The sequence below is a fragment of the Argonema antarcticum A004/B2 genome (assembly GCF_023333585.1).
In the GTDB taxonomy this organism is placed as follows: Bacteria; Cyanobacteriota; Cyanobacteriia; order Cyanobacteriales; family Aerosakkonemataceae; genus Argonema; species Argonema antarcticum.
Genome location: NZ_JAIQZN010000047.1, coordinates 9,827 through 53,836 on the forward strand (window position 1 = coordinate 9,827; position 44,010 = coordinate 53,836).

The 44,010-nt window shown below is 45.0% G+C and carries 37 protein-coding genes, 1 pseudogene and 1 riboswitch; of the genes and pseudogenes, 23 read left to right on the plus strand and 15 right to left on the minus strand.

Annotated elements, in window-relative coordinates; genetic code table 11:
* Nucleotides 1–1,173: hypothetical protein (locus tag LAY57_RS19580; RefSeq protein ID WP_249068499.1), on the minus strand; the 1,173-nt coding region annotated here is incomplete at its 3' end.
* Nucleotides 1,174–1,669: 496 nt separating this feature from the next.
* Here LAY57_RS19580 and psaA point away from each other — a divergent pair.
* A complete protein-coding gene (gene psaA / locus LAY57_RS19585; protein ID WP_249068500.1) occupies nucleotides 1,670–3,964 on the plus strand; it encodes a photosystem I core protein PsaA in 2,295 nt (764 codons plus the stop codon).
* A gap of 23 nt (nucleotides 3,965–3,987) precedes the next feature.
* Nucleotides 3,988–6,213 (plus strand): photosystem I core protein PsaB, encoded by a 2,226-nt coding sequence (gene psaB / locus LAY57_RS19590; protein WP_249068501.1) that lies wholly within the window; start codon nucleotides 3,988–3,990, stop codon nucleotides 6,211–6,213.
* Nucleotides 6,214–6,740: 527 nt separating this feature from the next.
* On the opposite strand, the gene LAY57_RS19595 is transcribed toward psaB, so the two are convergent.
* From LAY57_RS19595 to LAY57_RS19610, 4 genes are all read right to left on the minus strand, one after another.
* Nucleotides 6,741–6,860, minus strand: a complete 120-nt coding sequence (locus LAY57_RS19595; protein ID WP_249068502.1) for a photosystem I reaction center subunit VIII — start codon at nucleotides 6,858–6,860, stop codon at nucleotides 6,741–6,743.
* Between the two features lie 115 nt (nucleotides 6,861–6,975).
* Complete coding sequence (locus tag LAY57_RS19600) at nucleotides 6,976–7,482, minus strand: photosystem I reaction center protein subunit XI (protein WP_249068503.1); 507 nt, start codon at nucleotides 7,480–7,482, stop codon at nucleotides 6,976–6,978.
* A gap of 297 nt (nucleotides 7,483–7,779) precedes the next feature.
* Nucleotides 7,780–9,351, minus strand: a complete 1,572-nt coding sequence (locus LAY57_RS19605) for a BamA/TamA family outer membrane protein (RefSeq protein ID WP_249068504.1) — start codon at nucleotides 9,349–9,351, stop codon at nucleotides 7,780–7,782.
* 451 nt (nucleotides 9,352–9,802) lie between these two features.
* Nucleotides 9,803–10,801, minus strand: coding sequence for an L-lactate dehydrogenase (locus LAY57_RS19610; protein ID WP_249068505.1), 999 nt, complete (start codon nucleotides 10,799–10,801; stop codon nucleotides 9,803–9,805).
* 118 nt (nucleotides 10,802–10,919) lie between these two features.
* On the opposite strand from LAY57_RS19610, the gene LAY57_RS19615 reads away from it, so the two are divergent.
* Nucleotides 10,920–11,705 (plus strand): DUF4058 family protein, encoded by a 786-nt coding sequence (locus tag LAY57_RS19615; RefSeq protein WP_249068506.1) that lies wholly within the window; start codon nucleotides 10,920–10,922, stop codon nucleotides 11,703–11,705.
* 65 nt (nucleotides 11,706–11,770) lie between these two features.
* Here LAY57_RS19615 and LAY57_RS19620 read toward each other — a convergent pair whose 3' ends face one another.
* The 5 genes from LAY57_RS19620 to LAY57_RS19640 form a co-directional block, all read right to left on the minus strand.
* Nucleotides 11,771–12,025: a hypothetical protein gene (locus tag LAY57_RS19620; RefSeq protein WP_249068507.1), complete on the minus strand. Its 255-nt coding sequence runs from the start codon at nucleotides 12,023–12,025 to the stop codon at nucleotides 11,771–11,773.
* A gap of 5 nt (nucleotides 12,026–12,030) precedes the next feature.
* The gene (locus LAY57_RS19625; protein WP_249068508.1) at nucleotides 12,031–12,399 is read right to left on the minus strand and encodes a GIY-YIG nuclease family protein; all 369 of its coding nucleotides are present in this window, start codon (nucleotides 12,397–12,399) and stop codon (nucleotides 12,031–12,033) included.
* A gap of 359 nt (nucleotides 12,400–12,758) precedes the next feature.
* Nucleotides 12,759–15,440, minus strand: coding sequence for an SUMF1/EgtB/PvdO family nonheme iron enzyme (locus LAY57_RS19630; RefSeq protein ID WP_249068509.1), 2,682 nt, complete (start codon nucleotides 15,438–15,440; stop codon nucleotides 12,759–12,761).
* The gene (locus LAY57_RS19635) at nucleotides 15,427–16,449 is read right to left on the minus strand and encodes an AAA family ATPase (RefSeq protein ID WP_249068510.1); all 1,023 of its coding nucleotides are present in this window, start codon (nucleotides 16,447–16,449) and stop codon (nucleotides 15,427–15,429) included. The genes LAY57_RS19630 and LAY57_RS19635 overlap by 14 nt, the downstream gene beginning before the upstream one ends.
* Nucleotides 16,446–17,561, minus strand: a complete 1,116-nt coding sequence (locus LAY57_RS19640) for a hypothetical protein (RefSeq protein WP_249068511.1) — start codon at nucleotides 17,559–17,561, stop codon at nucleotides 16,446–16,448. The genes LAY57_RS19635 and LAY57_RS19640 overlap by 4 nt, the downstream gene beginning before the upstream one ends.
* Before the next feature lie 294 nt (nucleotides 17,562–17,855).
* On the opposite strand from LAY57_RS19640, the gene LAY57_RS19645 reads away from it, so the two are divergent.
* Both LAY57_RS19645 and LAY57_RS19650 read left to right on the plus strand, forming a co-directional pair.
* Nucleotides 17,856–18,383: a cupin domain-containing protein gene (locus LAY57_RS19645; protein ID WP_249068512.1), complete on the plus strand. Its 528-nt coding sequence runs from the start codon at nucleotides 17,856–17,858 to the stop codon at nucleotides 18,381–18,383.
* A 166-nt stretch (nucleotides 18,384–18,549) separates the two neighbouring features.
* Nucleotides 18,550–18,801 (plus strand): hypothetical protein, encoded by a 252-nt coding sequence (locus tag LAY57_RS19650; RefSeq protein ID WP_249068513.1) that lies wholly within the window; start codon nucleotides 18,550–18,552, stop codon nucleotides 18,799–18,801.
* A 71-nt stretch (nucleotides 18,802–18,872) separates the two neighbouring features.
* Here the strand turns inward: LAY57_RS19650 and ppsA are convergent, their stop codons facing one another.
* The gene (gene ppsA / locus LAY57_RS19655; protein ID WP_249068514.1) at nucleotides 18,873–22,490 is read right to left on the minus strand and encodes a phosphoenolpyruvate synthase; all 3,618 of its coding nucleotides are present in this window, start codon (nucleotides 22,488–22,490) and stop codon (nucleotides 18,873–18,875) included.
* A gap of 513 nt (nucleotides 22,491–23,003) precedes the next feature.
* On the opposite strand from ppsA, the gene LAY57_RS19660 reads away from it, so the two are divergent.
* The 5 genes from LAY57_RS19660 to LAY57_RS19680 all read left to right on the plus strand — a co-directional run bounded on the left by LAY57_RS19660 (nucleotide 23,004) and on the right by LAY57_RS19680 (nucleotide 28,037).
* Nucleotides 23,004–23,498, plus strand: a complete 495-nt coding sequence (locus LAY57_RS19660; protein WP_249068515.1) for an LptA/OstA family protein — start codon at nucleotides 23,004–23,006, stop codon at nucleotides 23,496–23,498.
* Between the two features lie 161 nt (nucleotides 23,499–23,659).
* Nucleotides 23,660–24,388, plus strand: a complete 729-nt coding sequence (gene lptB, locus LAY57_RS19665) for an LPS export ABC transporter ATP-binding protein (protein ID WP_249068516.1) — start codon at nucleotides 23,660–23,662, stop codon at nucleotides 24,386–24,388.
* Between the two features lie 62 nt (nucleotides 24,389–24,450).
* On the plus strand, nucleotides 24,451–25,617 hold the full coding sequence (locus tag LAY57_RS19670) for an LptF/LptG family permease (RefSeq protein ID WP_249068517.1): 1,167 nt from the start codon (nucleotides 24,451–24,453) through the stop codon (nucleotides 25,615–25,617).
* Between the two features lie 144 nt (nucleotides 25,618–25,761).
* Nucleotides 25,762–26,952, plus strand: a complete 1,191-nt coding sequence (locus LAY57_RS19675; protein ID WP_249068518.1) for a hypothetical protein — start codon at nucleotides 25,762–25,764, stop codon at nucleotides 26,950–26,952.
* A 173-nt stretch (nucleotides 26,953–27,125) separates the two neighbouring features.
* Nucleotides 27,126–28,037 (plus strand): Rpn family recombination-promoting nuclease/putative transposase, encoded by a 912-nt coding sequence (locus LAY57_RS19680; RefSeq protein WP_249068519.1) that lies wholly within the window; start codon nucleotides 27,126–27,128, stop codon nucleotides 28,035–28,037.
* A 68-nt stretch (nucleotides 28,038–28,105) separates the two neighbouring features.
* Here the strand turns inward: LAY57_RS19680 and LAY57_RS19685 are convergent, their stop codons facing one another.
* Nucleotides 28,106–29,530: an NADP-dependent isocitrate dehydrogenase gene (locus LAY57_RS19685; RefSeq protein WP_249068520.1), complete on the minus strand. Its 1,425-nt coding sequence runs from the start codon at nucleotides 29,528–29,530 to the stop codon at nucleotides 28,106–28,108.
* 172 nt (nucleotides 29,531–29,702) lie between these two features.
* Between LAY57_RS19685 and LAY57_RS19690 the strand changes: the two genes are divergently transcribed.
* From LAY57_RS19690 to LAY57_RS19725, 8 genes and pseudogenes are all read left to right on the plus strand, one after another.
* Nucleotides 29,703–29,993, plus strand: coding sequence for a response regulator (locus LAY57_RS19690; RefSeq protein ID WP_249068521.1), 291 nt, complete (start codon nucleotides 29,703–29,705; stop codon nucleotides 29,991–29,993).
* Nucleotides 29,994–29,996: 3 nt separating this feature from the next.
* Nucleotides 29,997–30,491 (plus strand): adenylyltransferase/cytidyltransferase family protein, encoded by a 495-nt coding sequence (locus LAY57_RS19695; RefSeq protein WP_249068522.1) that lies wholly within the window; start codon nucleotides 29,997–29,999, stop codon nucleotides 30,489–30,491.
* A gap of 228 nt (nucleotides 30,492–30,719) precedes the next feature.
* Nucleotides 30,720–31,190 (plus strand): annotated as a pseudogene (locus LAY57_RS19700) (GUN4 domain-containing protein); the annotation flags it as partial.
* Nucleotides 31,191–31,360: 170 nt separating this feature from the next.
* Nucleotides 31,361–32,857: a GAF domain-containing sensor histidine kinase gene (locus LAY57_RS19705; RefSeq protein WP_249068523.1), complete on the plus strand. Its 1,497-nt coding sequence runs from the start codon at nucleotides 31,361–31,363 to the stop codon at nucleotides 32,855–32,857.
* Nucleotides 32,858–32,965: 108 nt separating this feature from the next.
* Nucleotides 32,966–34,420, plus strand: coding sequence for an IctB family putative bicarbonate transporter (locus LAY57_RS19710; protein ID WP_249068524.1), 1,455 nt, complete (start codon nucleotides 32,966–32,968; stop codon nucleotides 34,418–34,420).
* Between the two features lie 92 nt (nucleotides 34,421–34,512).
* Nucleotides 34,513–34,998, plus strand: a complete 486-nt coding sequence (locus tag LAY57_RS19715; RefSeq protein ID WP_249068525.1) for a hypothetical protein — start codon at nucleotides 34,513–34,515, stop codon at nucleotides 34,996–34,998.
* A 211-nt stretch (nucleotides 34,999–35,209) separates the two neighbouring features.
* Entirely contained in the window at nucleotides 35,210–35,377 is a 168-nt protein-coding gene (locus LAY57_RS19720) for a hypothetical protein (protein ID WP_249068526.1), read from the plus strand.
* Nucleotides 35,378–35,382: 5 nt separating this feature from the next.
* Nucleotides 35,383–35,862, plus strand: a complete 480-nt coding sequence (locus tag LAY57_RS19725) for a hypothetical protein (protein ID WP_249068527.1) — start codon at nucleotides 35,383–35,385, stop codon at nucleotides 35,860–35,862.
* Nucleotides 35,863–36,059: 197 nt separating this feature from the next.
* Here the strand turns inward: LAY57_RS19725 and LAY57_RS19730 are convergent, their stop codons facing one another.
* Both LAY57_RS19730 and smpB read right to left on the minus strand, forming a co-directional pair.
* Nucleotides 36,060–36,578: a DUF29 family protein gene (locus LAY57_RS19730; protein WP_249068528.1), complete on the minus strand. Its 519-nt coding sequence runs from the start codon at nucleotides 36,576–36,578 to the stop codon at nucleotides 36,060–36,062.
* A 217-nt stretch (nucleotides 36,579–36,795) separates the two neighbouring features.
* The gene (gene smpB / locus LAY57_RS19735) at nucleotides 36,796–37,263 is read right to left on the minus strand and encodes an SsrA-binding protein SmpB (protein WP_249068529.1); all 468 of its coding nucleotides are present in this window, start codon (nucleotides 37,261–37,263) and stop codon (nucleotides 36,796–36,798) included.
* A 58-nt stretch (nucleotides 37,264–37,321) separates the two neighbouring features.
* On the opposite strand from smpB, the gene LAY57_RS19740 reads away from it, so the two are divergent.
* Both LAY57_RS19740 and LAY57_RS19745 read left to right on the plus strand, forming a co-directional pair.
* Nucleotides 37,322–37,486 (plus strand): hypothetical protein, encoded by a 165-nt coding sequence (locus LAY57_RS19740; protein ID WP_249068530.1) that lies wholly within the window; start codon nucleotides 37,322–37,324, stop codon nucleotides 37,484–37,486.
* 90 nt (nucleotides 37,487–37,576) lie between these two features.
* Nucleotides 37,577–37,664, plus strand: a riboswitch (Glutamine riboswitch).
* 35 nt (nucleotides 37,665–37,699) lie between these two features.
* Entirely contained in the window at nucleotides 37,700–37,855 is a 156-nt protein-coding gene (locus LAY57_RS19745; RefSeq protein ID WP_249068531.1) for a hypothetical protein, read from the plus strand.
* 120 nt (nucleotides 37,856–37,975) lie between these two features.
* On the opposite strand, the gene LAY57_RS19750 is transcribed toward LAY57_RS19745, so the two are convergent.
* Entirely contained in the window at nucleotides 37,976–38,254 is a 279-nt protein-coding gene (locus LAY57_RS19750) for a prevent-host-death protein (protein WP_249068532.1), read from the minus strand.
* Nucleotides 38,255–38,429: 175 nt separating this feature from the next.
* On the opposite strand from LAY57_RS19750, the gene codA reads away from it, so the two are divergent.
* The 3 genes from codA (at nucleotide 38,430) to LAY57_RS19765 (ending at nucleotide 43,551) form a co-directional block, all read left to right on the plus strand.
* Nucleotides 38,430–39,686 carry a cytosine deaminase gene (gene codA / locus LAY57_RS19755; RefSeq protein WP_249068533.1) on the plus strand — a complete coding sequence of 419 codons (1,257 nt, stop codon included), beginning with the start codon at nucleotides 38,430–38,432 and terminating at the stop codon, nucleotides 39,684–39,686.
* Between the two features lie 228 nt (nucleotides 39,687–39,914).
* Nucleotides 39,915–42,071 (plus strand): adenylate/guanylate cyclase domain-containing protein, encoded by a 2,157-nt coding sequence (locus tag LAY57_RS19760; protein ID WP_249068534.1) that lies wholly within the window; start codon nucleotides 39,915–39,917, stop codon nucleotides 42,069–42,071.
* Nucleotide 42,072: 1 nt separating this feature from the next.
* Complete coding sequence (locus LAY57_RS19765) at nucleotides 42,073–43,551, plus strand: mechanosensitive ion channel family protein (RefSeq protein WP_249068535.1); 1,479 nt, start codon at nucleotides 42,073–42,075, stop codon at nucleotides 43,549–43,551.
* The last annotated feature ends 459 nt before the right edge of the window (nucleotides 43,552–44,010 follow it).

Here is a 44,010-nt window from a genome sequence, read left to right on the forward strand (position 1 = left end):
TTCTACAACTGGCTCAGGTGTTGGTGTTGGTGTTGGTTCTACAACTGGCTCAGGTGTTGGTGTTGGTGTTGGTTCTACAACTGGCTCAGGTGTTGCGGTGGGTGTTGGTTCTACAACTGGCTCAGGTGTTGGTGTTGGTTTCGCTTCTACAACTGGCTCAGGTGTTGCGGTGGGTGTTGGTTCTACAGCTGGCTCAGGCGTTGCGGTGGGTGTTGGTTCTGGTGTCTTGGGGGTGTAGTTAGGATCGACAATTCCGCCTGCATTGGCGGCTGAAAGTTCGCCCCGAACTAGCTGGGAAAGAGTGTCTGTTCCGTTTGGTTCGTAGGTAATGAGCCTAACTGTGTTGTTAAAGGCGTTATTAACGGGATTGCCCAGTTCATCAAGTAATTCTAGCTGTACCCAGTTTTTACCTGGTTTGACGCCTGTGAGATAAATTGGTTGCCAGCTAGAGATGATGAAGCTTTCGCCGTTAATGGTGCAACGAATCCGCCAATCTGCAATGTCGTCTTCAGGATTCTCTTGGGCTAGAAGGTGCGGGGGAGCGTTGGTGAGATAGAAGTCAAGCACGATCGGCTCTGCCCCGTAGCTACCTTGAGGACTGCTGTAAGTTAACAGTGGTTTGTCGGCGTTGGGGCTGTTGTCATCTGTCTTAGTAAATATGTGGAATGTAGTTTGGGCATAAGCTCCCTCATTTTTGAAGCTCTCATCCCAGGGGCGCTCGGCGAAAACCCTGAGTGTGTGAGTTCCGGGGGCTAAATCCTGATAGATTAAAGGCCCTTTTGGGTCATAAACTGCCTGGTAAGGTTGGTTGTCCAGGAAGACGTGGAGATGAGGGCCAAGACCTAGTTGCGGATCTTTAAAGATGGGTAAGTCTCGAACCTGCAATTGCACTGTGACGGTGTTATCCTTTAGAACCTCGTTAGGTTGAGGACTGAGTATTGCCACTTGAGGCTGGTAAGTTTCCAATGCCTGACCCAGCTCTTGAATGACTTGGGGAGGTGAAACTTCCGCAATTTTGACTGCATTTTCACCTGATGCCAGTTTCAAGTTCCCAGGTGTCCCAGATGTGGAGGTGCGATCGCCACAAGCTGCCAAACTCAAAATTAGTACTGCTGCTATTACGGATGTAATTAGATCTCTCGCAGTCCTCTTGCACCAGTTTGTATCAAACACTTAACACTCCTAAACAACCAAATTCTAAGCAAAGCGGGTTTATTTACCCGATGGTTACCTTCATTCACGGCCAAAGAGCCCCTATAAGCCATCCATACGAGACTATAGGCCAAAAGGCTCAACCCCTTCTAACTATTACCTTTAAGCTCTACTAACTCTACTAAGTTGAAGGTTAACTTAACCAATTATTTAGTTTTATGAATCAAATGGAAATACCCCTTGACTTTTTGACAAGTTGTTACAGGTTAAAAGCTAATGTATGTCTTCGCTCTAGCCAATTTGAATTATTGTTAACTGCTGATAGATAGGTTGCGAGGCTAGTCCTATAATTCATCAGAAGGAACACCCTCCAAGCAACGAGGTCGCCCACAGCACTTTAATAGTTCGGTCGGCGTCTATTGTGGCCCAAGTGGTTGAGGGCTTCAGTTCAAAATCCTCAAAAGTGAGTTCAGACGAGTTAATCCTCGTGCCTTAGTAAAAAGAGAGGAGAGTCTTCATGACGATAAGTCCTCCGGAGCGTGAGGCAAAGGTAAGGGTTGTAGTAGATAAAGATCCGGTTCCCACTTCATTTGAAAAGTGGAGTCAACCCGGTCACTTTGACCGCACCCTCGCCAGAGGGCCCAAAACCACAACGTGGATTTGGAACCTACACGCCAACGCCCATGATTTCGATACCCATACCAGTGACCTAGAAGATATATCGCGCAAGATCTTCAGCGCTCACTTCGGTCACTTGGCTGTCATTTTTGTCTGGTTGAGCGGCATGTATTTTCATGGCGCTAAGTTTTCCAACTACGAAGCTTGGCTAACCAATCCGACTGGCATCAAACCCAGTGCCCAGGTTGTTTGGCCAATAGTAGGCCAACAAATTCTCAATGCTGATGTAGGTGGTGGCTTCCACGGAATTCAGATCACTTCCGGTCTGTTCTATATGTGGCGTGCCAACGGCATTACCAATTCGTTCCAGCTGTATTGCACGGCGATCGGAGCATTGGTGATGGCAGCGTTGATGCTGTTCGCTGGCTGGTTCCACTATCACAAGCGGGCTCCGAAGCTGGAATGGTTCCAGAATGTGGAGTCGATGATGAACCACCACCTAGCTGGGTTGTTGGGTTGTGGATGCTTGGGTTACGCGGGACAGCAGATTCACGTTTCTCTGCCGATCGATGCCTGCTTGAATGCGATCGATGCGGGAACACCGCTAACGATCGGCGGCAAGGTGATCGCCAAGGTGTCAGATATTCCGCTACCTCATGAGTGGATTTTGACTCCGGGTTTGATGGCCGATCTTTACCCCAGCTTCGCGAAGGGTTTGACGCCTTTCTTCACATTGAACTGGGGAGCGTATTCGGACTTCTTAACCTTCAAGGGAGGTCTGAATCCGGTAACAGGTAGCTTGTGGTTGTCGGATACGGCTCACCACCACTTGGCTCTAGCGGTGCTGTTCATCATCGCAGGTCACTTCTACCGGACAAACTGGGGCATCGGTCACAGCTTTAAGGAAGTTCTGGAAGCTCACAAGGGTCCCTTCACTGGCGAAGGCCACAAGGGGATGTATGAGGTCTTCACGACTTCTTGGCACGCTCAATTGTCTTGGAACCTCCAGTGGATGGGTTCTCTGTCGATTATTGTGGCACACCACATGTATTCGATGCCGCCCTATCCCTACCAAGCGATTGACTATGCTACCCAGCTGTCGCTGTTCACTCACCATATGTGGATTGGGGGCTTCCTGATTGTGGGAGCCGCTGCTCACGCTGCGATCTTTATGGTGCGGGACTACGATCCGGCAGTTCACCAAAACAATCTGCTCGATCGCGTTCTCCGTCACCGGGACGCTATCATTTCTCACCTGAACTGGGTGTGTATGTTCTTGGGCTTCCACAGCTTCGGCTTGTATCTCCATAACGATACGATGCGGGCGTTTGGTCGTCCCCAAGATATGTTCTCGGATACGGCGATTCAGCTGCAACCTGTGTTTGCACAGTGGGTTCAAAATATCCACACTCTAGCTCCGGGCTCTACGGCTCCAAATGTGTTGCAGCCTGTTAGCTATGCCTTCGGCGGCGGCATCGTTGCTGTAGGCGGTAAAGTGGCAATGATGCCGATCGCTCTTGGTACGGCGGACTTTTTGGTTCACCACATCCATGCGTTCACCATTCACGTCACTGTCCTGATCCTGCTCAAAGGTGTTCTATTTGCTCGTAGCTCTCGTCTGATTCCAGATAAAGCTAATTTGGGCTTCCGGTTCCCCTGCGATGGGCCGGGTCGTGGCGGCACCTGCCAAGTATCTGGTTGGGACCATGTATTCCTGGGTCTGTTCTGGATGTATAACTCTATCTCCGTTGTGTTGTTCCACTTCAGTTGGAAGATGCAGTCGGATGTATGGGGGACTATAGATGCAGATGGTACGGTGTCTCACATTACGGGCGGTAACTTTGCCCAAAGTGCGATTACTATCAACGGTTGGTTGCGTGACTTCTTGTGGGCGCAAGCTTCGCAGGTGATTCAGTCCTACGGAACGGCCTTGTCTGCCTATGGTTTGATCTTCTTAGGCGCTCACTTTGTGTGGGCATTTAGCCTGATGTTCTTGTTCAGCGGTCGCGGCTACTGGCAAGAATTGATCGAATCTATTGTTTGGGCTCACAATAAGCTAAAGGTGGCTCCAGCGATTCAGCCTCGCGCTCTGAGCATTATTCAGGGTCGGGCTGTGGGGGTTGCTCATTACCTCCTGGGAGGGATTGCTACTACATGGGCATTCTTCCTGGCTCGAACAATTTCATTAGGATAAGGGCGAGGAGGATTTTGTAAGATATGGCAACAAAATTTCCCAAGTTTAGCCAAGACTTAGCTCAAGACCCGACTACTCGTCGGATTTGGTACGGGATTGCTACGGCGCACGACTTTGAGAGCCATGACGGGATGACTGAGGAGAATCTTTACCAAAAGATTTTCGCTTCTCATTTCGGTCATATTGCGATCATCTTCCTGTGGACTTCCGGCAATCTGTTCCACGTAGCTTGGCAAGGCAATTTTGAACAGTGGATCAAAGACCCGCTAAATGTGCGTCCGATCGCTCACGCGATTTGGGACCCTCAGTTTGGGGCACCAGCAGTAGATGCTTTCACCCAAGCTGGCGCTAACTATCCGGTAAACATTTCCTACTCCGGTTTGTATCAGTGGTGGTACACGATCGGTGTGCGGACGAACAATGACCTGTATCAAGGTGCGTTGTTCCTCCTGGTGCTGTCAGCGATCTTCCTGTTCGCAGGCTGGCTGCACTTGCAACCGAAGTTCCGTCCTAGCTTGTCTTGGTTCAAGAGCGCTGAATCTCGCCTCAACCACCACCTGGCTGGTTTGTTCGGTGTCAGCTCTCTGGCTTGGACAGGTCACTTGGTTCACGTTGCTATCCCCGAATCTCGCGGACAGCACGTGGGTTGGGATAACTTCCTGTCCACCCTGCCGCATCCGGCTGGTTTGGCTCCGTTCTTTACGGGTAACTGGGGAGTATATGCCCAAAACCCGGATACGGCAGAACAGTTATTCGGTACGGCTCAAGGTTCGGGAACGGCTATCCTGACGTTCTTGGGTGGTTTCCATCCCCAAACGCAGTCTCTGTGGTTGACGGATATTGCTCATCACCATTTGGGGATCGCAGTTCTGTTTATCGTCGCCGGTCATATGTACCGGACGAATTTCGGGATTGGCCACAGCATCAAGGAAATGATGAATGCCAAGGATTTCTTTGGCGTGAAAGTTGAAGGGCCGTTTAATCTGCCTCACCAAGGCATTTACGACACCTACAACAATTCCTTGCACTTCCAATTAGGTTGGCACCTAGCTTGTTTGGGTGTGATCACCTCCTTGGTGGCTCAACATATGTACTCGATGCCTCCCTACGCTTTCTTGGCGCAGGACTACACAACAGTGGCAGCGTTGTACACTCACCACCAGTACATCGCCGGTTTCATCATGGTCGGTGCTTTCGCCCACGGAGCTATCTTCTTGGTGCGGGACTACGACCCTGAGCAAAACAAAGGCAACGTGCTGGAGCGCGTTCTACAGCACAAAGAAGCGATTATCTCTCACCTGAGCTGGGTGTCGCTGTTCTTGGGCTTCCACACCCTGGGCTTATATGTCCACAATGATGTAGTGGTTGCTTTTGGAACGCCGGAGAAGCAAATCTTGATTGAGCCGGTATTTGCCCAGTTCGTTCAGGCTGCTAACGGTAAGGTGTTGTACGGTTTTGATACTTTGCTGTCCAACCCGGACAGTATTGCGGCGACGGCTTGGCCTAACCACGCCAACGTCTGGTTACCGGGCTGGCTGGATGCAATCAATGCTGGTACTAACTCTCTCTTCCTGACGATCGGCCCTGGCGATTTCTTGGTTCACCATGCGATCGCTCTCGGTCTGCATACCACCACTCTGATCTTGGTCAAGGGTGCGTTGGATGCTCGCGGTTCTAAGCTGATGCCCGACAAGAAAGACTTCGGCTATGCCTTCCCTTGCGATGGCCCTGGCCGTGGCGGTACTTGCGACATCTCTGCTTGGGATTCGTTCTACCTGTCGATGTTCTGGATGCTCAACACGATTGGTTGGGTAACCTTCTACTTCCACTGGAAGCATCTGGGCATTTGGCAAGGCAACGTAGCTCAGTTCAATGAGTCTTCTACATACATCATGGGCTGGCTGCGCGACTACCTCTGGCTGTACTCGTCTCAGCTGATTAATGGGTACAACCCATACGGGATGAACAACTTGGCGGTCTGGTCTTGGATGTTCCTCTTCGGACACCTAGTTTGGGCTACCGGCTTCATGTTCCTGATTAGCTGGCGCGGTTACTGGCAAGAGTTGATCGAAACTCTGGTGTGGGCTCACGAGCGCACTCCTCTGGCGAACCTGGTTCGCTGGAAAGACAAGCCAGTTGCTATGTCTATAGTTCAAGGTCGTCTGGTTGGTCTAGCTCACTTCACAGTTGGCTACATCTTGACCTTCGCGGCATTTCTGATTGCCTCGACTGCTGGGAAGTTCGGTTGATCCGCAACCTAGCATTGTAGGTAATTAAACTAAGTCCCCTGCCTATGCGCGGAGTTTACGCTTCGCGAACCGGCAGGGGATTTTTTATAAATAGCAGTTAATTAAGAGGAGTGGAGTAAGTTTGGATGGCTAGATTTCCAGAAGAAACTATAGCAACCGCCAGGGCGATTAAGCCAACTCCAACTGTTACATGAAGTCCATAATCCCTTACGGAGTAACCTCTTCCCTCTTCCCTCTTCCCTAGCCCCTAGCCCCTAGCCCCTAGTCCCTAGCTATATATAGCAAAAGTCGAAAATACCGAGCAAAAAAATCTATCTTTATGTAGATGAAAAATTTCTTTATTTATTGTAATTGTGAAATAGCATAAAGTTTTCTCCCCCAGTTTGACTGCTGGGGTTTTTTTAGTTAGTCGATCTATTCGACGCCGCCGCTGAAACGAAAAAAATCCCTTACCCGCAGGTAAGAGATTTTGGGAATTTAGCGGTGAACTTTAGCCTACTTAGATAGGCTTTAAAACAAAACTGCTATTAAGCAGCATCGCTTTCGATGTAGATAAATAACAGACCCATAACTATCGCAGGCAACAGCCAGGTAATTACGGGTATCAGAATCCAGGGCAAGAAAGAAGCTGCGTATGAACCTGTCATGTCAAAATCTCCAAAAAGGGTAAACTACAGGGGCTATTTTAAGAGATGTGCTGCCTTGAAGTATCCACCACTAATCGTAGTAACGATATAGTGGGGGATCTTAGTTAAAAAGGGTTTAGTGATGAACTACACCACGGAAAATCGCATCCACGACATTGAAATTTTCTAGTAGGAAGTAGGCAACGAAAGCGCCTCCCATTGCACCTACAAAGAAACCAGCTGTCACTTGGCTCCAGCCGTCAGCGGTTTTCCATTGATCGGGAGCTTGAGGATTCAAGCTGGGTATACTCTTTCCGTCTTGGAAAGAGGCGATGCCGTAAACGGACATAGAGGCGGTTGCGATTAGAATCAAAGCTAGACCGCAAATCAATCCGCCTAGATTGGCAGCCGCTCCATAATCGCGTAATGCACCGAACTTAACCCAGGGGCCAATTATAAAATAGCCGTGAGCCATGCCAATTTCCAATCCGCGCAGGATGGGGGATAGTCCTTTGCGGTAAGCTGGCAGATTACCGATGAAAGCCCTGGTAAAATCAGAATCGCTAATTGGGGTGGAAAGATGACCGACAAACGGGTCACCGTTATAGGGTTTGATAAGCTCTGTATCTCTGGGATCGGCCATATCTATTATTCCTGTTTGTTTGAGAATCTACAGAAGAACTTGAAGTACCCACCGCTAAGACTACCGGGAGATTTCTCAACGGTTCAGTTAAGCTCATATTCTAAGCAACGAGGGGTAGCCTAATCGCAGAATGAGTTCTGACATTTACAAAAGTTCATCGGAGCAAGAAGACAAACTATTCTTTATGCCTTTTTTGTAAGGGATAACAACATTAAGTGATATCTGTCAAGGACTGAAAGTGCGATCGCGTAGCGTGCCGATGGCATATCGCAGCGCCGCTTTTCCTAGCCATTCCGATCAAAACCGCTGACCAGTAGTGATTTCCAATCGGGCCTCGCCGCGATCGCTCAACCCAAAGTCGGCCCGAATTAGCCCCAAGGGCGATCGCACTCGCAATCCCAGTCCATAACCAAAACCGCTTCCTGGTTTATCCCGTATTACACCGGGTTCCCCAACCACCGTATCGCCAGATCCCAAATCCGAGGCGAAATCAGCAAAGACAACTCCTCCCACCCGCCAAACGATCGGAAAACGATATTCTACAGAACCCAACACATAACTGCGACCGCTACCGACTCCACCCCCTCCGTATCCGCGTACAGAATTGAAACCGCCCAGATTAAAGGCTTCAGCGGGTGGAAATTCGCCAAATATCGTGCCAGCTTGTAAATTAAAAGCCAACATTTCTGTTAATTCGGGATTTTGTGCAGGTCTACCTCTGCCGATTAAGTCGATCGGCACATACTGGATATAGTTGGCCCGCAGTCGGTTGATTAAAACATTGCCTAATCCAATCGGAATCGACTGTTCGGTGCTAAAAGTCAGGATAGAACCTTGAGTCGGATAGGAACGGCTAGAGCGTCTATCTCTACTCACCGCAAAAGATACCGTCACCAAATCATCAATCCCCTTACCGCTAAGAGATAAAGGATTGCCAAATTCATCCACTGGCGAAACCCGCCAATTGGCATCGCGAATACTAATCCGGGTGTAATTCAAACCCAGCGCCCCATCCCAGTCATCAAAAGACCGCAAAAGCGCCACTGAACCGCCAAATCTTCCCTCGCGTGGATCGTCGTCGTTGAGCAAATCGATCTCATCGCCAAAGGTGCGGGAAAAATTGCGACGGCGAAAAGCGCGAACGCTATATCCTAAGCGGTTTGATTCGCTGGCGCGATAAGGGTCGGTGAACTCTACATCAAATTGGGCATCTTGGCGGCTAATCTGTAACTTGCCACCCAGTTGTTGGTTGATCCCGCCTATATTGGCGTCTCGATAGCCTACAGTACCGTAGACCCCTATATCATCGTTATAGCCAGCGCCGTAATTTACAGAAGGGTAGCGACGCTCCTTGATGTCGTAGATGATGGTAACGCCATCACTGTCTGATTGTAGAGAAACATCAACTTTGTCAATGAATTCCGATCGCCTCAGTCGTCGCAAGTCTGACTCAAGTACGCCTTCTCGGAACACCTGACCCGGTTTGAGTCGTAATTCGCCTAAAAGATAATCTTTGCGGGTACGACCCTCGATCGGCTCACCTTTGCGATCGACAAAGCGAATCTCGATATCTCTGATAACTGGGGATTGGGGATTGGGGACTGGGAAAGAATCATTTTTTTGTGCGATCGGCAATTCGTCATACTCATTGGCGATCGGCAATAAATCGTTGGCATTTGTGGAAGTACTGCCTTCAGGTGCTATTGCTTCCAGAGGCATTGGTGCTAAAACATGGGTAGCCAACTGCGGGGTAGGAGATGGGGAACTGGCGATCTGGGTAAGACCCAGATCTGTTCCACAGATCGCATCCTGAGTTTCCCAAATAGCCAGAGACGCCAAAGTTAAAATTGCAACAGTGTGAACACGCATAATAGATGATTCGCAGTTCCTGAAAAACAATAGACAAGATTGCCAAAGTCAATATACTTCATCCGATTCATCTGCGTTTATCCGCCTTTATCTACTGTCATCTGCGGTAAAAAAATCAGAGACTCGTATTTTGGCAATAAATCTAATTTCTACCACGAATCATATCGTGTCCAGTGGGATCGTGTTTCTAAAATATTACCAATATTATCTGTGTTCATCTGTGTTTATCTGTCTTCATCTGTGGTAAAAATTTAACCACCAATGACAACAAACAATTTGAGTATATCAATCTTAAACTAACGATGCTACAGAACATGATATCACACACCATAAAACAAACTATAAATATTAGATGGATTACCTAAATTTTTGCTACAGATGTAGAGTCAATTCATGAATTGACTCTACACCAGAGAGTGTTATTAGGCAGCAAAAATAAATCCAAACGATATTACAGATTGAGTTTCGCGATCGTTTCGCGCAGAACTTGGCTAGAGTGTAACAGCTGCTGTTCTTCCTTGGGGGTAAGAGAGAGATTCAAAACCCTGGTAACTCCCTGACGATTCACCACCGCAGGTAGACTGAGGCAGACATCGTGAATGCCGTGCAAGCCATTAATTAGGCTGCTGACAGTCAAAACCCGGTTTTGATTGCGTAGGATAGCTTGTACGATTTGGGTGACGCCAAGACCGATCGCATAACTGGTGGCACCTTTGCGCTGGATAATCTCGTAAGCTGCATTTTTTACTTGTGTAAAAACTTCTTCCAGTTGCTTATTATCATCAGATGTGCTATTATCCAAACTTCCATCAAATAACTGCATTCCCGCCACATTCACCTTACTCCACACCGCCACCTCGCTGTCCCCGTGTTCGCCGATGATGTAGGCGTGCAGACTGCGGGGGTCAATCTGTAACTTTTCTGCCAAAAGATAGCGGAAACGAGCCGTATCCAGCACCGTACCAGAACCAATTACACTGGAACTGGGCAATCCAGATAGCCGCAAAGTCACATAAGTCATGATGTCCACCGGATTGGTGACAATCAGCAAAATGGCGCTGGGACAACACCTGACTACTTCCGAAATCAAACCTTTAAACAGTTCTACATTGCGCTGTACCAAATCCAAACGGGTTTCACCCGGTCTTTGTTTTGCGCCAGCAGTGATAATGACGATATCGGCATCGTAGCCATCTGCCAAAGTACCCGATCGCACTATGCTAGGTTCAACAAAGGGTAGACCGTGAACTAAGTCCATCACCTCCCCTTCCAGCTTGTCGCGATTGACATCGACGATGATCGTTTCATCCAAGGTGTGTTGGATCAGCATCGAGTAAGCGCAAGCCATACCTACTTGACCCGCGCCAATAATTACACCTTTGCGAGGACGGCGAATCGTAGTTGAGTCTTGATTTAGCTGAGGTGAGGCTGTAAATAACTGCTCAAACATATTGGCGATCGCCTCTCAAACATGATAAGGCATTATAACCTATGATAGGGAAAGGGCTGCTAATCAAGCAGTTTTTGTGTGATCCATCAAATCTAAGAAAAAGAATAAATTAAAATTTATGCTTTCTCCATTTCCTGGCATGAATCCTTATTTAGAAAATCCCCGATTGTGGGTAGAAGTCCATAATCGGTTAATTGTTAATTTAGCCGATGCTTTAGCCCCTTTTATTCCAGAACAATATCGAGTTGCGATCGAACAGCGAACTTATTTAAGCGATGAGTCAGATTCAATCTTGGTGGGAATTCCCGATGTTGCAGTATTTTCTCAAAAAACAACCGCTAATACAACTTCATCAACAACGGCTGTAGCTACAACTGAAGCTATAACGGTCACAATGCCAGTGCCAGAAAATGTGAGAGAAAGTTATTTAGAAATTAGAGAAATGGCAACGAATTTTGTCATTACAGTCATTGAAATTCTATCTCCCAAGAACAAACGTGCAGGCGAAGGAAGAGAGACTTACTACAAAAAGCGCCAACAAGTACTGGCAAGTCTAACCCATCTGGTAGAAATTGATTTACTTAGAGGTGGGAAATCCATGCCGTTTTTAGGTGAAGTGCCAACGACGAATTATCGAATTGTCGTAAGTCGAGGTAATCGCCGTCCCCAAGCTCAATTATATGCTTTTAATTTACAACAAACGATTCCCTCGTTTCCATTACCTTTAAATGTAGGAGATATAGAACCCATTGTTGACTTACAAAGTTTACTCAATGGAGTGTACGATCGCGCTAAATACCACTTAGCGATCGATTATAGTCAAGACCCAGTACCCCCGCTCAAGGAAGAAGATGCAAATTGGGTAGATGCTCTGTTGCGAGAAAAAGGACTGCGAAATCAATAACTTTCTATTCTTTTGATTCTTGGCTACGAAGCAACAGGGAAAACAGTTTTAGAGCCAACCCCCTGTCATAGTAACTGCCCTTTTGCAGCTGCTAATTGAATTTCCAACATTTCAATTCGCTCCCTTAATCGACCTGGCGAATCGGTACGGCAATCGGCAAAGGTTGTGCTGTCTACATCAAGAAATGATACGATCGCCATTTCAATTATGAATTCTATAGGCATTCCAGTATCCGCAGCGTAAGCCGCCAACGCCTCTCTAATATTTGCTGGTAGGTGGTTGAGAATGCCTCGTAAGGCGGTTATGTCTCCTGTCTGCATAGAATTTATTCCTCTGCACGGATTTTACTGTTATAGCGTGGTTTGAGGGTCTGAATCATCACGGTTTCCAAATCCAGTTGAAGCCGTCTCCACTCGTAAGATAAAGCCACAGTTACAATCCTAACATCATCGGGATCTAAGCGTTCTATATATGCCCAAACTAACGCTTTGTGTCCACCTAAGAAACGACTCCTAACATTGCCAGCTTTACCAATATATAAAATTCCCTCATTTTTATGCCTGACCGCATAAATAGAAAGTCGGTTTGGCAGGTCATAAAAGTATTTTGTCAACGGATAACACTCAGAAAATGGAGTATCGGTTAGAATCCGAAGAATTCGGAATGCTTCAGTTTTAATTTCATCATCGGTCATTGATTCATTTTCTGCTCTCCGGTTGACATATCCAGGACTTACGGACACATTTTTGGCGTAGGGGCGGGTTTAGCCGATAAATTAAGCATTTCACAGATATCCCTAGTACAAAACCCGCCCCGACAATGCTTGATTTTTCGTGATTTTGCGTAAGTCCTGTCCTTTTTTTTTGCGCTTGTGGTCGCGGGGCAAACGATTTAAAATTGGCACGTACCATTTAATTAAATCGTAGGTTTTTTGGATAATCGCTAGTTCGTTCATTTTGTAAAAAAAAATTGATCGCCGTAGGCGAGGGGTTATAATAAAAGAGAGTGAAAAGAGAAAGAGGGTAGAGGGTAAAAGGATAAGAGTATAAAGGGTTACAGAGTCCACGCAGCAAGACAAACCACACGAAAACCGAGGTAGTCGCCCCTGTCGCCCGCATCGCGGTTGCTGCGAAAAGCGGCACGGCAATACCTGGGGTTGAGGCCCCACGAACCACCGCGCAGCAGCCGGTTAGAGATTTCATCGCTAGATAGCCATATAGTTTCATCGTTAGGTGCTAATTCATAATTGGAGTACCAATGGTCAGCGCACCATTCCCAGACGTTTCCGTGCATATCGTAAAGTCCAAAAGCATTCGCGACTTTAAAACTGCCTACGGGGGTAGTTTTCTGACGATAAATTCCTTTCGGGCCTTGACCATAAGTATTGTTGCCGTCATAATTAGCTAAATCAGTTGTAATCGTTTCTCCAAAATGAAATGGGGTAATTGTTGCTGCGCGACAGGCGTATTCCCATTCGGCTTCGCTGGGTAGGCGGTAGGTTTTGTGAGAGTATTGGGATAAGCGATGGCAAAATTCCACTGCATCATCCCAGGATACCATTTCTACAGGGCGATCATCACCTTTAAATTTAGATGGATCGGGATCAAGTTCTCGATTAATTTGAGGTAAGGCTGCTACCGCTTTCCATTGCGCTTGAGTGACGGGGTATTTACCCATCAGAAAGGGTTTGATTGTGACTGGATGTTGGGGTTTTTCATCGTCGTAACTATCTTTTTCCGTTTCCGGGGAACCCATTGTGAAGCTGCCACCGGGGATGTAGACCATTTCTAGGGTAGTTTTACCTATGTTTTCGGTAAGGTATCGCGCTTGTTTGGTTTCGCGGTGGATGATTTCGCCTTTAGGGTTGACGGTGACGGTTTCAAAGGGGAAAGTTTCGAGAGGTATTCCCCGTTTTCCAGGAACTTTTAACTTCACCCCTTCAATATTTAATTCGACTGGTAATTGTTCAAAAATCTCTTGCGCCCCCTCCTCATAACCCCGTCCCTGACGCGCTAAACCTCGCGCTAACTTTAGTAATGGTTGAAATTCCAACTCTGCTAATGGTTCAGCAAAAGTTGCGACTAGGGAAGCCGTTTTAATTTTATTTTCATTCTTACTCGTCAAAGACTTTTCCAACTTTTGGGCTAATTGTTTAGCAAGTTCAGTAGGTTTCGTGTAACCCAAAGCAATCCAGTCAGGATTTTCACCTAATTCTTCTGCATCTGCTATACTCTCTTCTAATCCCTGCTGCAAGTAAACAAGCAAAGCCTCCGATAATTCATTAAGTCGGTCATTTCCAAAGCGAATTTTTAATGCCTTAAGCAACAAATGGCGAACGCCGCTATCCATTTGGTATAGCTTTCCTCCTATAGACTCAAATAATCTAGAAAGTAATAAATCAGGGACAGCAATCCAAGGCAAATCTGCTACGAAATTCTCTCGCAAGTAATAAAGTAAATCGGGAGTAATTGCCAAGGGGAAAGCACCATGAAAAGCTAAATTCAAATAGGCTGGAAAATCATCAGCAAAGTCATACAAAATTTCGATAGCTTCTTCATGTCGGTTGTTTTCACTCTCCCGTTCTAATACGTCCTCTAAAGCATTGCTAGATTCATCATCAACAATTATTTCTGGGCGAGCCATTGTCGCAGATTGGAATGTTCCCGATGTTTTTCCCTTAAGCATTTGCAAAATTTCTTGCCATCCCAAAACACTAAAAGGAAACATGGGAACGAGAGAGGAAATTTTTTCTGCACTTGTACCAAACCAATCTTTTTCTGGCAATGGATTCAGCCAAACAATTTGCTGAACTGTCGATTCTAATGATACAACAAACTTCTGGATTAATTCAACTCTGACTTCACTAGGAATTATTTCCGTAGCCCCGCCATCGCTAAAGATTAAAACTTGCGTTTTTGTAGAATGTAGCTTAATTAAAATTTTATCTAAAGACTCTTTCTCTAACAATTCTGGATCGTGAAATAGAGCATTTCTAGGACTATTGCGAAAGTAAAATACTTGGCAAGATTTAAAAATCCCCTCAGCAGTTTTAACCAGGCGTTCAGCAATCGTATAAAAAGGAATCATCGAATCACTTTGGTCAATTAGTAACAGTAATTCGGCTTGATTTTCTCGACTAGGATAGTAAACTAATTCGACAATATTTTCTTGACAAATCCGCTTAACCGTGCCTGGAATATCCACTTCATCTTCTTTTCCCCTTCGTAAAGATTTCCGTAGAGAACGCCAACCTTGTACCAATTGTACTCTACTTAAGGGAAAATATTCATCATTGAGGATATATTTTTGCTGAGGTTTCTTGGGTTGCGGTATCGCCGTAACAACTTTAGTATCTATATCTATATTTTCCTGTATAAATCCATTCTGCTTGCTAATATTTTGTGGCTGAGTTTCCGTAGGTAAATCTGTCTGGGAAGACTGAGAAAAATTTGAGGGATTCGACGATTGCTTTTCGGTAATAGCTGTTTGAATTTCTCTCTCAAATATCGGCTTGATATCTTTATCAAAAGCCTCACCTATCTTTTTTTGATCTTTTTGGGTTTTCCCCCAAAGCTGCTGACAGCGGGTTTTAAGTTCGTCATAATTTTGCGGTCGCAGAGATTCTATACCCCACACTTTTTGCAATAGTTTATAGTCCTCAATCTGTAAAGGTAAGCCTAATTCATTCTTTAAATGTAAAAAGAATTGAATTAAATGCGGTTCATCGAGAATCATCTTTTTTGCCCTCCAGAGATTTTTTATGTCTGGTTAGTTCATCACGAGTTTTCAATAATACTCCCAAGTTTTGCTGCATTAATTTAAGTATATCTTGAACGGGAGTATTTAAAATACCTTGAGCGACTTTGATAAAATCTAAAAGTTCCCCCGGACTGGCTTTTTTGCCTCCTGCTTTGGCTGTGTTGGCAAGCAATTCTCGGTAAGCGGCAATAATTTCTGTGATATTTGGTAAATCTTCACCAAAATGTAGTTTAATTATCTTCTTTAATTCCTTGTCTGAGGGCGTGTCTAAGTAGTGAAACAAACACCGTCTTAAGAAAGCATTGGGTAAAGTTCTCTCTTCGTTACTTGTGACAATAATTAACGGAGAGACAATCTTTTTGACCTCTCGATCTGTCTCTTCAATAAAGAACCGCTTTTCATCGAGTTCTAAAAGCAGATCGTTAGGAAAATCAATATCAGCTTTGTCAATTTCATCAATTAAAACAATAGCTGGAATCGGCGTTTGAAATGCTTTCCCCAAAGCCCCAAATTTAATATAGCCGCCTTGGGTTTCATCTTCTAGGCGTTGAATAGTTTTCTGCTGAATACTCTTTGCAAGATATTCGCTTTTCACCAGTTGTGTATCGCGCAAACGCCCCACTGCATCGTAGGTATAAAGGCCATCTTTAGCGCGACTGGTAGATTTTATATACCAGGGATAGAGAGGCCATTTGTTTTCTTTAATCCAATCTTGCGCCCAGTCTTTTTCTTTGACTAATTCTTGTGCTTGCTGGATCTCCTTTTGATATTTCTGAGTAAATTCGTAGGCGATCGCGCTAGCGAGTTGAGTTTTTCCCACGCCGGGATCGCCCATGAGGAGGAGGGGACGTTCGAGTGCGATCGCCAGTTTTACCATCTGTTTAAGTTCGTCGCTGGGAGAATAGGGAGAGCGATCGGGTGTTCCCGGTTCCGGGTTAATATTTCCCGTGTATTCTAAGTTGACTTCAATAGGTAGGTTTGTCATAATTTATACTCTAATGCTGCTTCAAACTGTGACCATGATAATTTACCTTTAGATACTATTTGACAAATTTGATGAAAGGTATCTTCGGGCACTCCTTGACTATTATCCCATATTTGTTTTGCAACATCTTTCACTCGTGTGGATGAATTTTCAGGACAGCCTAGTAGATTGCGATGAAGTGTACACCAAGATAATATTTCCTTATAATTGTTCCCAAAATTGTCGATTTTTGGTAAAGAAATCAATTTTTGGGGATGCCAATTATTCGGGTTATCTGAGTCAACTATCTCAAGTTCCCACTGAGTAGCGCAATTGTTACTATCAATTAAAAACACCAAAAGGTAATACTCGATTTCCTCATCTGTATAGCTGTCAACTTTTTTTTCAAGTGGAATCCAAAAATCATTAATCAATTTAGGAATTTCTTTGTAAATATTGTCGGCATAAAATGTGACAATCAAACTTCCACTTTGCCATCGACGAAAAGCTGCATCTACGCATTTTTCCGACGTTGCTTTTTTCAATCCTAGTTTTTCTCCTAGCTGTTTCCAAACCTCATCTATATGAAAGTCTTTTTCCTTAGTATGATGTGGCAGAATTGGAATCATATTATCAGTCTTGTAAACATAAGGAAAGTTCTGCTTTACCAAGCGATTAACTAACCACCTTTGTCCTTTTTTTGCTTCACCTTGAATTAAAAATGCTCCTCTTGAACAGTTATTTTCTCTCTCTCTAAAATCTTCTAAAAGTTTACATTGTTTTTTGTAATTAAGCTGAAGCAAGCTATCTCTTAGTTCCTCTAATTTTGGATCACTTTTTGTTTTATTGTTATTAGGAGTTTGAGTTGTATTATTAGGACTTTTAACATCCAGATATTCTAAATCTATATCTAAATAGCTAAACAAGTTATCTATCTTTTGAAACAAAACTCCCAACTTACGCTCTAATATTCTAGTGAAGGTTGTGCGATGGATATTAGCTTCTGCTGCTATTTGTTGTATAACGTAGCCTTGAGGAAACTTTTTGTTCAAGGCTGTTATGAGTTTTTGATAGCCTGGATCGGTAAGAACAACAGACTTATGATTTATATCTTCAGGTTTAGAATTTGTCACAGGTAACGCTTTACAACTCATAAACGGTAATTAGAAGCCATTTTACATAATTTCCCAATATTTTACAAAGCTAGACTTTTCACGAAGTCGATCGATTACCAAAAAGTTGTCGATCATCGACAGTCGATCATCGACAGAAGCGGTTTTTTGGGCTGGTAGCTTTAAGCAAGGAAGTCAAATTTGGCTTCCCCGAACCTTGACAACCGCGTAGGAACAAAGGCTTGACCTCAAAAGAGTAAAGCCGCTGAACGGGTTGTCGAAGCGATCAACCTCGATCAACGACGGAAAAACACTATGACGATTCTACCATCTAAAGCCTCTTTCCCCAAGAGCAATTCGTTAGCAACAGAGGAAGTCCTCAAACCCGATCTCTGTCAAGTTATTCAAGGGTTGCGATCGCAACCTTTGACCTGGCCCTTAATCATCCTGCTGTCGCTGCTACCCAAAAATCCTACTCAGCTAGAAAAGCAACTTCAGTATTCAGAAAAAGGCCGATATTTCTGGATGCCTTTGTTCTCCAACCCTTTTGGCGAAGTATTACTCTGCTTCTGGTCAGTTAATTCAGATTCGCGTTCTCACGATCACTTTCAGAGTCTAGCATTTGTGATTGTTCTGATCGGTAAAATTTCCCAAAAACTGCTTCACGTTAGCGCTAATAAACTCTTCATTTTTGAACAACAAGAACTCAAGGAATTATCTGTAGGGGTGATTCCTGCGTATCAAGCCCATCGCATTCAGAACTTTTCACAAGATTGGGCCATCTCAGTTCATCTGTACTTCCCTCGGCGGAAATCAATTGAATTAGCGATCGACGAGGATTAATCAACATTGGGTTTAGCAGATAAATTAAGCATTTCACAGATAGACCAGGGCGGGTTTTGTTGAGAGACTATTGATTTGAAACAGAGGTGATCTGCTAAACCCGCCCCTACGAACCCGCCCCTACCATCCTTTTTGAATTAACCGATGTAATCAGGAGTTGATAGTTATGTCTAACCAATGCCCTCGCAATGCTTTGGGTGAACCAGCTTGCCATATTACGGCTCATCCTGAGCGTCCAGAATCAAAATTTTGTGCAAGTTGCAACCAAGTTTTTGAGGAAAAATTAACAGGTTCGGGAGTAATTACGTTCTTAGGAATTATCTTCTTAATCCTGGGAATAATAATTACAATCCAACCTCAACAACACCCATCTCCAATCCTCGACAGTGGAGACAATTATTCTGAAGATTCCCATTAACTTATTGAGCATGAGAAACCCGGTTTCTTTAAGAAACCGGGTTTCTACAATAACTAGCAACTTGCGTTAATCTATTCAACACCTTCCACTTCTGCTATCATCAATAGCGTTTTCAAAACTGAATCAGGATTCAGACTCATGGAGTCTATCCCCTGTTCCACTAAGAAACGAGCAAATTCGGGATAATCGCTAGGCCCTTGACCGCAGATACCGATTTTGCGATGATTACTTTTAGCAGATGCGATCGCCATTTTCACCATCCGCTTCACCGCTGGGTTGCGTTCGTCAAAAATATGGGCCACCAAACCCGAATCTCGGTCTAAACCCAAGGTAAGCTGAGTTAAGTCATTAGAACCGATGGAAAATCCATCAAATACCTCGCTAAACTCATCTGCCATAATTACGTTACTTGGTAATTCGCACATTACATAAACTTGCAACCCATTCTTACCTCTTTCTAAACCGTGTTTTGCCATTTCAGCTAACACTTTTTGACCTTCTTCTGGCGTGCGACAAAAAGGAATCATGGGAATTAAATTAGTTAAACCCATTTCATCCCGCACCCGCTTCAATGCGTGACATTCCAAAGCAAATGCGTCCCGGTATTTCTCATCATAATAACGAGACGCGCCGCGCCAACCAAGCATTGGGTTTTCTTCCTTCGGTTCAAATTGCCGACCGCCCAAAAGATTGGCATATTCATTACTTTTGAAATCGCTCATCCGCACTATCACTGGTTTAGGATAAAATGCCGCAGCAATTCTTGCTACTCCTTGGGCTAATTTATCCACAAAATACTGCGGTTTATCTTCATAAAGTGCGGTCATTTGGGCAACCTTTACTTGGGCAGATTCATCTTGCAATTTGTCGAAGTGAATCAAAGCTAAAGGATGCACTTTGATGTGATTGGCAATAATAAATTCTAACCGCGCTAAACCGACACCATCGCAGGGAAGATGGGAAAGACCAAACGCTTCTTCTGGATTCCCCACATTCATCATGATTTTAGTGCGGGTGCGAGGCAAGTTTTCTAGCGCTACTTCTTTGACATCAAAAGGTAGCAAACCAGCATAAACTCGACCTTCTTCTCCTTCTGCACAAGAAACTGTTACTTCTTGACCTGTTTTCAAGATATCTGTAGCATCGCCGCTGCCGACAATTGCGGGAATACCCATTTCGCGAGCTATAATTGCGGCATGACAGTTACAAACAATAACAGGCGTGTATTTGCGAGTGAATACGACATAATTATGATGATCCGCAACGGTAATATTGAAGACATCACCATAACTTTCTTCCCCAGTCGATACGACGCGCTGCATCCGAATGTCTCCCGCCAGGAGTTCGTCAAACTTGCCAGACGATCGAATTTCTCGCTCTGAGATGAGGAAATTATTATCTTTTCTCATCTTAATTTGCCCTAAAGCATCTTCGCCAAAGAGTTGGTTAGTAGCAAAGAAGCGTGTTTGTACGGTTCTTGGAACAACATTTCCTTTGACTCGTTTGGTATGAAGGAAAATTTCGTTCAGCTTCTCTACGATTTGGACATTATAGATGTTTCGGTTTCTTGTTACTTGGGGAACGGTATTTATCTTCAAACAAGCGACAATAATCGCTTGTAGCAGAAGTTCTTCACTGACGTAGATATTGATGCGATTGTTGAAGTAACTCCCATCCCCGTCGATGACTCCCGCTAGGAACTGATAGCAGACTTCGGGACTGCTGTTGAGCAGAGTACTAACGATGTTTTGCTCTCGCTGATGTAATTCGTAAGCGATCGCTTTAGAGTAGAGTCTGTAAGCGGTTGCTTGTCCTACAACCTGTTTTCCCCGAATATAACCGACGGATTCTTTTTTGAGGGAAGGGGTAAAAGACTTACCATAAAGAGTGCTGATGCTCTCATTCATGGCAGCGATAAATGCCTGTTTTTCGGGTATATCTTTCTGAATGAATTGTACTTCCCCATGAGTGCGGCTTCGATAAATAGAACCGTCTGTAAGCAGTCCGCCTAATAGGTAAGCCATGTTTTGTTGTTCATTGCTGCTGTGATTCAATTCGGGAATGTGTTGGCCGATCGCAACCATTTCCTTTTGAGCTAGCATTTCTTGGATTTCAGTTTTGACATATTGACCCCCACGGATGTTGATCATTTTATGATCGGGAGTGAGGCGAAGGGTGTTGTCAGTAACTCTTCCTGTCTGAGACACACTGACATCAATCATTTTTGAGTGCCTTTTCATCGAGTCAATAATAGGTTTCCACTCGATTTTGTGTGTCTGGGTATTTAAGGCGAGGGTTAATAATCCTTCATAACCTTGCTCGTAAATTTGTTGCAAGGTCATGAAGCCTTTGTTGGTTAAAATTCTAGTGTCGCCGTCAAAGCACGTTCGGCCCCCTTTGTTAGTAATAATGGCGCTGGCTTTTTTCATGATCGGTTCCCAGTCGGGGTCGGTTTTATCTGTTACTAAAACTTCCCCAGGTTGGAACAAATCGATTTTGCGAACATCCAGCATGAGGCGAACTTTCCCCTGACCGATCGCTTCCCCAACACTGCGACCAGTAACTAGCACATTGCTGCGTTCTTGTAAATGATAACTCCGCAGAATGTTTTGCGATTTTTGGGATTGTACTGTTTCGGGACGCGCTTGGACGATAAACATTTCGTTGGTAATCCCGTCTTTCGCCCACTCGATATCCATCGGGGTGTAAATACCGCGCACATCGCTGTAGTGGTCTTCAATTATGCAAGCCCAACGCGCCAGTTGTAATATTTCATCATCTTCAAGTGCAAATTGCTTCTGTTCGTTGAGAGGAACTCGCTCATTTTTCATTTGTTTGCAACCGCCAACATCGCAAACCAATCTATATTCTTTGCTACCTAACCGTTTATCGAGAATTGGGCGATAGCCATCTTTTAATGTGGGTTTGAAAACTAAATATTCGTCTGGATTAACTGCCCCTTGAACTACATTTTCTCCTAATCCGAACGCTGCTGTAATTAAAGCAGCATTTTTAAATCCTGTTTCGGTGTCAATGGTGAACATCACACCAGAGGAAGCTAGATCCGATCGCACCATTTTTTGAATGCCGACGGAGAGTGCGACGCTAAAATGGTCGAATCCCCTGGCATGACGATAGGAAATGGCCCGATCGGTAAATAGTGATGCAAAGCATTTGTGACACGCACCAATGACGCTTTCCACAGCTTGGATGTTGAGATAAGTTTCCTGCTGTCCGGCGAAACTCGCATCTGGCAAGTCTTCTGCGGTGGCGGAGGAACGGACTGCGACTTCTGTTTCTGCGCCGTAGCGATCGCACATTTTCTGGTAACCTAGTGCGATCGCACTCCGCAATTCTTTGGGAAAAGGCGTGTGCAAAAGCAACGACCTCGCCTTTTTTCCCCGTTCCCGCAAGTTATTAACATCTTCCACATCCAAGTCGGCAAACAGTTCGCGCAGCTTTTCTTCTAAACCTGCTGCTTGGATGAAATAACGATAGGCATAAGCTGTAGTCGCAAACCCGTTGGGAACATTGACTCCTTTGTGAGTCAACTGCTGAATCATTTCCCCCAAGGAGGCATTCTTTCCACCAACTAACGGGATGTCGCCGATCCCAACCTCATCGAACCAGAGAACCAGAGATTTCTCTTTGGAGAACTGGGAAGACTTCTCTTGAGTGGCTATAACCATAGGTATTTCCTGCTATCTAGCCTCAGTCTAGCGATCGCCCGCAGAGGAATGGGTAAATTTCATCACTTCGTAATTTTATTTATAATTTCTTTGGGATCGCCTTTAGGGGCGCATTTATTGGTATAATGGTATACAAAATGCTAATTTTGGAGCAGTAACATGGAAAACGGCTCTTTCGGAGTTGCTATGCTTTTGTTCACGTAAGAACATTTTTATTTCTTTTCTCCTCTCCCACTCTGCCACTCTCCCCCTCTCCCACTCCCCCACTCTCCCACTCTGCCACTCTCCCCCTCTACTCAAATAGCATAGTAAGTACGGAAGAGCCGACTTTAGTAGTTGGGCTGATTCTTCTTAAACTGATGAAGTATCACAAAATTAGTAATTTGTCAATATAATATTTATGGCTTCAGTTTTGACAGGACAGGTTAAACTACCTAGAGAACTATAGCGATAACTTTTCCGTCATAATTATTGTCTCCCATACAGATAAACCTTCCTAAGCTTGCACGATCGATGATGAGAGCCGCTCGATTACCTGATTTCTGGCAGCGTCGGCTGGGGTTAGCCTTGATGTTACCGGCTGCTTTGATAAGTGCGATCGCGCTTTTGCCACCAACCCAAAGCGCCAAAGCGCAAAACGCCGGTGAAGGTCGCGCCCTTAACATCCGCTCCGATATTCAAGAAGCCGATCAAAAAACTGGCGTGATCACAGCACGAGGCAACGTCCAACTATTTTATCCATCCCGCCAAATTCAAGCCACAGCCGCCCAAGCCCAATACTTCAGCAAAGAACGCCGCATCGTTCTCACCGGCAATGTTTACATATTGCAGCAAGGCAACAGCATTCGCGGCGAACAAGTCACCTATCTGATCGATGAAGGGCGATTTGTTGCCGTACCTCAACCCAACCGCCAGGTAGAATCCATTTATATCGTTACCGATACTAATGCCCCAACCCAACCAGCACCACCACCTAGAGTTCCTGGCGTGAGAACAGCCCCGCGCTAAAAAAGGGGCATTCGATTTTGGATGAAAGGATTTTGGATTGACTTCACGGATAAATCCGAGAGGCGACCAAAGCAACAATTTCAAAGGTCAGGAGCAAAGGTTAAAGGGAAAGGGAAGCGCTGTTGAATCCCTTCCCCAAAAGACGGTCGGGGAAAAGTGTTGTGAAAATTGTCTTAGAAAACATACACAAATCTTATGGGAAGCGCGTCATCGTCAATCGCGTCAACCTCTCTGTAGCCCAAGGAGAAATAGTCGGGTTGCTTGGGCCTAACGGTGCCGGGAAAACAACAACGTTTTACATCGCCACAGGTCTAGAGAAGCCGAATCAAGGTAAAGTTTGGCTCAATGAACTCGACATTACTGAAGCGCCAATGCACCAAAGGGCAAAACTGGGCATTGGATATCTAGCCCAAGAACCAAGTATTTTTCGCAACTTAACAGTGCGGGATAATATTCTGTTAGTGATGGAACAAACCCAAGTACCCCAAAGAAAACGCACAGAGCGTTTAGAGAAATTATTGCAGGAGTTTCGCTTGCAAAAAGTGGCCTACACCAAAGGAATACAAGTTTCTGGTGGAGAAAGGCGGCGAACGGAATTGGCAAGAGCTTTGGCATCTGGACAAGAAGGCCCGAAATTTTTGTTTTTGGATGAACCGTTTGCCGGTGTTGACCCCATTGCTGTAGCAGAAATACAGGAGATGGTGGGGCAATTGCGCGATCGCCAAATGGGTATCTTAATCACAGATCACAATGTCCGCGAAACCTTGGCAATCACAGACCGAGCCTACATTATGAGAGATGGACAAATCCTAGCCTCTGGCAGTGCAGACGAACTTTACAACAATCCCCTTGTGCGGCAGTACTATCTGGGAGATAACTTTCAAGTGTAGCTTAGTTCGTCAATCGATTTTAGATGAAACGATGAGAGGATTTTGGATTGATATCGTGAATTATGAAAATCGTCACCCAGTATAACCCACTCAGATTCCTAACTTTCGGTGTCTCGATCATGGATCGCTACCTGGTAGCCGAACTGCTAGCACCATTTCTGTTTGGGGTGTCACTTTTCTCTTCCATTGGGGTGGCGATCGGATCTCTCGAACTGATCCGAAAAATCACAGATGCAGGGCTACCTCTGTCAACTGCGATGAAAGTTTTTCTGTTAAAAATGCCCTTTTTCATCGCATTTGCCTTGCCAGCTTCGATGTTGCTGGCAACCTTAATTACTTACATTCGCCTCTCTAGCGACAGCGAACTGATAGCCCTACGCAGCTGTGGCGTTAGTATCTATCGGCTGATTTTGCCTGCGATCGTGATGAGTTTGATTGTAACTGTCATCACTTTTGCTTTTAACGAATTCGTCGTACCTGCGGCTAATTATGAGGCGAGCGTTATTCTAGACAGCGCGTTGAATGCAGATAGGAAAGATTTTCAGGAAAATAACATCATTTATCCAGAATTTGGCGAAGTAGACCAACCAAATGGCGAAAAGAAGGAAATTTTGAAGCGCTTGTTCTACGCCGAAGAATTTAATGGCGAACTGATGAAGAACTTGACTATAGTCGATCGATCCAAAACCGGAGTCAATCAAATAGTAGTCTCAGAATCAGCCCGTTGGAATATCGCCGAAAACACCTGGGACTTCTTCAACGGCACTATCTATGTAATATCTGCCGATAGTTCATATCGCAACATTTTGCGGTTTGAACACCACCAATTGCAACTATCCCGCGCTCCGTTAGATTTTGCCCGCAAAGGGCGGAAAGCTGACGATATGAACATTGCACAAGTGCAAGAGCAGCTAAAATTAATCATGCCAAGCAATGACTACAAAGAGATTCGCAAGCTGAAAGTCCGTATGCAACAAAAAATAGCCCTACCTTTTGCTTGTCTTGTCTTTGGTTTAGTAGGCGCAGTTTTGGGAACCAAGCCGCAACGAACCAGTAAAGCAACAGGATTTGGTATCAGCGTCTTAATTATTTTTGCTTACTACTTGCTGAGGACGATCGGCGATGCTTTGGGTTTGAGCGGCTTCCTGACTGATTGGATGGCGGCTTGGTTGCCAAACTTGTTCGGCTTGGGAACGGGAATCTGGCTATTGTTCAGAATCTCTCGCTAGGGGCTAGAGGGAAGAGGGAAGAGGGAAGAGGGAAAATTTAATTTAAAGTCTAAAATCTAAAATGGCAAAGAGGGGGCGATCGAAGCTATCATAAATATAGACAAATTCACTCTTGTCGTGCTAACTGTAACCTGCACTCCTGCCATGTCACATCCTAATCGGCCTCCTGCCCCCCTCCGCTACTTCAAAGCTCGGCTACGGCCTTTATTTTGGCCTATGGTTTGGGGAACAGCAACGATTATATCCCTAGTAGGTTTCTCTACTTGGGCCTACTTCACCCACCCAGAGTGGCTGGTTTTCAGCGATAATCAAGAGACTACCAGTCCCATCAATACATCTGTCGAGCCAACAGTTTCTGATGAAGACAAGGCGATCGGGGCTGACATAGATACCTTGTCGGTACTGGAAAAAGATTTGGCTAATTCAGAACCCTTCCAAGTTGTCCCAGCAGAAACCGAAAAACAGCAGGGTTTATTTGATGATTTCATCAAACAGAAGGAAGCTGCTGATGCCCAAAAATCATCAGGCTCATCGGGAACGGAGAAATTAGCAGGACAATCAAGCATTACCAATCCATTTGCGATCAAGTCACAAGATCCCCTCAATAACAGCGGGACGCTACCTTCAGGAAACTCCGTTACCCCACCATCTTCTAACTTAGGCGCTGGTAGTGCAGCTAATCCTGCCGTTAGCCCTAATTCAGCACCGTTAAGCCCATTGCAATCAGCACTAGACCGCATAGACGCTGGCAAACAACCAACCCTTCAAAATCCCACTACAGCACCAGCAAACCCCTTGCAGTCCGCATTAGACCGCTTAAATACTGGCAATACGATCGCCACACCAGATCCTACAGACAAATTGGGGCAAAACAGCGGCAGCAACCAAACGCCTACACAATCCACTTCAGGTATACCAGGACAAGTTACTGCACCAGCCCAGCAATACCCCGGTACGGCGGGTTACTCATCTATCCCCGGACAGAGTTATGGGTCAGCATCTCCAGTTCCAGGTGCAACAGGCTATAACGTACCGCCGACTAGCAGTAGCAATCCTCCCAATTCTTACACTTACTTAAATCAACCCCAAGCAGTACCCGGCTTACCACCAGCGGCACAGGTGAGTCCTTCACTGACACCTAGCAACTTGGGTCAATCTCCTTTTCAGAATGCCACTCCGGGCAATGGATTCTCGAACCCAGGATACAATTCTAATTTCGGCAATCCAGCAGCCCAGCCTTCTCAAGTGCAATCCCCGCCTAATTTCTCGGTTCCCCGTGCTATTCCGGGGCAAAACATCGGTGGAGGACAGATCAATACGTTCTCAAATCCCTAATTTAAGCCCGAACAGTACTAACTGTTAAAAAGCTCGATCTCACGCTTTTTCTGGCAATTCAAGAGCGAGTATTTATAGTAACTACTCTTGTCGGTTTAGGACAATAACTCAAAATTTGCTCAAGATTGTGGAGCGATCAATTCTCCAGTTCTATTCGCCATTGAACAAACGTTATGATTTTCATTAACCCTAAAACTGATTACGCCTTCAAGAAAATCTTTGGTTCATCTGAAAGCAAAGACATTCTCATTAGCTTTCTCAACGCGATGATTTATGATGGCGTTTCTATCATTGAAGATTTGGAAATTATTAACCCTAACCTACCACCAAGAATCCAAGGTTTGAAAGATACTTACCTGGATGTGCAAGCCAAACTCAAAGATGGTACACTGGTGATTATTGAAATGCAGGTATTAAATGTAGAGTCTTTTGGCAAACGTGTTTTGTACAACGCGGCGAAAACTTACGCCTTTCAATTAGAGGCGGGAGGAGGCTATCGAATGCTCAAACCAGTGATAGCTTTAACTATTACGGATTTTGAGATGTTTAAAAACAGCGATCTCATGATTTCTCGCTTTGTCTATAAAGAAGAAAGTACTAATTTGAAATATACTGACAATAACATCCAGTTAGTGTTCATTGAGTTACCGAAGTTTACCAAAGAACAGGAGGAACTAGAAACCTTAACAGATAAATGGATTTATTTCATGAAATATGCCAGAACGCTAACTGATGTTCCCGAAACAATAGACAGCATTCCCGAAATTCATAAAGCTTTTGGAATTGCCAATCAAGTCAATTTAAGCCGGGAAGAACTAGAAGACTTGGAACGAAGGGAAATGTTTGTGTACGATCAACAAGGGGCTATCTCTCTTGGACGCAAAGAAGGACGCGAAGAAGGACGCGAAGAAGGACGCGAAGAAGGACGCGAAGAAGGACGCGAAGAAGGACGCGAAGAAGGAATGCGAGAAAAAGCGATCGCGATCGCACGACAATTATTAGATAGACTCGATGATGAAACCATCAGTCAAAGCACGGGACTTAGCCTTGAGGAGGTACAGAATTTGCGATCGCTAAATTCCTAAGCAGAATTTTAGATTTCAGATTTATTCAATCCAAAATCCAAAATCCTTTCATCCAAAATCAATCTTCCCTAGTGGTAGTGCTTAATTACCGCTTCGGCAAATTCAGAACACTTGAGGGGCGGATCGACTGGAGGCTCCATCAACCGAGCTAAATCATAAGTTACCTCACGGTTGACGATCGCATCCCCAATACCCTTCTTAATTAAATCAGCCGCCTCTTGCCAGCCCATGAACTCCAGCATCATCACGCCAGACAGAATCACCGAACCGGGGTTAATTCGATCCAAACCGGCGTGCTTGGGTGCCGTGCCGTGGGTTGCCTCAAAAATAGCGCAGGTATCGCCAATATTAGCTCCTGGCCCCATGCCCAGCCCACCGACAATTGCAGCAGCGGCATCGGAGAGATAATCTCCATTTAAGTTCATCGTAGCCAGGATAGAGTACTCATCCGGTCGCGTCTGGATTTGTTGGAAAATGCTATCGGCGATGCGATCGTTCACCATCACCTTATTTTTCCACTGTCCGTTCCCGTGAGTTTCCCAGATGGCATTCAGGACATTTTCGATTTCGCCGCAGATAGCAGCTTGCTTTTGGGCTGTCAGAGAGTCATAACCGGGCTCGATTTGACGCGCATTTTCTTCTAGGGTGATATCTGCGTTTTTCTCCTTGTTAGTGAGAATCCAGGATTCCCGTTCGGTTACGCACTGGGCCCGAAATTCAGTAGTAGCTAGTTCGTAACCCCAATCTCGGAAAGCGCCTTCCGTATATTTCATAATATTGCCCTTATGCACCAAGGTTACCTGCTGCTTATTTTTGGGCAAACGCAAGGCGTGCTGCATAGCACGGCGGACAAGGCGCTGGGAACCAGTTTTGCTGATCGGTTTGATGCCGATACCAGAGTCGAGGGGAATCTGTTTTTTGCCGTGTTCGGGAGTAGCTGGGATCAATTCGTTATTCAGAAACGCAATCAATTTATCGGCAATCTCGCTACCTTGTCGCCACTCAATTCCCAAGTAAATATCTTCTGTATTTTCTCGATAGACAATAACATCCAGTTTTTCGGGAGTTTTGTGAGGCGAGGGCGTACCTGTATAGTACCGACAGGGACGGATACAGGCGTAGAGGTCAAAGATTTGCCGCAGCGCCACATTTAAAGAACGGATGCCACCGCCAATCGGCGTTGTCAGCGGCCCTTTGATGGCAATACCGTATTCTTTAATCGCATCAAGGGTATCTTGAGGTAAATACTGGTAAGTGCCGTACTTTTCGCAAGCTTCGTCACCAGCGTAGACTTTAAACCAGCTGATTTGCCGTTTGCCATTATAGGCAGATTGGACGGCAGCATCGATCGTCTTTTGGGCGGCAGGCCAAATGTCCACGCCAGTACCATCTCCGCGAATGAAGGGAATGATGGGATTGTCTGGAACGATTGGTTCGCCGTTACTGAAGGTGATGCGAGAACCTGTATCGGGAGGAGTTATTTTTTCATACATACTGGTAGCGTCTCCTAATAACTAGGCAGCGGCGATCGGAATGGTAAAAACTTCATCTTGCCGCTGAGCCTTAATAAGCTACCAGATATTTTGGTTAATAGCAGCTCGGTATAAACTTTTTGCACTAAACGTTCCACCCATGAAATTCCATAAATCGTCCGTGAGGTTTTAGATGAAACGCATTTTGGTAGTTGATGACGATCGAATCTCACTCACCGTATTGACTGGCTATCTGGAAAAACAAGAATACGTTGTAGAAAATGCGGATTCCGGTGAGAAAGGCTTGGCAGCTTTTGCCAATAATCGCCCAGATTTGGTCATTTCTGAGGTGATGATGCCGGGAATGGACGGATTTGAATTTTGCTGTAGACTGCGAGCCACCCGTGAGGGCCAATTGGTGCCGTTTATCTTTTTGTCAGCACTGGGTGAATTAGACGATCGCATTGAGCGGTATAAGGAGTAGTATATGATTCCCAATCTTTACAGCTTAGCGGAACTACAGGAGACGATCGCGCAAGATCCCCAGCTATGGCGACCCTTGGTATTTACCAATGGCTGCTTTGACTTGCTCCATGTGGGACATCTCCGTTATTTACAAGTAGCAAAATCCTTGGGGCGATCGCTGATTGTAGGGTTAAATAGCGATCGGTCTGTACAAACCATCAAACCCCATACCCCTGGACACCCACAGCGACCTCTAGTGCCAGACATCCAGCGGGCCGAATTACTGGCCGCCCTCAAGCCAGTAGATGGAGTAGTAATTTTTGACCAGACCACAGCCACTCAACTCATAGAAACACTCAAACCCGATCTTTATGTCAAAGGAGGCGACTACCGCATAGAAACACTACCAGAAGCACCGATTGTTCAAGCCTACGGAGGCAGAATCGAGTTAATCAAAATAGAAATACCAACCTCTACAACTGGTATAATTAATCGCATTTTGCAGGCTGTTAAGTGAAGAGTTTGCCAAACTAGGGGTAGAGTATTTGAGCAGAGGAGCAGAGAGGAGGGAGTAAGAGGGGCAGAGGAGCAGAGGCATAAAAATGTTATTTATTTATTGAACAAAAGCATAAAAACTCTCAAAGAGCCAAATTCTTTTGTCTAATGGGGAAAAACAATCTAACAGCGCCCATAACCAATCAAACTTGACAAATAACCGATGAGCGATGACCAATTAGCAATGAACACCAGTATCGTACCGTTGAATTCAGAACGCAACATTGATTACAGGCCACTGCAACAGCTGCTAGCCCAGCAGGACTTTCAAGCAGCCGATCGAATGACCCTGCAATTGCTGTGCGAACTTGCTGGTGAGGCAGCGGTGCAAAGAAAATGGTTGTATTTTACCGAGATAGAGAACTTCTCCACCGAAGATCTGCAAACCATCAACAACCTCTGGCTGACATACTCCGAAGGCAAGTTTGGCTTTTCGGTACAGCGAGAAATTTGGCTCTCCCTGGGCAAAAACTGGGACAAATTATGGCCCAAAATCGGCTGGAAAACTGGCAATAACTGGACGCGATATCCCCATGAATTTACCTGGGATCTCAGCGCCCCCAGAGGTCATTTACCCCTCTCCAATCAGCTACGAGGAGTGCGGACGATCGCTTCCCTCCTATCTCACCCAGCCTGGTCTAGTCCACCCATTTCAGGCTAATGCAAGCAAATTTCCAGCAGGGTTTGCTCAGATTCACGCTCTCTTCTAGGAATATTTCCCCAAAACCTGTTCGTTACGAATCCACTTGGGGAATTTTAAGGATAGCTCTTTGTCTGCGGTAGCAGCCAAACCAAATGAAAAAATCAGCAACTATAGGGGTAGCGGTTAGCATGGTAAACCCTGAAAACAGTCTCTTTAGCAGTTTGAATGGTTTGACACCTCAAACACGAGAACAACAACGCCTCCTAGCCTTGGCAGAGTCAGGATTGCTGGAAGCAGAAACGATACCAATTTTCGATGAAGCGACTCAGACAGCCGCCCATTTTTTGGATGCACCCATTTGCATTTTGGGCATCATGGACAAAGACCGTCAATGGTTTAAGTCGGCTGTCGGGTTATCCAGGTTAGGGTTGATGAATCAGCTGGCAGCATCGCGTCAATTGTTGCGCCAAGAATCTTTTTGCACTTATGTGGTAGACAGTCATAAGGTGTTGGCGATTACCGATGCGATCGCCCTGCCACTTTTTGCTAAGAGTTTATTAGTTCAGCATTATGGTATCCGCGCCTACTTGGGAGTGCCTTTATTAACATCTACCGGACATTGCCTGGGTACACTTGCGGTGATGGAACGGATGCCGCGTTCCTTTACCGACAAGGAAGTTGAGTTTTTGGAACTCATGGCCCGCTGGATTATGAGTGAATTTGAGCGCAATCGTCTCCTGAAAGATACTACTCCAGGGGTAATGGTCAATCTCAGCACGCAAATGACCTCTACAACTTTACCAAGGGAGCAGCTTGACACCAATCAAATACAAGTTAAATTGCTGGGGCAGCTGACCCAGGAACTGCGGACACCGCTGACCTCAGTTATGGGGATGGCTAGTGTTCTAGGCCGGGAGATTTATGGGCCGCTGACAACCAAACAGAAAGAATATGTGGAGATTATTCAGCATAGCGGTCAGTATTTACTGTCCCTGGTAAACGAAATATTGGCACTCGGATCGCTGGACTCCGGTAATACAAAACTGAATGTTACTGCTGTTGATATAGAAATGCTGTGCCAGCAGGCGATCGCTACTCTAGAAGAAAGTGCCCATCGCCGAGGGCAACAGATTCGTCTTTCCGTAGAACCTGGAAATCGCATCTGGCAACTGGATAAGGACAAAGTTCGACAAATGCTTTATCACTTGGTATCAAGCGTGTTGCAAACGGTTGATTCTGGTAGTATTGTTCGCATTCATATCTCTCGCAAGCTTTCAGGATTAAACATTGCTATTTGGGTTTCTCACCCCTGGCTGGGAGAGGGTCTCCCCAATCTAGACCCCTACTTTTACAAATCATCGTTTGCATCTGTGACAAGTTACTCGGAAGACTTACCATTTGAGAACGATGCTGAGTATAAGAAGCCAGAATCGTTGCTGCCTTTTGAAACAACTGATCGAACTGACTGGACTAAATCCGATCAAAAAGCTCTGATTGCTGCTGAGGAGCTAGAACCTGTCCAGAATAATATATTCAATCAATCTTCTGAAAACTTGGGGCTACTGCTCAGCTGTCACTTGGCTCAAATACATGGTGGACAAATCTCTATTCAAGGCTCACCAGAGTCTGGATTTAGATATGTTGCCATCTTGCCAATGCTAACAGAAGCAGATCAAAATATCTAAGTATAGGAAAGTGCTGAGTGCTGAGTGCTAAGTGCTAAGTGTTGAGTGCTGAGTGTTGAGTACAAACACAGTCGCTTTCTTGCTTTGAGATCTCAATACAATGAATACATGAACGCTGTTTGGCAACAATTTACTCTGTCTAATCTGCGGCTGTATCGGTGGCGCAGTGCTAGTTATTTGTACCGTTTGGTAGGTCTGCTGCAAGCTTGGCGACAAGGTAGCTGGTTAATGCAGTGGGGAGAGACTTTAGGCGCGTTATTGATAAGCCTGGTGTTTGCGCTGGCTCCCTTTGTGTCTAACGATTTGATCGGAGTGTTGTTGATTGCCATAGCGGTCTTTTGGGTCCTGCTGACCCTATCAGATGAAGTTGGGGCCGTCTCGACAGAAGAATTAGCAATTCCCAATTCCCAATTCTCGATTCCCAAATTTACGCCGATTCATTTGCTGGTATTGCTTTATTGGAGCATTTCTGTGGTGGCGACGGCTTTGTCGCCAGTGAAGGTAGCGGCGTTGACGGGATTGGTGAAGCTAACGCTTTATCTGCTGCTGTTTGCGGTGATGGCAAGGGTTTTGCGATCGCCTCGCGTTCGTTCTTGGTTAATTGCTCTGTACTTACATATAGCGCTAATTGTCAGCGTTTACGGTCTGCGACAGTGGTTTTTTGGGGCAACGGCGCTGGCAACTTGGGTCGATCCAGAATCTCCTTTAGCTAAAACTACGCGAGTTTATAGTTATTTGGGAAATCCGAATTTACTTGCTGCTTATCTGCTGCCTGCGATCGCTTTAAGTCTAGCAGCTGTTTTTGCTTGGCGTGGCTTTGTTCCCAAAGCTTTGGCCGTAACGATGTTTGTCGTAAATTCAGCTTGTTTGATTCTAACTTTCAGTCGCGGCGGTTGGATTGGGTTTGTAGTTCTGCTCTTCGCCTTTTTGATATTGTTGATTTATTGGTTGAGTATCCATTTACCTCGTTTTTGGAGAGTATGGTCGCTGCCGGTACTACTCGGAAGTTTGGCTGGGATATTGGTTTTGGGAATTGTGTTTGTAGACCCGTTGCGCGATCGCGTTTTTAGTATGTTTGCGGGTCGTGGGGATAGCAGCAATAACTTCCGCATCAATGTTTGGGCTGCTGTGAAAGATATGATTAGCGATCGGCCCATACTCGGCATTGGCCCCGGCAACAACGCCTTTAACAAAATTTATCCGCTATATATGCGTCCCCGTTTCAGCGCTTTGAGTGCTTATTCCATTTGGCTGGAAGTTCCGGTGGAAACGGGGCTCATTGGATTATGTTGTTTCCTCTGGCTATTAGTGGTGACATTTAACCAAGGTTGGCTGCAACTGCGGCGTCTGCGAGAATTGGGTAGCAGAGAGGTATTTTGGTTGATGGGTGCGATCGCATCTCTTTCAGCTCTGCTAGCTCACGGTACAGTAGATACAGTTCTGTATCGTCCCGAAGTCAATACCCTCTGGTGGATGATGATAGCCATAATTGCCAGTTATTACACTATTTATCAACCTTTTCCGACTGAAAATTTGCCTCCACAAGACCAACTTCAGGAATAAGGTAAGTAGTTGGGCTTTAGCCCTAAAGCCCAATTACTTACCCTTATTTTTAATTATCGTGCGCGTCAGGGATTTGTTTGAAGAGGGGGGATATGCGCTGGCTAACAGCAGTTTTGTTAAGCTATGCAGTTTTAGGATTCTTCTCAGCACTTTGGGCTTGGGCTTTGGCTTTGGCTTCGACTTTGGCTTTGGCTTTGGCTTTGAGTTCGGCTTTGGGTGAGGCTTCGGCTTCGGCTTTCGTTCAGTCTTGGGCTAGGGGTTTGGGTGGGGCTTTGGGTGAGGCTTTGGTTTGGGCTTTGCTTTGGGCTTTGCTTTGGGCTTTGGCTTGGGCTGGGGCTGGAGCTTTGGCTTTGGCTTTGAGTTCGACTTTTAGTTGGGCTTTTAGTTGGGCTTATGCTTGGGCTTATGCTTGGACTATTGCTGGGAGTTTTGCTGGGATTTTGGCTTTATCTTGGGCTGAGGAAGAGTTACTCAACTCATTGAGCAAGTTTCACACATTTCTAATTTTGCTTGGAACTTCTTGGTTAGGACTAGGGTTAGGATGGTTGGTATATCAGATATTTCCGCTATTTCGGTAAGATTACACTACCCTTCATTGAGGTTAGCAATAGGCCGATATTTTGTCAGATTCTATTATAGAGATGTACCATAATCAAGATTTATAAAATTTAAGGAGAACCAAAAATTAATAATTTTTCCGAAAATGTCAGCCAAAGAAACCTAAAGCACATCACCAAGCATCTCCCAGACTTCCAAAAGTATGACCCTAATCTCACCCTAGATGATATCGTGAAACTAGGGCTAGAAATTGCCAGTCGTCCTGAAAGCTTAATTGCTACTCCCGGAGGTAGGCAGGTTTTTGAGCAGAATGTGATGATAGGTAATCAACAAGTCAAAGTTATAGCAGTTTTAAATCAAATAGGCAATCTTCGTTCAGTACACATTAAAAACCCGTAAAAATCATGCTAATTGCAATAACTTTTGACGAATCAGAAAAAATCGACCCCATCGATCCAATTGGCGATATCACCATAACCGATGATACAACAACCATTACGGAAAAATCAACTTATTTAGATTCCTGGTTTGATGCCTCAATCACCGGACTGAAAACAGTAAAAGAGGGTAAAAAAATATCGGTTGAAATTGTGGAAGAACCAGAACCAATTGTGTTTGAACCTTGGCAAGAAGGAGTGCGAATATCTTATCGCGATCGCACCCTTTTTATTCCTCAAATTTCTGAATTCACCACTGCCTTAAAACTAGCAGCAAATGACTTTTTAAACAAGCTCGATCGAGAAACAGAATTCGATTCAAATGATTTACTCGAAGTAATTCGCGATTTTGTGGATAACGAATCAGAGGATAGATATTCAACAATTCAAACTCAGAGTAATTCTCATTTAGATTTGGCATCAGCGCATTCACCCGCTAGGGAATAAATTCCTTGGTTAATAGAGTAAAGTGGACTAAAAAAATATCCGAAAAATCATTCCAAAACCATCTTTATCTGCGTAGCAAGAAAGCTAAATCTCCGATCTGCGTACCCTGCGGGAAGGCTGCGCCTACATCTGCGTTCATCCGCATTCATCTGCGGTAAAAAATATCCCAATTTTGCATGAAGTCAGAAACTAATTTATCATCGTCTCCCAGCTTGCCAATCTTCCCCACCTGGAAGCTGAGTCAAATAATTATTAACCACTGAAGATAACTCTTTTGCCGAGTAATCATAAGTGAGAGATAACAAACTTTTACCAGTCGCCATAATCTGTTCTTTATCAACTAAATTCAAAAGCTGATAATGACTATAATATCCATCCCTGACTTCCTCACTAGCTAAAGAAATTGCTTCCTCAAATTCATCGTCAAGCATTGATTCCCACTCATCTATCTTAACGTAGTAAGACGTTTTGTTATCTTGCAAATTCAGCTTTTTAATTTCTCTAACTGAATTGCGAATTGAATTAGCCCAAGAATTTGTTAATCGCTGTTCCACTTGGTTTTTTATCAAGTGAATTAACAAGATTTTCAGATAAGATTGAATATTACGCAGAATCGCCTGTTTGCTCATTCCTTCTAACTCATCCACAATTACCAAAGCATCTGCGTAGCGTCCTTCCAAAATGCTTTTTCTTAAATCGATGAGTTCTTGAGTCATAACTCTTACCTTTACTCTTTTGGTATATTATTTTACCTATTTAATTTCCCATCTTCCCCACCAGGTAACTAAGTAGGGGCACGGCATAATTAACCTTATTTTCTACTGCAAAATATCTCGGACGCCGTGCCCCTACATATTTGTCTCTTAGGAGGACTTTCGCTATTAGCCTGCGAATTGATTCGCAGGCGGGTGTGTTGACAAGTGTAATAACGACTTAAAAATTCTTCATAGCGCGTTCCATCTCGCGCTTATCATCCCGTTTCTTCACATCTTCCCGCTTATCGTGCAACTTCTTACCTTTGCCAAGACCGACAGTAACTTTAACCAAACCCTTCTTCAAATACATTTTCAAAGGCACTAAGGTTAAACCCTTCTGTTCCACCTTGCCAATCAGCTTGCGGATTTCCTCCTTGTGCAGCAGCAGCTTGCGCGTGCGAAGCGGCTCATGGTTAAAATATTGGCTAGTAGTTGAGTGAGGAGAAACGTGGACGTTCAGCAGCCACGCCTCGCCATTCCGAATCAGGACGTATCCATCTCGCAAGTTAGACCTGCCCTCGCGAATGGCCTTGACTTCTGTCCCCTTCAGCTCAACCCCAGCCTCGTAAGTCTCTAGGATTTCGTAGAGATAACGGGCTTGGCGATTATCGCTAACGATTTTGATACCTTCGCTTTTGTCACTCATACAGCCACATTTACATAAGTTAAGAAAGTCTAGAGCTATTCCCCGCAAGGAAGCCACTGTGTTTGTACTAAAGCCGAAGTACTCCCTACTCCCCACTCAGCACTCAGCACTCAGCACTCAGCACTCAGCACTCAGCACTCAGGACTTTGCTATATTTGCCACTTTAGCGCGTGACATCCTCTTACGGCAAATCAATGATTATGCCGTAGGCTTCCAAACCTGACGATGATTTCGCTTAGTCTGGCCTAATTGTAAAGTTTTATGTCGAACTTGACATTCAGCCGATAAACCGTAACAATAGATACAGAAACAAATCGTTCATCTCTTCAAGTAGCTCCGCCAGATAGTTGGTTAGAGACTCGTCGAGACGGAAGTAGGGAATCATCCCGAAGGAACGCGCCTCACTTGAGTACATTTTGATTTTGAGGCGAAAACTATGAACTATATCAACGACGAATCCAATCGCGGTACAGTGGAAACAAAAGCCCGTTCTCTAATGCTGAATCATCAGCGAACCATGAAGAATCGGCAGCAGTCTCTATTGAGTCGTTCGGCGGCGGAAGTCGGGCTGACAGGTAATATTTCCGAATAGCAAGCTACATCAAGGAAATAGGGCTCTTAGCTACAAGGTTTCCTACTTTTAGATAATTCGTAGCAGCACCTCCATTCTCATGGGGGTGTATTTTTTTGATGTTAGTATCACAGAGAAGGCTCATGCAGTTCCAAGGGCAAAAGGGTTATCGCGATCGCAACGGGTAGGAGTCTCTAGAATATAATCTTCTTCAGCACATAGTTGACGCAACTCCACAAAGGCATCTGCTATTGAGTCAGGTTTTTGTTGCTGATGCCAAGCTAGGAACTCTTCAAAGACAGTAGGTTCTACAATAACAGCAACCAATTTGTCTTGCTCAAAGATTAATTGAGGTTCATTAGCGATCGCATCGATTAGCTCTCTTAGTTTTTGTTGCGCTTCGTCAAGCTTCCAGTTCATCTGCTTTTCCTGGCCAATGCTGATTATAGCCTATCGTACCATTAAGCGATCGCATTCCATCTCTTGCTAAAATCAATAGTAATGCCAGGAGGGAGGAAAGTGGCACAGCGCTCGCTGAGCCACTTTCCTCCCTCCTGTTAGGTTAATTTTTTTTTACATATAGCAAGGAATATTTATGACAGCAACATCTTGGGATTTACTTCTTCGCCACTGCCGGTTACTCGACCGCGAAGTTGATATTGCGATTAAAGATGGTAAAATTGCGGCTATTGCGCCTAATTTGGCGGAAATAGCACAGCTAGAACTTGATGTAAAAGGGAAACTGGTTAGTCCGCCTTTTGTGGAGTCGCACATTCATTTAGATACGGCTTTGACTGCGGGTGAACCGCGATGGAATAAAACTGGCACTTTGTTTGAAGGAATTGAAATTTGGAGAGAAAGGAAGCAAAGTCTGACGCTGGAAGATGTGAAAAGACGGGCAATCGAAACTTTAAAGCAGCAAGCATCTCAAGGTGTTTTATTTGTTCGCAGTCATGCGGATGTAAGCGAACCGAGTTTGACGGCTTTGCAAGGTTTGTTAGAAGTGCGAGAGTTCGTGAAAGATTGGATGACTTTGCAAGTGGTGGCTTTTCCTCAAGATGGTGTTTATGGTAATCCTAAAAATGATGAATTATTGGAAGAAGCGCTAAAGTTGGGTGCGGATGCGGTGGGGGGAATTCCTCACTATGAGTTTACCCGCGAAGATGGGGTAAAATCGGTACATCGGATCTTTGAATTAGCGCAAAAATATAATCGCCTAATTGATATCCACTGCGATGAAATTGATGATGAACAATCGCGTTTTTTAGAAGTAGTGGCAGCTTGTGCAATTCGGAGTGGTATGGGGACGCGAGTAACTGCGAGTCATACTACGGCGTTTGGTTCTTATAATAATGCTTATGCTGGAAAGTTAATGGGATTGTTGACGCGATCGCAAATTAATTTCATTGCCAATCCGTTAATTAATATTACTTTGCAAGGACGCACCGATACTTATCCCAAACGCCGAGGTGTGACGCGAGTAAAAGAATTGTGGCAAGCCGGATTGAATGTTAGTTTGGGATATGATTGTGTCCAAGATCCCTGGTATAGTTTGGGGACAGGAAATATGCTGGATGTGGCGCACATGGCGGTTCATGTTTGCCAGATGACGGGGATGGCTGAGATAGATGCTTGTTTCGATATGGTGACAAGTCATGGAGCTAAAACTTTAGATCTGGAAGATAATTATGGTATTAAGGTAGGAAAGCCTGCGAATTTAATTGTGTTGGATGCTGATAGTCGCTATAATGCGATTCGTTGTCGATCGACTGTGTGTTATACGATCGCGCAAGGAAGGTTGTTAGCCCAGACTGAGCCACCCGTCACCCAGTGGAAAGGCGATCGATCGTAAAAGTTTCACAATTCAGGAAAATCTCTCTCCTTATCTCCCCCATTCGGGATATTTTAAGAAAACTACACTTTTGTCAAGTAGGGAAGGGTAAAAGTTGATGAATTGAGCTTGGGTACAGGCTTTCCCAGGACTTTAACTATACCTAAGTATTGATTTTCTTTAGCTGGGGAAATGGTATTAAATTAACCATTGCACGGCAATAACTCTAAAAATAACAGGAATGTACCCATGCGATTTCTCAACCTGTTAAGTATAAAGACAAAATTCATAGTTATGATACTGGTGGTCAGCCTCGGCGCGATGTGGGCCAGCACCTTGATCTGCTCTAGTTCTGGTAAAGCTCTTCTCACCGAAAGAGTTTACAGCCAATTAACCAGCCTTCGCGCTGCTAGAACTTATCAAATCCAAGATTACTTTGAAAGACTCGTCCAGCATACCCAGACGCTTAGCGATGACTATATGTTCATTGCTGCCATGAAAGAGTTTAAGGCAGCCTACGCTGAGCTTACCAAAGCTAACGTGCCAGCCGAGTATAACACCAAGATCGATGCCTACTACACGAAGGAAGTTTTGCCCAGACTGGCGAAAACTACCAAAGGTAAACCTCTAATCGAAGCCTACATACCCAATAAAACTGCTACCCGTTACCTCCAGTACAACTACATCGCAGCTAACTCCAACCCTGTTGGCAAGAAATTTCTCCTTGACGATGCGGGTGACAAAAGCAAGTATAGCAGTGTTCACGCCCGCTACCATCCCCGTTTTCGCAACATAGCTGAACGATTTGGCTACTACGATATGTACCTAATCGACACAACGGGTGACATTGTTTATATGCTTTCCAAAGAAATTGACTTTGGCACAAACCTGATAGACGGACGCTACAGTCAGAGCAACTTAGGCAAGGCTCTAGCTGATTCCCTAAAAGCGAAGAGTACGGAGTTTGTAGAGATTGTCGATTTCGAGCCTTGGCAACCGTCTTACGGAGCGCCAGCCTCATTCGTCGCCTCTCCCATTTTTGAAGGAACGGAATTGATAGGCGTTTTGGCGTTCCAGCTACCCATTGATGCCGTTAACCGCATCATGACAAATGATAATAATTGGCAAAAGATAGGTCTGGGCAAATCAGGAGAAACCTTTCTAGTCGGGAAGGATTATCTAATGCGTTCCGCGTCCCGTTTCCTGATTGAAGACCCAGAAGGTTATGCAAAAGACCTGCAAAACAACGGCGTCGATCAGAAGACCATTAACAAAATAAAAGAGTACAATACTTCAATCCTCCTACAGGAAGTGCGAACAAAATCAGCAGATGCAGGGTTGGCAGGTAAAGAGGGGACGTGGATTATCAACGATTATCGCGGTATTCCAGTTTTGAATTCATACGCGCCATTAGAAATCGATGGATTGAAGTGGGTTATCATCGCCAAGATAGATGTTTCTGAAGCCTATGCCCCGATCGACCACTTTCAAAAAAGAGTTTTGATTTCAGCTACTTTAATCATGCTGATCATCACGCTATTGGGGATGTGGCTTGCCAACATCTTTACCAGACCCATCAAAACTTTAATGGCTGGTGCCCGCCGGGTGGGGGCAGGGGAATTTGATACAGTTGTGACATCGAAATCTAAAGATGAATTTGGAGAGTTAGCTAAGTCATTTAACGAAGCAGTAGGCAGCCTTCGCAATCACGCCAATCTGATCGAACAAAAAAATCGCGAAAATGAGAAATTACTCTTAAGAATACTGCCTGCGCCTATAGCCAAACGCCTCAAAGGTGGAGAGAAAAACATCGCCGAGCAGGTTTCCAATGTCACGGTCTTGTTCTCCGACCTCCATCACTTCACCCAGCTTTATCAATTAATGTCCGCGCAGGAAGTTGTTGCCGTGCTTAATGAAATGGTAACAGCCTTCGATGAAATGGCGGAAAAATACGGTATAGATAAGATTAAAACTATTGGGGATGGTTACATGGCAGCCTGCGGACTGAGTGTGCCGCGTATGGATCATGAAAAACGCATGGTAGAATTTGCTGTGGAAATGCTTGCTTTTGTCCGCCGATATAGTTATGAAAAAGGCTTGCACCTAGACCTAAAAATTGGGATCAATTCAGGAGATGTGGTGGCGGGCATCATGGGCAAAAATAAAATGCTCTACGACGTTTGGGGCGATACTGTCAATACTGCCAACCAGCTGAGGTCAGCTTGCCCGGCGGGAGCTATCCTACTGTCCCAAAACGTATGCGATCGCTTGCAAGACCTCTACGAGTTTGAGCAGGTTGGGGAAATCCAAGAACCTGGAAAACAAAAGCTAGTGGCTTGGCAACTGAAAAGTACCCAACAACCAGTAACTGCTAAAGCAACTAAGGAATGGGAATCGGATAAGTAGTATGAGCGCAAACTCCGAATGGTTGATTTGGGCGATAACAATAGGCTTTGGGTTCCCTCTCCTCGTAATTATGCTGGGAGAGGCTATTCATCATCTAGAAAGGCACGGTAAGCCGATCGCAGCGACATTGGTACTCGTAAGGAACCTCGTCCTACCCGTCTTGGTGTTGATGCTGTTCGTTAATAATGTCGTTAACCTGGACGATCGCGGGAATTTTGTAAAGATTATCGAAACGCTGTTCTGGTTATCCGTTATCCACGCCTCTCTCTCCCTAATTAATGCAGTCTTGTTTGAAGACGCTGAGGCAGATACATGGCGGGCACGAATGCCCAAACTGCTGATCGATCTCGCTAGACTGTTTTTGGTGCTGGCGGGAAGCGCGATCGTGCTGGCGGCAGTGTGGGGTGCCGATCTGGCAGGTCTGGCTACTGCTTTAGGCGTTAGCTCGATTGTGATCGGTTTGGCGCTTCAGGACACATTGGGCAGTATCATGTCTGGCGTTGCGCTTCTGTTCGAGCGCCCCTTCACGGTAGGCGATTGGTTGCGCGTTGGAGATATCGAAGGTCGAGTGATTGACATCAATTGGCGCTCTGTTCGCCTGCTCACATCCCAGCGCCAGGTGGTTGTCGTTCCTCATCAGTTTATTGGCAAAGAAGTAATCTGGAATTACAGCCAACCAGACGGCCTTTACAACCAAACCATCAGTGTTAGCTTCTCCTACGATAGTCCCCCCAACTTGGTCAAGCAGGTGCTAAAAAGTATAGCTTTGGCTACACCAGGAGTATTGGCCGAACCGGAGCCAGAAGTTACAACTAAATCCTACGATCAAACTGCAATTAGCTACGAGGTGGAGTTTTTTGTAGAAAACTTTGAGGATGTGGGACACATACTTGACAGCTTTATGACGCGAGTCTGGTACGCAGCGCAGCGAAACAACCTCTCGCTCCATCAGTATCAATATGAATATTCCACGCAACCGCCGACCAAGACAGATAGCCCTTCAAATATGTGGGCAAAAAACCTGCACTCAATTCCTAGCTTTATGCCCCTAGCTAGAGAACAGGAGAGCTTGGCTGACCTAACTAAGGGAACCGTTGTACAGAAATTTGGTGCCGGAGAGACGGTTATCCGGCAGGGCGATCGCAGTAATGCCTTGTACATTATCATCGCCGGTCAGGCTGTAATCACTATCACGAACGACTTTGACAAGGAGCAGGAGGTCATGGCTCTCTCCCTGGGTGAGTTCTTTGGCGAGATGACACTCTTTAGTGGGGAACCTAGTCCGGTATCGATCGCCGCTATTGACGATTTGCAAGTTATTGTCATCTTTTCTGATGCTGTCAATAAGATGATAGAACGTCAACCCAGCTTTGCCCGCCAGGTCGGTCAAATTATAGAAGCACGAAGGAGTGCGATAAGTGCCGCTCAACAGGAAGATGTTTCGTCCAATGCTGGGGTTGAGTTACCTATAGACGTTTAATAATTTTATTTAAAAAAGATTGATTTCTGGGAATTTTGTATAATAGATGAATACATTGCGATCGCCATACCCTTGAGGCTTTCACTATCATTAAAAATGAAAAAGGGCTAAGTCCTAGTATTTGCCGAAAAAAAACTTTGCATACAACCAATTAATTGTCGCAAACATTGGCTTGGCCGCTACATATAGCAACCGATGAAAGTCGGTTAGGACATTCTGAATTTCACCAAACCGTTCGGCTGAGTTTCGACAAAGCTCAACTTCCGCTATCACGGCGAAGCCCTTGATTCTAAACCATTCTGACCCTAGTCCCTAGTGCAGGATGGCGGAAATAACTCACCACTAAAAATTGCCAATGATTGCTCTGGAAATATTGATTTTTACCACTGACAACTGACAACTGACAACTGACAACTGACAACTGACAACTGACAACTGACAACTGACAACTGACAACTG

Coding starts and splice junctions, on each gene's coding strand:
- psaA (WP_249068500.1), top strand. CDS start 1,670: ATGACGATAAGTCCTCCGGAGCGTGAGGCAAAGGTAAGGGTTGTAGTA.
- psaB (WP_249068501.1), top strand. CDS start 3,988: ATGGCAACAAAATTTCCCAAGTTTAGCCAAGACTTAGCTCAAGACCCG.
- LAY57_RS19595 (WP_249068502.1), bottom strand. CDS start 6,860: ATGACAGGTTCATACGCAGCTTCTTTCTTGCCCTGGATTCTGATACCC.
- LAY57_RS19600 (WP_249068503.1), bottom strand. CDS start 7,482: ATGGCCGATCCCAGAGATACAGAGCTTATCAAACCCTATAACGGTGAC.
- LAY57_RS19605 (WP_249068504.1), bottom strand. CDS start 9,351: ATGCGTGTTCACACTGTTGCAATTTTAACTTTGGCGTCTCTGGCTATT.
- LAY57_RS19610 (WP_249068505.1), bottom strand. CDS start 10,801: ATGTTTGAGCAGTTATTTACAGCCTCACCTCAGCTAAATCAAGACTCA.
- LAY57_RS19615 (WP_249068506.1), top strand. CDS start 10,920: ATGCTTTCTCCATTTCCTGGCATGAATCCTTATTTAGAAAATCCCCGA.
- LAY57_RS19620 (WP_249068507.1), bottom strand. CDS start 12,025: ATGCAGACAGGAGACATAACCGCCTTACGAGGCATTCTCAACCACCTA.
- LAY57_RS19625 (WP_249068508.1), bottom strand. CDS start 12,399: ATGACCGATGATGAAATTAAAACTGAAGCATTCCGAATTCTTCGGATT.
- LAY57_RS19630 (WP_249068509.1), bottom strand. CDS start 15,440: ATGATTCTCGATGAACCGCATTTAATTCAATTCTTTTTACATTTAAAG.
- LAY57_RS19635 (WP_249068510.1), bottom strand. CDS start 16,449: ATGACAAACCTACCTATTGAAGTCAACTTAGAATACACGGGAAATATT.
- LAY57_RS19645 (WP_249068512.1), top strand. CDS start 17,856: ATGACGATTCTACCATCTAAAGCCTCTTTCCCCAAGAGCAATTCGTTA.
- LAY57_RS19650 (WP_249068513.1), top strand. CDS start 18,550: ATGTCTAACCAATGCCCTCGCAATGCTTTGGGTGAACCAGCTTGCCAT.
- ppsA (WP_249068514.1), bottom strand. CDS start 22,490: ATGGTTATAGCCACTCAAGAGAAGTCTTCCCAGTTCTCCAAAGAGAAA.
- LAY57_RS19660 (WP_249068515.1), top strand. CDS start 23,004: ATGATGAGAGCCGCTCGATTACCTGATTTCTGGCAGCGTCGGCTGGGG.
- LAY57_RS19670 (WP_249068517.1), top strand. CDS start 24,451: ATGAAAATCGTCACCCAGTATAACCCACTCAGATTCCTAACTTTCGGT.
- LAY57_RS19675 (WP_249068518.1), top strand. CDS start 25,762: ATGTCACATCCTAATCGGCCTCCTGCCCCCCTCCGCTACTTCAAAGCT.
- LAY57_RS19680 (WP_249068519.1), top strand. CDS start 27,126: ATGATTTTCATTAACCCTAAAACTGATTACGCCTTCAAGAAAATCTTT.
- LAY57_RS19685 (WP_249068520.1), bottom strand. CDS start 29,530: ATGTATGAAAAAATAACTCCTCCCGATACAGGTTCTCGCATCACCTTC.
- LAY57_RS19690 (WP_249068521.1), top strand. CDS start 29,703: ATGAAACGCATTTTGGTAGTTGATGACGATCGAATCTCACTCACCGTA.
- LAY57_RS19695 (WP_249068522.1), top strand. CDS start 29,997: ATGATTCCCAATCTTTACAGCTTAGCGGAACTACAGGAGACGATCGCG.
- LAY57_RS19705 (WP_249068523.1), top strand. CDS start 31,361: ATGGTAAACCCTGAAAACAGTCTCTTTAGCAGTTTGAATGGTTTGACA.
- LAY57_RS19710 (WP_249068524.1), top strand. CDS start 32,966: ATGAACGCTGTTTGGCAACAATTTACTCTGTCTAATCTGCGGCTGTAT.
- LAY57_RS19715 (WP_249068525.1), top strand. CDS start 34,513: ATGCGCTGGCTAACAGCAGTTTTGTTAAGCTATGCAGTTTTAGGATTC.
- LAY57_RS19725 (WP_249068527.1), top strand. CDS start 35,383: ATGCTAATTGCAATAACTTTTGACGAATCAGAAAAAATCGACCCCATC.
- LAY57_RS19730 (WP_249068528.1), bottom strand. CDS start 36,578: ATGACTCAAGAACTCATCGATTTAAGAAAAAGCATTTTGGAAGGACGC.
- smpB (WP_249068529.1), bottom strand. CDS start 37,263: ATGAGTGACAAAAGCGAAGGTATCAAAATCGTTAGCGATAATCGCCAA.
- LAY57_RS19745 (WP_249068531.1), top strand. CDS start 37,700: ATGAACTATATCAACGACGAATCCAATCGCGGTACAGTGGAAACAAAA.
- LAY57_RS19750 (WP_249068532.1), bottom strand. CDS start 38,254: ATGAACTGGAAGCTTGACGAAGCGCAACAAAAACTAAGAGAGCTAATC.
- codA (WP_249068533.1), top strand. CDS start 38,430: ATGACAGCAACATCTTGGGATTTACTTCTTCGCCACTGCCGGTTACTC.
- LAY57_RS19760 (WP_249068534.1), top strand. CDS start 39,915: ATGCGATTTCTCAACCTGTTAAGTATAAAGACAAAATTCATAGTTATG.
- LAY57_RS19765 (WP_249068535.1), top strand. CDS start 42,073: ATGAGCGCAAACTCCGAATGGTTGATTTGGGCGATAACAATAGGCTTT.